Raw genomic sequence first — 56267 nt, 5'->3', positions numbered from 1 at the left:
CTACAAAGAGTCCTGACATGCACGCACTCCAAGCCAAGATTCTCGACCCTCGCCTCGGCCAGGACTTCCCCCTTCCCGAATATGCGACACCGGGCTCTGCCGGCCTCGACCTGCGCGCCATGCTGCAGAGCGACACGGTGCTCGAGCCGGGCCAGACGCTGCTGATTCCCACCGGCATTGCCATCCACATCGGCGATCCGGGGCTCGCGGCGCTGATCCTGCCGCGCTCGGGCCTTGGCCATAAGCACGGCATCGTGCTCGGCAACCTGGTCGGGCTGATCGACTCGGACTACCAGGGCGAGCTGATGGTGTCGTGCTGGAACCGCGGCCAGAGCGCCTTCACCATCGCCGTCGGCGAGCGTATTGCGCAGCTGATGCTGGTACCGGTGGTACAGGCCCGCTTCGAACTGGTCGACAGTTTCGACAGCAGCGACCGCGGCGCTGGCGGCTTCGGGCACTCCGGCAGCCACTGAGTCACTGCGCACCGCTTACCTTTCAGGATGATTCGAGGAGCTTCATGGCACTCTTCAAGCGCACCGCCAAGGATTCAGGCGTTCTGAACCCGGCCGACACCCGCAGCAAGCGCGGCGGTTTCACCCTCAAGCCATTGCTCGGTGGCCTCGCAGCCAGCCTGATCGGGCTCGGCGCGGCCGCCGCGCTGATCTGGCTCGGTCAGCAGGGCGCTCAGCAGCAGCAACGGACACAGCTCGCCGAGGCCTGGAGCCAGAGCCAGGCAAGCGCATTGCAGCAGGCGCTGCGGCGGCTGCGTGCCGATACCCAGACAGCAGTGGAGCAGCAACGCCTGGTGGACGTCGTCCGTGCTGACACCGAGCTCAGACGCGAAGCCGAACAGCGCCTGCTGGAGTTGCCCGGCGTGGTCGACGCGCATCTCAATCCGCGCGGCAGAGTGGTGCCGGACACCAGCCGCCCGGGCCCGCTGAACTTCGCTGCGCTCGATCTGCTACAGCGGGTCGAAGCAGGCCAGTCGGCCGCTCCGGAAGCCTACAAGGTCGACAACCGCTGGCTGCTCTACAGTGCGATTCCGCTGCGCGCCGAGGGTGAACAGGCGATTCGCGGCACGCTGCTGCTGGTCAGCGATCTCCAGCACCTGTTCGCGACACTCCCGACGCTGCCCGACGAAGCCGGCCAGCTGCGACTGACCCAGCAATTCTCCGGCGCACCCGAACAGGTGCTGCTGCAGCGCGGCACCGCAGCCGACAATGCTTCGGCACTGACCCTCGCCAGCGGCAACGCCAACTGGAAGCTGGCCTACCTGCCCGGTGCCATCGATCAGCTGACTCTCATGCCGTTGCTCCTGCTCGCGGCCGCCCTGGTGGCGATTGCCGGCGTGCTGATCGGGCTGCAGCTGGTGCTCGGCGGCCAGCAGCGCAGGCTGCGCGAAGACGTGTTGCAGATGAGCCGCCTGCTACAGGAACTCTCCACCGGCAAGACCATCCAAATACCGGCCTTGAGCCTGCCGGTCCTCGACGCACTGGCCAGGAACATGGTCCGACTGCCTGTCCGCCAAGCTGGACCGGCTCCGACTCAGGCACCCGCCGCGGCTCCAGCCGTTCGGCCCGCCAAACCTACCGAGTACGTCGATCCGCGCTTGCCGGACACCGATATTCTCGACATCGATATTCTCGACGAGGACCAGGACATCTTCGGCCTCGACACCAAGGAGCGAGAACCCGCAATGAGCAGTGCCAAAGCCCCGAATTTGCCCGCCAGTATCTTCCGCGCCTACGACATCCGTGGCGTTGTCGGCGACAGCCTGACTACCGAGACCGCCTACTGGGTCGGCCGCGCCATCGGGTCCGAGAGCCTCGCCAAGGGTGAACCCAACGTTTCGGTTGGCCGCGACGGGCGCCTGTCTGGTCCCGAACTGGTCCAGCACCTCATTCAAGGTCTGCTCGACAGCGGCTGCGACGTCAGCGATATCGGCATGGTGCCGACGCCGGTGCTCTATTACGCCGCCAACATTCTCGCCGGCAAGTCCGGCGTGATGCTCACCGGCAGCCACAATCCGCCGGACTACAACGGTTTCAAGATCGTCATCGCCGGCGACACCCTGGCCAACGAACAGATCCAGACCCTGCGCAAGCGCATCGAGACCAACGACCTGTCCAGCGGCGTGGGCAAGGTCGAGCAGGTCGATGTACTGGAACGCTACTTCGAGCAGATTCGCAGTGACATCGCCATGGCCAAACCGATGAAGGTGGTCGTCGACTGCGGTAACGGCGTCGCCGGCGTCATCGCCCCACGCATGATCGAAGCACTGGGTTGCACCGTGATCCCGCTGTACTGCGACGTCGACGGCAACTTCCCGAATCACCATCCGGATCCGGGCAAACCGGAAAATCTGGTCGACCTGATCGCCAAGGTTAAATCCGAGAAGGCCGATCTCGGTCTGGCTTTCGACGGCGATGGCGACCGCGTCGGCGTGGTGACCAACGCCGGCACCATGATCTATCCGGACCGCCTGCTGATGCTGTTCGCCAAGGATGTGGTATCGCGCAATCCAGGCGCCGACATCATCTTCGACGTCAAATGCACCCGTCGCCTCACTCCGCTGATCAGCGGTTACGGCGGCCGGCCGGTGATGTGGAAGACCGGCCATTCGCTGATCAAGAAGAAGATGAAGGAGTCCGGTGCGCTGCTCGCTGGCGAAATGAGCGGGCACATCTTCTTCAAGGAACGCTGGTTCGGCTTCGACGACGGCATCTACAGCGCCGCGCGCCTGCTGGAAATCCTCAGCCAGGACAAGCGTGACGCCGAGCAGGTGTTCGCCGCATTCCCCTGCGATATCTCGACACCGGAGATCAACATCACGGTGACAGAGGAAAGCAAATTCACCATCATGGACGCCCTGCAACGTGACGCTCAGTGGGGCGAAGCCAACCTGATCACCCTCGACGGTGTACGGGTCGACTATCCCAAGGGCTGGGGCCTGATCCGCGCCTCGAACACCACACCGGTTCTGGTGCTGCGCTTCGAGGCCGACAGCGAGGAAGAACTCAGCCGCATACAGGACGTTTTCCGCGCACAGCTGCTCAACGTTGCACCCGATCTCAAACTGCCGTTCTGATTTGCGGAGCCCTGCATGACCCTCAGCCGTGAAGCTGCCACCCAATTCGCCAAGGTACTTTCCGAGGCGCTGCCCTACATTCGCCGGTTCGTCGGCAAGACGCTGGTCATCAAGTACGGCGGCAACGCGATGGAAAGCGAGGAGCTGAAAACCGGCTTCGCGCGCGACATCGTGCTGATGAAGGCGGTCGGCATCAATCCGGTGGTGGTGCACGGCGGCGGTCCGCAGATCGGCGACCTGCTCAAGCGGCTGAACATCGAAAGCCACTTCATCGACGGCATGCGGGTCACCGATAGCCAGACCATGGATGTGGTGGAGATGGTTCTCGGCGGGCAGGTAAACAAAAGCATCGTCAGCCTGATCAACCAGCATGGCGGCAGCGCCATTGGCCTGACCGGCAAGGACGCCGGCCTGATCCGCGCCAAGAAGCTCAAGGCGACCCGCCAGACACCGGAGATGACCAAGCCGGAAATCATCGACATTGGCCATGTCGGCGAAGTCACCGGCGTCAATGCCGAGCTGCTGGAAATGCTGGTGCAGGGCAACTTCATCCCGGTAATCGCGCCGATTGGCGTGGGCGAGAACGGTGAGTCCTACAATATCAACGCCGACCTGGTCGCCGGTAAGGTGGCCGAGGCGCTGAAGGCCGAGAAGCTCATGCTGCTGACCAACATTGCCGGCCTGATGGACAAGCAGGGCAGCGTGCTGACCGGCCTGTCCACGGCCCAGGTCGACGCACTGATCGCCGACGGCACCATCTACGGCGGCATGCTGCCGAAGATCCGCTGCGCGCTGGAAGCGGTGCAAGGTGGTGTCAACAGCGCCCACATCATCGACGGTCGCGTGCCCAACGCGGTTTTGCTGGAGATCTTCACCGATGTCGGCGTCGGCACACTGATCACTAACAGCCAGGGTTGAAGCAGACGCAAAAGAAAAGGGAGCCTAGGCTCCCTTTTTTCATGTCGTGCCGCCGGCCGATCAGAGATCGATACGGAACGACTCGAGCATCGCCGGGATGCCCGGGAACATGCCGATACCCAGCATCACGGCGCAGAGCACGATGAAGACGATCGTCGGGATGACCCAACGATGCAGGTGGCTCAGGGACTGACCACGCTCCTTGTCACCGATCAGCCCGAGATTGTCGAGCAGCACCGTCAGCGACCAGCCGAACACCGGATTAACCAGCGCCGAGGAAAAGATCACGATGGCCGCCGACTGCGAGGTCTTGCCTTCACGGGTCATCTGCATACCGGCTTCCAGCAGCGGCAGGAACACGCCGACCATCAGCGCCACGCTCAGTACCGGCGGCCAGATCGCCAGATCCATCGGGTAACCCCAAAGCGCCGCAACCACACAGAGCAGGCCGGTGAGCAATGCACCGGCGGGAATCGGGCGCTTGGCGATGGCGGCCGGCACCATGAAGGTGCCCCAGGATGAGGCCAGGTTACCGCCACCCAGCGACGTCCCGACGATCTGTCGTGCCGCCGCAACGCACATGGTGTCATCGATGTTCATCAGCACCTTCTTCGCCTTCGGCGGATAGTTCAGCTGCTGAAACACGCGGTGTCCGAGGAAGTCCGGCGACCACATGGCTACCGCCAGCACGGCAAATGGCGCGACAGCAATGAAGTGATGCAGCTCGGGCAGACCGATCTGCCAGCCGGTAGTCTCGCCCCACCAGTACATCGGATTCAGGTTGGGCACACCCGGCTCGGTGGTGAACTCGAACGGAGCGCCCAATGCAAATGCGATCACGGCCGCCAGCGCCGAACCCAGCGGAATCGCCAGCCAGCGCATGCGGATATGTTCTAGATAGGCGTACATCACGATGGTGGCGAACACCACGATAAACGCGATGTAGCCCATGTCGAAGCTGTCGGCCCAACCGAACAGCTTCTTGATCTGCGAGGTAATGCCGATGAAACCCAGATACAGCAGCAATCCGCCACAAACACCATCACTAGTCAGACGCGCCAACAGACTGCCGCCCTTGAAGACACCGAGGGTGAAACCGAGCACACCCACCATGATCCCCAGCGCCATAGGATGCCCGCCCGATGCGACGATCAGCGGAATCAACGGAATCAACGGCCCATGGGTCCCGGCCAGGTTGGCCGTGGGATTGAGGAAACCGGAGAACACCACGACAAACAGCAGGGCTGCGATCAGCATCTCGTAGCGCGCGTTCTCGATCACGAACTCGTTGGAAAGCCCCATCGGGCCGGCGAAAGCCGCAACAACAGCCGCCACCATGACGATCTTGCCGATGGTCGCCGCCATGGCCGGCACCCAATCTTCGTACTCGAAACGGTAGTCACGAAACGGCAGGTTTATTCCCCAGCGCTTCGGCGCCATGATCTCCAGTTCGTGCTCGAGGTATTCAGAGCGAGTCGCGAAATTTCCCTTCGGCTTGTGAAGCTCCCGATAACTGCGTAGGTCCCTACCATTCATGCTAGTCAGCCATACCGAAAAATTTGCGCCACGGTACAGACTGACCCCAAGCAACTCATCACGACCTTGAAACTATTGAGCTAGAGCGGTCTTTTGTGATAGCAAGCAAGCTACTCATCGAGCTATTGGCATAGCAAATAGCCACGCCAAGTATTTTGAAACAAGGGAACCGGTATCAGCGTTTTACTGCTTTTGCCCTAGGAGTTCGGCAATCCGCTGGCGATCACTGGCAAAGCTGACTTCCGCATCAGCGCGCGCCTTTTCGAAACGCTTGAGGTCGCGCTGCAGACTCTGCTCTTCCTTTTCAAGGTTCTCGATCTGCGCCAACAGGTTGCCCGGAACCTTGCGACCGGCGCGCTCATGGTTCGCCGCCTGCTTGCGCAAGCTCGCATGCTGGTTGCGTATCGACTGCAGGTTGCCGCGCGCCAAGCCCATCACGCTATCGAGCTCGGAAAGCTTGCGCGTTTCGGCCCGCTCCACATCCTCGACACTGGCATACAGACGCAGCAGCTGCGCATCCGATGCAGCGCGGGCCTTCTGTGCCTGCAACCGGGCAAATTCCTCCGCGGTCGGTGCCGGCGGCACCTCGCGGACCACTCGCCCTTGCTCGTTGAGCACCTGATATCCACGCGAAATGTGTTGCGGCGGCACGCCATGGCGATCGAGTACGACCACGCCACGGTCGTCCACATAGCGATACAGCTCGGCAGCCGAAGCCAATACCGGACATATGACTCCTAGCAGGAGCAACGTACGAGCGGCTACCGATTTACGCATGGCGCATTACCTACCCTGGGTCAGATTCCGTACTGCTCGCGATAAGCCTGTACCGCGGGCAGGTGCTGTTTCAGCTGAGCGTCGTCGGCGAGATATTCCAGCACTTGCTCCAGGGACACAATACTGATTACCGGCATTCGATAATCACGTTCAACTTCTTGAATCGCCGACAGCTCGCCCTGCCCTCTTTCCTGTCGATTCAAGGCGATGAGTACGCCGGCGGCCTCGGCTTTCTGCGCCTGGATGATCTGCATCACTTCGCGGATCGCGGTGCCGGCGGTGATCACGTCATCGACGATCAGCACACGCCCCGCCAGCGGTGCACCGACCAGCGTGCCACCCTCACCATGATCCTTGGCTTCCTTGCGGTTGAAGCACCAAGGCAGGTCGCGCTGATGCTGCTCGGCCAGCGCGATGGCGGTGGCTGCGCCAAGCGGGATGCCCTTGTAGGCCGGGCCGAAGATGACGTCGAAATCCAGACCGCTCTCGATCACCGCCGAGGCGTAGAACCGCCCGAGCTGTGCCAACGCGCTGCCGCTGTTGAACAACCCGGCATTGAAAAAATAGGGGCTGATGCGTCCCGACTTGAGAGTGAACTCACCGAAACGCAGAACACCGCGTTCGATGGCGAAGCGAATGAACTCGCGCTGGTACGCCTGCATGAAGAAATTTCCCGGAAAACCACTGTTTTAGCTAATTGCGAAGAGCTTGGGTTATCATACACGCACGTGTTTTTAGGGGCCATTTATGCGGATCATCAGCGTCAACGTGAATGGCATTCAAGCGGCGGCACAGCGGGGATTGCTCAGCTGGCTGCAAGCGCAGAATGCCGATGTCATCTGCCTGCAAGATACCCGCGCCTCTGCCTTGGAACTCGACGATCCGGCCTATCAGCTGGACGGTTACTTTCTCTATGCCTGCGATGCCGAGATTCCGGAGCAGGGAGGCGTGGCGCTCTATTCCAGGCTGCAGCCGAAGGCCGTCATCACCGGACTGGGCTTCGAGACGGCGGATCGCTACGGGCGTTACCTGCAGGCGGATTTCGACAAGGTCAGCATCGCCAGCCTGTTGGTGCCGTCCGGCCACGGCGGCGATGCCAACCTGAACCACAAACTCAAGTTCATGGACGACTTCGCCCACTACCTGGACAAGCAGCGCCGCAAGCGCCGCGAGTACATCTATTGTGGCTCACTGTATGTCGCCCACCAGAAGCTGGACGTGAAGAACTGGCGCGATTGTCAGCAGGACCCAGGGTTTCTAGCGCCCGAGCGCGCCTGGCTGGACGAGATTTTCGGCAATATGGGCTATATCGACGCCCTGCGCGAAGTCAATCGCGAAGGCGATCTGTTCAGCTGGTGGCCGGACACCGAGCAGGCCGAAATGCTCAACCTCGGCTGGCGTTTCGACTACCAGATCCTGACATCCGGTCTACGCCGCTTCGTGCGCACTGCTCGCCTGCCACGGCAGCCACGCTTCTCCCAGCACGCGCCGCTGATCGTTGACTACGACTGGACGCTGAGCCTCTGAGGCTCAGCGGTTTGCCCTACTTGACCAGCCGCCAGCAGAACGGATAGCGGTAGGGCTTGCCCTCGTTGGCACGGATGCCGGCGATCACCACCAGCACCAGCGCCACTACGCTCACCAGCACCATCAGCGGAAAGCCGATGAGGATCCAGGCCAGCAAGCCGCAGATCATCATCACGATGCTGAAGGTCAGCTGGAAATTCAGCGCTTCCTTGCCCTGCTGATCGACGAAGGGATCCATGTCCTTCTTCAGCTGCCAGACGATCAGCGGACCAATCACGTTGCCGATCATCGGCGCCAGAAACCAGAAAAACGACGAGTAGTGGCAGAACATCGCCCACTGACGCGCTTCGCGGTTGGGCAGCGGCACGAGATCCTGATCGGTCATTTCGCGTTACCTCTCGCTCAGTCAGCCAGCGCGGCGCGCTGCAACTCGAACAACTGTCGCACGCCGTCCTGAGCCAGGGCCAGCATGGCGTTGAGCTCAGCAGGCTGGAACGGCGCGCCTTCGGCAGTTCCCTGTACCTCGATGAAACCACCGGCGTCGGTCATCACCACATTCAGATCGGTTTCGGCCGCCGAGTCCTCCAGGTAATCCAGATCCAGCACCGGTTCGCCCTGATAGATACCGACCGATACCGCTGCAATCATCTGCTTGACCGGATCGCCCGCCTTCAGACCGCCACGTTTCTTTAGCACCTTGAGCGCATCGATCACCGCCACCATGGCACCGGTGATCGACGCCGTGCGCGTACCGCCGTCGGCCTGGATCACATCGCAGTCGATGAACAGCGTGTTCTCACCGAGCTTGCTCATGTCGAGCGCCGCACGCAACGAACGACCGATCAGGCGCTGGATTTCCAGGGTGCGCCCACCCTGCTTGCCGCGCGAGGCTTCACGCTGGTTACGCTCACCCGTAGCGCGCGGCAGCATGCCGTACTCGGCGGTCAGCCAACCCTGCCCCTGCCCTTTCAGGAAACGCGGGACGCCGGACTCGATGCTGACCGTGCAGATCACCTTGGTGTCGCCGAACTCCACCAGCACCGAGCCCTCGGCATGCTTGGTGTAGTTGCGGGTGATGCGGATCGAGCGCAGCTGATCGGCGGCACGGCCACTGGGTCGCTTCATGTATAGGTCCTGCTAGATGGGAAATTGACCGGCATTATAGAGCCCATTGGCGCGGAAAAGGGTCGCGGCCGTCCGGCCATCGCTGCCGCGACACCCTGTTTTCCTTTACAATCCTTCGCCTTTCGCAGCCCGCAATCGAGAGGTATCCCCGATGGTCCACAGCATGACGGCCTTTGCCCGCAGCGAGCAGGCCGGCACCCATGGCACCCTCAGTTGGGAAATCCGCTCGGTCAATCATCGCTATCTCGAGCCGCACCTGCGCCTGCCGGACGCCTTCCGCGACCTCGAAGGCGCGGTTCGCGATGCCCTGCGCAAAGGCATCTCGCGCGGCAAGGTGGAATGCACTTTGCGCTTCGCCGAGGAAAACAACCGCACCGCCCTGCAGGTCGACCGCGAGCGCGCCAGCCAGTTGATCGCCGCCGCCGAAAGCGTTGCCGCACTGATCAGCCAACCCGCACCGATTGACCCGCTGCAGGTACTTGGCTGGCCGGGCGTACTGGTCGGCGACGCGGTCGACCCACAGACACTCAACCAGAGTGCCCTGCAGCTCTTCCACAGTGCGCTCGAGCAGCTCAAGGAAGGCCGCCGGCGTGAGGGCGACGAACTGGCCAAGCTGCTCAACGAGCGTCTGGACAGCATCCTCGAAGAAGTTGCCACGCTGCGCGAACAGGTGCCGCAGATGCTCGCAGCCCAGCGCCAGAAGGTGCTCGACCGCTTCAGCGAAATGCAGGCAGAGCTCGACCCACAGCGCCTCGAACAGGAGATGGTCCTGCTGGCACAGAAGAGTGACGTTGCCGAAGAACTGGACCGCCTGAACACCCATGTGACCGAAGTGCGACGGGTACTCAAGACCGGCGGCGCGGCCGGACGCCGGCTCGACTTCCTCATGCAGGAACTCAATCGCGAAGCCAACACCCTCGGCTCGAAAGCGTTCGACCCGCGCAGCACTCAGGCCGCGGTCAATCTCAAGGTATTGATCGAGCAGATGCGCGAGCAGGTGCAAAACCTCGAATAACCATCAGCCACCACAACGGCTGGTCTATTTTTGTCCCACAGCATTAACAGCGCTTTTCAGGAACCCGTCATGTCCGCCACCACCGGTACGCTTTATATCGTTTCCGCGCCTTCCGGGGCCGGCAAGACCAGCCTGGTCAAGGCGCTGGTCGATGCACAACCGCAGGTGCGGGTGTCGGTTTCCCATACCACCCGGGCCATGCGGCCGGGCGAGGTCGACGGCGTCAACTATCACTTCGTCAGCCGCGAGGATTTTCTCGCGCGACTGGAGCGCAACGAGTTTCTCGAGCATGCCGAAGTGTTCGGCAACCTGTACGGCACCTCCCAGCGCTGGTTGGAAGACACCCTGGCCGAAGGCTTCGACCTGATCCTGGAGATCGACTGGCAGGGCGCGCAGCAGGTGCGCCGCCTGATGCCCCAGGCCAAATCGATCTTCATCCTGCCGCCGACACAGGAAGCACTGCGCCAACGCCTCAACAACCGCGGCCAGGACAGTGACGAGATCATCGACAAGCGCATGCGCGAAGCGGTCAGCGAAATGAGCCACTACGTCGAATACGACTACCTGGTGATCAACGACGACTTCGCCCACGCCCTGATCGACCTGCAGTCGATCTTCCGCGCCAACCAACTGATACAGAAGACCCAGCAACAGCGCCACGCCCGCCTGCTTGGCGAATTGCTCGCGCAGGTCGGTTGACGCACAGCCCGCAGAAACAGCGCTTCCATTAAGGCTGGTGATTTTTTAGACTACTCCGTCCGCTCGCCCATTCGGGCACGCTCTACCGCTATTGATGAGGAACACCATGGCCCGCGTTACCGTTGAAGATTGCCTGGACAACGTCGATAACCGCTTCGAGCTGGTCATGCTCGCTACCAAGCGCTCGCGCCAGCTGGCCACCGGTGGCAAGGAGCCCAAGGTCGCATGGGAAAATGACAAGCCGACCGTCGTCGCCCTGCGCGAGATCGCTTCCGGCCTGGTCGACTACGATGTCATTGCACAAGACGAGATCGTTGACGACGAGCCTCTCTTTACCCAGTACGAGGAAGAGCCGAACGAGGCCATCTGAATAAATGCCAGGTCGAAGTCGAACCGATAACATCGAAGCCCGCTGGCAAGGAGCACTGTCTTGCCAGCCATAGACGCGCTTGCGGATCGCCTATCGACCTACCTCGGCCCGGATCAGGTCAATCTGGTCCGTCGTGCATATTTCTACGCCGAGCAGGCCCACGACGGTCAACGCCGGCGCAGCGGTGAAGCCTACGTCACCCATCCTCTCGCGGTAGCCAACATCCTCGCCGACATGCACATGGACCATCAGAGCCTGATGGCCGCGATGCTGCATGACGTCATCGAGGACACCGGCATTCCCAAGGATGCACTGATCGCGCAGTTCGGCGAGACCGTCGCCGAACTGGTCGACGGGGTCAGCAAGCTGACCCAGATGAACTTCGAGACCAAGGCCGAGGCCCAGGCCGAGAACTTCCAGAAGATGGCCATGGCCATGGCCCGCGACATCCGCGTGATCCTGGTCAAGCTCGCCGACCGCCTGCACAACATGCGCACCCTGGAAGTGCTGGCCGGCGAGAAGCGCCGGCGCATCGCCAAGGAAACCCTGGAAATCTACGCCCCCATCGCCAACCGCCTGGGCATGCATTCGATGCGCGTGGAGTTCGAGGACCTCGGCTTCAAGGCCATGCACCCGATGCGTTCCGAGCGCATCCGCGCCGCGGTGCGACGCGCCCGTGGCAACCGCAACGAGATCGTCGAGAAGATCGAGCAGTCGCTGATCCACTGCCTCGAACGCGACGGCCTCGAAGGCGAGGTGATGGGCCGCGAGAAGCACCTCTACAGCATCTACAAGAAGATGCGCGGCAAGCGCAAGGCGTTCCACGAGATCATGGACGTCTATGCCTTCCGCATCGTGGTCGACAAGGTCGACACCTGCTATCGCGTGCTCGGCGCCGTGCACAGCCTGTACAAGCCGCTGCCGGGCCGCTTCAAGGACTACATCGCGATTCCCAAGGCCAACGGTTACCAGTCGCTGCACACCACGCTGTTCGGCATGCACGGCGTGCCCATCGAGATCCAGATCCGCACCCGCGAGATGGAGGAGATGGCCAACAACGGCATCGCCGCGCACTGGCTGTACAAGTCCAACGAGGACGAGGTCCCCAAGGGCACCCATGCCCGCGCCCGACAGTGGGTCAAGGGCGTGCTGGAGCTGCAGCAGCGCGCCGGCAACTCGCTGGAGTTCATCGAGAGCGTCAAGATCGACCTGTTCCCCGACGAGGTCTACGTCTTCACGCCCAAGGGCCGCATCATGGAGCTGCCCAAGGGCTCGACCGCCATCGACTTCGCCTACGCGGTGCACACCGACGTCGGCAACACCTGCATCGCCTGTCGCGTCAACCGCCGCCTGGCGCCACTGTCGCAGCCGCTGGAAAGCGGCTCGACGGTGGAGATCGTCACCGCCCCGGGCGCCCGGCCGAATCCGGCCTGGCTCAGCTTCGTGGTCACCGGCAAGGCGCGCACGCACATCCGCCACGCGCTCAAGCTGCAGCGCCGCTCGGAGTCGATCAACCTCGGCGAGCGCCTGCTGAGCAAGGCGCTGAGCGGCTTCGAGACCAGCCTCGAGAAGATCGACCCCGAGCGCATCCGCCAGGTCCTCACCGAATACCACATGGAATACGTCGAGGACCTGCTGGAGGACATCGGCCTGGGCAATCGCATGGCCTACGTCATCGCCCGCCGCCTGGTCTCGCGCGACGGCGAGCAGGCGCCGGCGCTCGAAGGCCCGCTGGCGATCCGCGGCACCGAGGGACTGGTGCTCAACTACGCCAAGTGCTGTACGCCGATCCCCGGCGACCCCATCGTCGGGCATCTATCGGCCGGCAAGGGCATGGTCGTGCACCTGGAAACCTGTCGGAACATCGCCGATGTGCGCCACAACCCGGACAAGTGCATCCAGCTGTCCTGGTCCAAGGACGTCACCGGCGAATTCAACGTCGAACTGCGCGTCGAGCTGGAGCACCAGCGCGGCCTGATCGCCCTGCTCGCCGGCAGCGTCAACGCCGCCGACGGCAACATCGAGAAGATCGGCATGGACGAGCGCGACGGTCGCATCAGCGTCGTCCAGCTGGTGGTCAGCGTGCATGACCGCGTGCACCTGGCCCGAGTCATCAAGAAGCTGCGCGCGATCAAGGGCGTCACCCGCATTACCCGCGTCAAGGCCTGACCTCCTCCGTCGACTTCGACCTGTCTGCAAAACGCCACGGCTGGCCGCTCTCGCCATCAGCCATTATGCTGGCTGCCCGTTGCCCAACCCTCAGAGGAGTCTCCATGAGCAAGACCGTGATCAACACCGACAAGGCGCCGGCCGCCATTGGCACCTACTCCCAGGCCATTAAGGCCGGCAACACCGTCTACCTGTCCGGGCAGATCCCGCTGGATCCCAAGAGCATGGAGCTGGTGGAAGGTTTCGAAGCGCAGGCGGTGCAGGTTTTCGAGAACCTCAAGGCGGTGGCAGAAGCGGCTGGCGGCTCGCTGAAGGACATCGTCAAGCTCAACATCTTCCTTACCGACCTCGGCAACTTCGCCACCGTCAACGAGGTGATGAGCCGCTACTGCCAGCAGCCGTACCCGGCGCGTGCCGCCATCGGTGTCTCCGCGCTGCCCAAGGGTGCGCAGGTTGAAATGGACGCCGTTCTGGTCATCGACTGATCGGATCGTCTGTCGGCGCGGCGCCAGTCGCCGCGTCATCGACCTCAACGCACCAGAATTTCGACTCGCCGATTGCGCGGCTCGGCCGTGGCATCCGGCGTCGCTATCAGAAGATTGCGCTCGCCGTGGGATTCCACCCGCAACTCCATCGCTTCCAGCCCCTTGGTGCGCAACAGCTCGGCGACCGCTTGGGCGCGACGCAAACCGACCTGCTCGTTGGCCGCACGATGACCCAGCGTATCGGTATGGCCGATGACTGTTACCACCGGATAGTCCCGACGCTGGGCTGCCAGCAGAACGCTGTCCAGCAGTTGTTCAGCCGTGCTGTCCAACGCGCCGGATGGCGCGATATGAACGCTAAATCGCTCGGGCAATGCCGGCTGGGCAGCCAGCGCCTTGTCGAAGTCCGCCTTGCGGCGCATGTCCGGTACGACATAGGCCTGACCGGTACCGGCAATTGCCATGCCCTGGCCAGACGCATCCAGCCGACGCTCCCCTTCCTCTCCAAGCATCACACCACCGCGCCCACCACTGTCGTCCGCCAGCATCACGTAGGAATGCTGCGCGCAGCCCGCCACTGCCGTCATCGCCAGCAGCACCATCGTTTGCATCAGCGTAATCGGCTTCACGGGCTCACCTTCATCAACACCTGGCCACCGCGCACGCCGATGCGACCGTCCGGCGTGTCGACAGCGATGGCCTGTGGGTCGAGGCGGGCCATGTCGCCCGCAATCAGGTTGAGCGTGCCGCGATTGAGCGTCGCCCGCAGGCGCAGCTCATCCAATGCCGGGGCGAAGCGATAGTCGTCGAGGGTCAGCTCGCTGTGCGGGCCGAACGCCAAAACACTGCCGTCGCCGAGAATCACCCCCAGCGCACCTTCGGCGCCGGTGCTCAAAGCCACACCCGGCACGATTGCCTGGCCGACCTTGGCGGCGTTGGTATAGCCGCGGCTGCTGATGTACGCAGCGCCTTCCACCCGCGCCACATGGCCTACCGGTTCGGGTAGGTTCTCGGCGTTGGTAGGCGCAATCCAGACTGCGGCGGCCATGCAGAAGGCACGCAGCACGTAGTTATTGAAGCAAGTCATCGAATTCTCGAATCGCCAGGAGTGCGGTTGGAGCGATACCGCTCCACTGGACTAAGGCAGTCCAAACCGGCAAAAAATCCCCTGCCGTTTCATTTTCCGGCGACTTGTTGATCGAACCGGGGCCACGCAGCTACCCTAGGGCGATGAGTTCGGCCAACAGGCGTTTATCAGAATCCGCCATACGAAATCTAAGAGGCAGTGTGGGCAGGCCCCACGGCGGCAACCTGCGTTAGCCAGGTGCCTCACCGGCACGCCTCATTCATGCCTGGTAGTGATGCGATCCGATTGCAGGTAGAACTCGCCGAAGGGGTCGATCAACCGTCCCCCGGTAGCGTGAAACGCCTTCAGTTCACGTAACGCTGCGTCGCCTGTTGCAGCAGCCCTTCCTGTTTCATCTGGTCGAGGGTGCGCTGCAGTTTCTCGACGACTGCATCCGGCGTTTCCTTGTTCAGCGCCAGATAGAGGTCGACACGGCTCAGGGTCAGCGCCACGGCCAGCGGGCCGACGCCGGCCTGCTTCGCCTCGTATTCGCCGGAGGGGTTGGTGGTCGCCCACAGATCGAACTGGCCGGCCTTCAGCTTGGCCGGGGTGTCTATCAGCGAACTCTGCACCTCGATGCCACGGTTGATCAGGTACTGACTGCCCACGCTGCCATCCTTCGAGCCGATTCGATACTGCTTGGCAGCATCCAGGCTGGAGACCTGAATCTGGCTCTCCGGAGCCTTGAGCAGCACGATCTGGATCTCGCTGAGCGGACCGACCCACTTGTACTTGGGCTCGCGCTCGGGGGTACGGCTGAGGGAGAACACAGCGAAGCCCGGGGTCTTCTCGGCCAACTGCTGCAGGCGGCTCCACGGGGAACGCAGCGTCATCGCATAGGGCACGCCCGCGCGCTTGAACAGAGCGGCCACCACCTCGGCATCAATGCCGCTGATCGCACCCTCCTTGGCGAAATTCTTGCCATCGTCGGCCATGCTGAACGGCGGGAAATTCTGCGTGAGCAGGTTGATGGTTTCCCCGTCGGCGCTGGCCGAGGCGATTGGCAGGAGGGTAATCAGCGCGCCCAGAAAAGCGCAGCGAAGATACTTCTTGGTGGTCGGCATGTGGAAGTCTCGGGTCGATCGGACGTTGTTTTTCCGCACCGGCACCGGCATCGGTTCCGGGCGGCTGTCGGCAGGTTCTTATTGCGCCCGGTTCGGGACAAGCGACCGCGCGGCGATGAACCCTAACAGGGCCTTGCGGGACAATCTCTGCGCCGGATCACTTACGTGAGATGCCGTGCTCCGCCAGTCCCGCCGAGCGTCGCGGCACGTCATCCGACGCACACTTTCGTTCCCCGCGCAGCCGGTCATTCGTCGAAAACCTGCTCTCCGTTCGTCGCGTAGCCGCCCCCATGGTGGCACTTGCCGTATTCTCGCCGGCTATCGGAGTCTGCCGAGCCGAGACACAGTCGGGCATATAAATCGCATCCAACACATCCGAACTGTGGCGCGTCATGCAAATGGCGCCGCGGGGTTTCCCGCGAACAACTGTGGTCCGCCTCCTGGCGGTGGTTTGTCGAAACGTCGGGATTCCCGATTGGATGTGAAATGAAAACACCCCGTCTGCTACAAGGTCGCCGCGGCCCTGTACTTCTTATTTTCCTGCTCCTGCTGATCGCCGCCAGCGTCGCCTATTGGCAGTTGCGCCCCAGCGCCCCGTCGACGCCAGCCACTGGCGCGGCGGCGAGCATGCTCGAAGCCTTGCAGGACTCCACCGAGCCCTGGCAGGCCAATCGCCGCGATCTCTCGGTGCTGATGAACGATCTGCGTGGCGCCAGCATTGCCAGCGCCGCATTGGGTAAGGATGCGGTCTACGTCAGCCTGCACGAGGGCCTGCGCTACTGGGTGCCGGACCAGTCCGGACGCGTCGCGAGACTGCTGCTCGAGCAGTACGCGCAGAGCAGCGGCGAGCTGTTCCCTTTGGCGATGTTCCAGACCGACGCGGAAAAGCCGTTTTACAAGATCCTTCTGCCCTACTCACCGATCGCCCTGCTGCTGATCGGCGCGGCGGTGTTCTTCGCCATGAAGACCCGTAGCTTTGAAGTCCAGCGCAAGGGCAGCGGCGTGACCTTCGCTGATGTCATCGGCGCCGCCGAGGCCAAGCAGGCGCTCAGCGACGTCACCGCCTACCTGCGCGATCCGGCCGCCTATGCCCGCCTCGGCGCCCGCCCGCCAAAGGGCGTGCTGCTGACCGGCGAGCCCGGCACCGGCAAGACCCAGCTGGCCAAGGCGCTGGCGAGTGAGTCGAATGCGAGCTTCATCCAGGTCACCGGCAGCGACTTCTCCTCGATGTATTTCGGCGTTGGCATCCAAAAGGTCAAGGCGCTGTTCCGCACCGCCCGCAAGCAGGCGCCGTGCATCATTTTTATCGACGAAATCGACGGCATCGGCAAGCGCGCCGAGCAGACACGTTCCAGCGATGCCGAGAGCAACCGCATCATCAACCAGTTCCTCGCCGAGATGGACGGCTTCGATGGCGCCGCCGGCGTGCTGGTGTTGGGCGCCACCAACTTCCCCAACTCGCTCGACCCGGCGCTGGTGCGCGAAGGCCGCTTCGACCGCTCGATCGCCGTCGGCCTGCCCGGCCTCGATGACCGCGAAGCGCTGTTCCGCCTCTACGCCGGAAAGATCAGCGCGGCGACCGATCTGGACTTCCCGCAGCTGGCGCGCAATACCGTCGGCCTGACGCCGGCCGCGATCGCCTATATCGTCAACCACGCAGCATTGCTGGCGGCCCGCGCGGGCGCCAGACAGGTCGATATGGCGCATTTCGTCGACGCGGTGGAAACCTGCCGCATCGGCGAGCAGCCCTCCGGCGTGACGCCGATGTCCGCCACCGATCGCAAGCGCATTGCCGTGCACGAGGCTGGCCACGCGCTGGTAGCGGCGGCACTGAAGGTCGGCCGGGTGGAAAAGGTCACCATCCTGCCGCGGGGTCAGGCGCTGGGGGTGACGCTGGTAACGCCGGTGGAAGACAAGCGCCTGCACATGTATTCCGAGCTGCGCAATCGCATCCAGATGCTGCTGGCCGGGCGCGGCGCCGAGCAGCTGTATTTCCACGAGGTGTCGTCCGGCGCCGGGCAGGATCTGCAGGAAGCCTCGAAGATCGCCCTTTCCATGGTCGGTGCCCTTGGCATGGGCCCGCGCGGCTCGCTGTTGAGCCTGCAGGCCGTGCGCGACGCGCATCTGGACAGCGATCCGCGAGAAGCGCTGGAAGCGGCCGATGAGCTGCTGCAGCAGCTCAATCAGGAGTGCCTGGCCCTGCTGCAGCGGTTGAAACCGGCGCTCGACCACATCACCGAGCGCCTGCTCGCGGTGGAAACCGTGCCTGGAGAAGAGGTGCTGGCGGCCATCGAACGGTTGCCCGTGCACCATCACGAAGCCAGTGTCAGCTCGATCATCGGCCATGCGCTGAACAGCATCGACCGCGTCGCGGCCAGCGCCATGGACAGCACCGACAGCTTCGAACTGTCGCCGGTGGTATCGAGCGAGCCGGAAGACGACGGCCCGACCCGGCTCTGAGCCGGAGGGCGTAACGATCCCGGCGGACGGCACATCCGCTGGGATCAGTGCACGGCCGGCGCCACCTGCTGCAGCGTGGCGATGCCATCCAGGCGCCGCGACAACACGCCGAAACGTCGCCGGTATTGCGCCGGCGTGAGGCCGACCTTGCGCCGAAACAGTCGACCGAAGAAGCCGGCGTCCTGATAGCCGACCTCCCAGGCGATCGCTTCAACCGACAGCTCTCCGCTTTCCAGCAGTTGCTTGGCCTCCTCCAGCCGCAGGGTATGGATGTAATCCAGCGGCGTCAGTCCCGTGGCCAGGGCGAAGCGGCGCTGGAAGGTCCGCTCCGGCAGGCCGCTGATCCGCACCATGGCGCTCACCGGCGCCTCCTCCTCGTAGTGCTGCGCCGCCCATTCCTGACAACGCGCGATCACTGGATCAGCCAGCTGCCCGGTGCGCATCATCGCGGCGTAGGCCAGCGGGCTGGTCGCATCCCAATCGAACAGGTTCATCCGCGCCACCTCCATCGCCTCCCGCGCACCGACGAAACGGGCAATGAGAAACAGCCCCAGCGCATGCCAGCTGCTGCCACTGCCGGACATCACCAGGCGCTGGCCGACGCCGGTGCTGACCAATGCCTTGTCCGGATGCCAGTGCACGTCCGGGTATTCGCGTCGCAGGCAATCGCAGTAGCCCCAGTGCGAAGTCCCTTCGCAGCCGGCCAAGAGCCCGGTGCGCGCCAGCAGCATCGCCCCGGAGCAGGCAGCGGCCAGCGTCGCGCCGGCCGCGTAGCGCTCGCACAGCCATTGCGCCTCGGGCGCGTAGCGATCGTCCAACGGCTCCCAGGGGCTGACCGCCAGGTTGCTGACAATCACCACATCGGTCGGCGGCGCATCGTCCAGACTGGCGTGAGGGTGGACCGGGATATCGTTGTAGACCCGCAGCGAGCGTCCGTCGCGGCTGACGATCAGCGGCAGGAAAGGCGACGCCACGTCGGCGCGGTGCAGCAGTTGCTGCCAGTCGCGACGGGCACCCAGCAGCAGATCGTAGAGGCCGAACAGCGTCGAGGCCGTACTGTCCGGCGTCGCCAGCAGGGCGACGGTCAGCGGCGGACGTTCGGCGATCTCTGAGCGGGCCATGGCGGAAATAGCCGGTTTGTTTCCAGGATGACTGGGGTCCAACGTAAGCCAAACCCCGAGTATGGGCACGTTGGCCGATGCCAACGAACCGGACTCATGGAGCATAGAACAATGAAAGACGCACACGGGTACCAACTGACCGGCTGCAATAGCGAGGCGCAGGCCCTGCTCGATCAGGCGCTCGCGCAGTTTCGCTGCCTGCACGCCGAATCGCTGGCAACCACCGAAGCCACACTGCAGGCCTCGCCGGAACTGGTCATGGGCCATGTCCTGCACGCCTGGCTCTACCTGCTCGGCACCGAGGCGGCCGCCCTGCCCGTAGCCCGCACCTCGTACGAGCGAGCCCTGGAGCTGCCGCACAATGACCGCGAGGGCCGTCACCTCAAGGCGCTGGGGCAACTGCTGGATGGCCGCTGGCATGCGGCCGGGCGCGTGCTGGAAGACCTCAGCATCGACTATCCCCACGACATGCTGGCGCTGCAGGCCGGACAGCAGATCGACTTTTTCACCGGCGATGCACGCATGCTGCGCGACCGCGTTGCCCGTGTGCTGCCGGACTGGTCGCTGCAGCTGCCTGGCTACCACGCGCTGCTTGGCCTGTACGCGTTCGGGCTGGAAGAATGCGGCGACTATCGGCTCGCCGAGCGCTATGGCCGTGAAGCAATCGCCCTGCAACCCGCCGACGCCTGGGCACAGCACGCGGTCGCCCACGTCCTGGAAATGCAGGGGCGGCGCGAGGAAGGGATCGCCTGGATGCGCGGCAACCCGGCCTGGCAGCAGGACAGCATGCTGGCGGTACACAACTGGTGGCACCTGGCGCTGCATCACATCGAGCTGGACGATTGCGGCGGGGCCCTAGACCTGTTCGACGGCCCGGTGAATGGCCATCAGAGCCCCCTGGCGCTGGAGCTGATCGACGCCAGCGCATTGCTCTGGCGGCTGCAACTGCGTGGCGTGGATGTCGGCGACCGCTGGACTGGCGTGGCCGAGCGCTGGGCCGCGATGGCGGCGGACGGCAACTATGCGTTCAACGACTTTCACGCCGCCATGGCCTTCGCCTGCGCCGGCCGCAGCGACCTGCTGGGCCTGCTGCGCGCAGCCCAGCAACGGGCCTGCGCGCGGGACGATGACAATGCGCGCTTCACCGCCCAGATCGGCGCCCCAGGCGTCGAGGCAGTAGTCGCCTTCGTCGAAGGCGACAACACGCGGTGTGTGGAGCGGCTGCGCTCGATCCGCAATCAGGCGGCAGTCATGCACAACGCGACCTGGTCGACCAGACACTGATCGCCGCGGCCGAGCGCGACGGTCAGCAGCGCCTTGCGCGCGCCCTGCAGCGCGAGCGACAGCTACTTGCCGAACAACGGCGCATGCAGTGAAAGGATGGCGCCCACGGGCGCCATCGCTGCTGGAAAGTTAAGGCAACACCACCAGCCGGTTCGGCAGTTCGTTGCGTTCGTGGGTCTTCGGCACATGCTGCGTCAACAGCGCTCCACTGGCCTCGATGCAGCCAAGAAAGCCTTCGAGCACCTGGCCCTGCTTTACCCGATCGGTGAAGCAGGCGACGACCGATTCCCAGGCGGCATTGTCGATGCGGCTGGAAATGCCGCGGTCGACCAGAATCTCCACATAGCGCTCTGCTTCGGAGACGAAGATCAACACTCCGGTGTCGCCTTCGGTGTGATGCAGATTGAGTTCGATGAACTGACGCCGCGCCAGATTGCAGGCACGCCAGTTGCGCACCGAACGGGGGATCAGACGGCTGGTCAGCGCCGGCATGCGGAACAGCACCGCGAGCACGATAAAGGTTGCCCACTGCACCAGCAGCAGCTGCCATGCGCCAAGCCAGCCACTGAAGAACAGCAGCGCTCCGGGTAGCAGCAGCGCGATCAGGCCGGCCCACAGCAGCGGGATGTAGTGGTAGTCGTCGGCCTGCGCGGCCAGCACCGTGACCAGCTCGGCATCGGTGCTGCGCTCGACGCGCTCGATCGCTTCGGCTACCTGTTGCAGTTCGCTTTCGCTCAGTAAGGTCATCGTTCATCCATCATTGATTTACCAGCCGCCGGAAGCGCCACCGCCGCCGAAACCGCCGCCGCCCCCACCGAAGCCACCGCCGCCGAAACCACCACCACCGCCCCGCCCCATACCGCCAAGCAAGGCGCCCAGCAGCAAGGCACGACGACCACCACCGCGGCCACCGCGCCCCCCGCCGATAACGAAGATTGCCACCAGCATAAGGAAGAAACCGAGAATCCCGAGGCCGCCGGGTTGCTCCTGCACCATCGGCATCACCGGGCGCAGCTCGGCCGGCAGCGGGTCGCCGCCGAGCACGGTGACGATCGCCTCCGCACCTTCGGTGATCCCGGCTGTGAAGTCGCCGCGCTGGAATGCCGGCGCGATGATCCGGTTGATGATGACCGAGGACTGCGCATCGGTGAGCCGGCCTTCCAGACCGTAGCCGACCTCGATGCGAATCTTGCGATCATCGCGAGCGACGATCAGCAGCGCACCGTTGTCCTCGCCCTTCTGGCCGATGCCCCAGGTACGGCCAAGCTCCAGACCGAATTCCTCGATGCTGCGCCCGCCCAGGTCCGGCACCGTGACAACGACAACCTGCTCACCGGTCGCCTGCTCATGGCCGGCCAGCATGCTGGTCAGCCGCGCCTCGGCCTGGGTGTCGAGCAGCTCGGCACGATCGACCACGCGCCCGGTCAGCTCCGGGACCCCGGCTTCCTGGGCGACCAGGCTGCCGCCCCAGAGCAGCAGGATCAGCAGTAGCGGAAACCTGGAGGTCATTGAAACTGCACTTGTGGCGCTTGCTCGGCATTCTCGGCGGTAGCCTCGAAGTTCTCGCGAATCGGCATGTCGCTGTACATCAGGGTGTGCCAGATGCGACCGGGGAAGGTTCGAATCTCGGTGTTGTAGCGCTCGACCGCGGCGATGAAGTCGCGACGTGCCACCGCGATGCGGTTCTCGGTGCCTTCGAGCTGCGATTGCAGGGCAAGGAAGTTCTGATTGGATTTCAGATCCGGATAGCGCTCGGATACCGCCATCAGCCGGCTCAGGGCGCCGGTCAGCTGGTTCTGCGCCTGCTGGAACTGCTGCAGCTTCTGCGGATCATCCAGGGTGCTGGCATCGACCTGAATCGACGTGGCCTTGGCCCGCGCTTCCACCACCGCGGTGAGGGTTTCCTGCTCCTGACGGGCGAACCCCTTGACCGTCTCGACCAGGTTGGGAATCAGGTCGGCACGGCGCTGGTACTGGTTCTCCACCTGCGACCAGGCGGCCTTCACCTGCTCGTCATAGGTTGGGATGTTATTGACCCCGCAGCCGGCCAGAAGCCAGGACAGGAGGACGACAACCGTCAGTTGCCAGGTGTAGCGAAAACGCTGCGTATGCATGATGCGCTTGTCCATTCTGTTAACCAGTACTCAGATAAGAATAGCCAAACGCCATAAGAGTTCAGGCGCGAACAAAAAGCTCACAGCTCAAGCACGGATAACGGGTCTAAATGAGATGCCAGGGGGCGCGCGCCAACAGCGCCTTGCAACGTGTCTGCAGATGTCCGTGCAGCAGCCGCACCGGCTTGCTCAACTGCGCGCGATGGGCGCAGAGCAGGCTGAGTGGCGCCGCCTCGCCAAGACAGTCCGGCAACAGCACCTGTAGACGGCCCGCTGCCACGTCGTCGGCAATGTCCAGCCAGGACTTGTAGGCCAGCCCGCTGCCGGCCAGCGCCCAGCGACGCACCACGTCGGCATCGTCACTGACCCGGTCACCGCTGACCTGCACGGTGACCGCCCGTCGTCCTTCCTGAAAGCACCAGCGGTCATGCACGCGCCCGGCGAGCATGAAGCGCAGGCAGTTGTGCGCCGCCAGCTCGTCCAGCCGTCGTGGCGCGCCGTGCCGTTGCAGGTAGGCAGGCGAAGCGCACAGCACCCGGCGGTTCTCGCCAGCGACCGGCAGCGCGACGAGGCTGGAATCCTCCGGCGCGCCATAGCGCAGGACGATGTCCACCGGCTGACGGAACAGATCGGTCAGCCCGTCGCCCAGCAGCAGGCGCACCTGCAACTGCGGATGACTCGCCTGGAATTCGTCGAGCCACGGCAGCAGCACGTTGCGCCCGAAGTCGGACGGCGCCGACAGCTGCAGCACACCACTGATCGCCTCGCGACCACCAGCGAGCGCCTGTGCCCCCTCGTCCAGGCTGGCCAGTGCCGCCCGGGCATGTAGCAGATAAGCCTCGCCCTCGGCGGTCAGACGCAGGCTGCGGGTGGAGCGCACGAACAGCCGCACACTCAGGCTCGCTTCCAGGCGCTTCAAGGCCGCACTGGCCACTGCGGGCGACACGTCGAGCCCGCGCGCGGCCGCGGAAAGGCTGCCGCTGTCGGCGGTACGGACGAACAGCTGCAGGTCGTCGATACGCAACATTTTCAAAATCCTGTTGAAAGAGCCTCGCTTATTACCCCGTTTTTCCGCCGAGTCAAATAGCTGAGCATGCGCTTCCCCGCCGAATCCATACGGAGCAACAGCATGAAAGCGGTCGCCTACTTCGAATCCCTCGCCATCGACGATCCCCGCGCCCTGCAGGACGTGGAACTGCCCGAGCCGGTGCCCGGCCCGCGTGACCTGCTAGTGGAGGTGCGCGCCATCTCGGTCAACCCGGTGGATACCAAGGTACGCCGCAACACCCAGCCCGAGGCCGGCCAACCGAAGGTGCTGGGCTGGGACGTGGCTGGCGTGGTGGTCGGTGTGGGCAGCGAGGTCAGCCTGTTCAAAGTCGGCGACGAGGTGTTCTACGCCGGCTCCATCGCCCGCGCGGGCGGCAACAGCGAACGCCATCTGGTGGACGAGCGCATCGTCGGACGCAAACCGCGGAGCCTGAGCTTCGCCGAGGCCGCCGCGCTGCCGCTGACCGCCATCACCGCCTGGGAGCTGCTGTTCGAGCGCCTGCAACTGGTCGAAGGCCAGGGCGCCGGGAAGCAATTGCTGATCGTTGGCGCTGCCGGCGGTGTCGGCTCGATCATGCTGCAGCTGGTCCGCCAGCTGACCAAGGTCAGCGTGATCGCCACCGCCTCGCGCCCGGAAACCCAGGCCTGGGCGCGTGAACTCGGCGCGCACCATGTCATCGACCATAGTCAGCCGTTGCACGCCGAGCTGCAGCGCGCCGGTTTCGCCAGCGTCAGCCATGTCGCCAGCCTGACCCAGACCGATCAGCACTTCGATCAGCTGGTCGAGGCGCTGACGCCGCAGGGCCGCCTCGCACTGATCGACGATCCAGCCCAGCCGCTGGACGTGATGAAGCTCAAGCGCAAGAGCCTGTCGCTGCACTGGGAACTGATGTTCACCCGCTCACTGTTCGAGACGCCGGATATGATCGAGCAACATCACCTGCTGCAGCGCGTCAGCCAGCTGGTTGATCTGGGCGTGCTGCGCACCACCCTCGGCGAGCACTTCGGCACCATCAACGCGGCCAATCTGCGCCGCGCCCATGCCCTGCTGGAAAGCGGCAAGGCCAAGGGCAAGATCGTGCTGGAAGGTTTCTGACAGCTTTTAGATAACCCCGGCCTGGCGCAGGCCGGCGATCTGCTCGTCATTCATGCCCAGCAGGCGCTGCAACAGCGCCTCGCTGTGCTCGCCGAGCAGTGGCGGCGGCATGCGGTAATCCACGGGTGAAGCAGACAGCCGCAGCGGGCTGGCCACCTGCGGCACGCTGCCGGCCAGCGGATGCGGCATCTCGACCCTGAGGCCGCGATGCTGCACCTGCGGGTCGGCGAATACCTGGGCCAGATCGTTGATCGGCCCGCAAGGCACGCCAGCCTGCTCCAGCGCACCGACCCATTCGGCCGTCGTACGGAACACCGTGACCTGGCGAATCAGCGGAATCAGGTCGGCGCGATGGGCGACCCGCGCGCGGTTCGTGGCGAAGCGCGGATCGTCCGCCCACTCCGATCTTCCGGCCACCTCGCAGAACTTGCGGAACTGACCATCGTTGCCGACCGTGAGAATGATGTCGCCGTCGGCGGTGGGGAAATCCTGGTAGGGCACGATGTTCGGATGAGCGTTGCCCATACGCTTCGGCGCCACGCCGGTGGTGAGGTAGTTGAGTGCCTGGTTGCCGAGGCAGGCGACCTGCACGTCGAGCAGCGCCGTATCGATATGCTGGCCTTCGCCGCTGCGTTCGCGATGTGCCAACGCGGCAAGCACGCCGACGGTGGCGTACAGCCCGGTGAGGATATCGGTCAGCGCCACACCGACCTTGACCGGCCCGGCGCCCTCCTCCGCATCGCTGCGGCCGGTCAGGCTCATCAGCCCACCGAGGCCCTGAATCATGAAGTCGTAGCCGGCGCGAGTGGCATAAGGCCCGTCCTGGCCGAAGCCGGTGATCGAGCAATAGACCAGCCGCGGATTGATCGCCTTCAGACTGGCGTAGTCCAGACCATAGGCGGCCAGCCCGCCGACCTTGAAGTTCTCCAGCAGCACGTCGCACTGCGCCACCAGCTCGCGGATGATGCGCTGGCCCTCGGGCCGGGTGAAGTCGACGGTCAGCGACTGCTTGTTGCGGTTGGCGGTCAGGTAATAGGCCGCCTCCGAGGTGTTCTCGCCGTGCTGGTCCTTGAGATAGGGCGGGCCCCAGTGGCGGGTATCGTCGCCCGTGCCAGGGCGCTCGACCTTGATCACCTCGGCGCCGAGATCACCGAGGATCTGCCCGCACCAAGGCCCGGCGAGCACGCGGGACAGATCGAGAACGCGGATATGGGACAGGGCGCCGGGCATGGAAAACCTCACAGGCTATTGGAAGGTGAAAGCACCCTAGCCCGGTGGGAGAGGGCCGGGGTGAGGGAACCATGAGCAGTGCCAAGCACCCTCACTCCCAGCCCCTCTCCCAGAGGGAGAGGGGAGCAGTTTCAGAAGAACGCCTGAATGCCGGTCTGCGCGCGGCCGAGGATCAGCGCGTGCACATCGCGGGTGCCCTCGTAGGTGTTCACCACCTCCAGGTTGACCAGGTGCCGGGCCACGCCGAATTCGTCGCTGATGCCGTTGCCGCCGAGCATGTCGCGAGCCATGCGGGCGATATCCAGCGCCTTGCCGCAGCTGTTGCGCTTCATGATCGAGGTGATTTCCACCGCGGCGCTGCCCTCGTCCTTCATCCGGCCGAGGCGCAGGCAGCCTTGCAGGGCCAGGGTGATCTCGGTCTGCATGTCGGCCAGCTTCTTCTGGATCAGCTGGTTGGCAGCCAGCGGCCGGCCGAACTGCTGGCGGTCGAGCACGTACTGGCGCGCGGTGTGCCAGCAGAACTCGGCGGCGCCCAGCGCGCCCCAGCTGATGCCGTAGCGGGCACTGTTCAAGCAGGTGAACGGCCCCTTCAGCCCGCGCACATCGGGGAAGGCGTTCTCTTCCGGGCAGAACACGTTGTCCATGACGATCTCGCCGGTAATCGAGGCGCGCAGGCCAACCTTGCCGTGGATCGTCGGGGCGGACAGCCCTTCCCAGCCCTTTTCCAGCACGAAGCCGCGAATCTCACCGGCGTCATCCTTGGCCCAGACCACGAAAACATCGGCGATCGGGCTGTTGGTGATCCACATCTTGCTGCCGGACAGGCGATAGCCGCCGTCGACCTTCTTCGCCCGGGTGACCATGCTGCCCGGGTCTGAGCCATGGTTCGGCTCGGTCAGGCCGAAGCAGCCGATGTATTCGCCGCTGGCCAGCTTGGGCAGGTACTTCTGTCTGGTCGCCTCGTTGCCGAACTCGAAGATCGGCACCATAACCAGCGAGGACTGCACACTCATCATCGAGCGGTAGCCCGAATCGATGCGCTCGACCTCGCGGGCGATCAGGCCGTAGCACACGTAGTTCAGCCCGCTGCCACCGTAGGCTTCGGGAATGGTCGCGCCGAGCAGGCCGGTCTCGCCCATCTCGCGGAAGATCGCCGGATCGGTCTGTTCATGGCGGAAAGCTTCCAGCACCCGCGGCGCCAGCTTGTCCGCGGCGAACTGCGCGGCGCTGTCGCGCACCATGCGCTCTTCTTCGGTCAGCTGCTGATCGAGCAGCAGCGGGTCGATCCAGTTGAAGCTTGCCTTGCCGGCCATGGGGACTCCTCTTGTTTTGTTCTGCAGCGCGGCTGCGCGTGGATGGATTGATCCTAGGCGCGGCGCCAACGGGTCGCAAACGAGGATTTCGCACCGAACTGTGCGCTTTGCTCACTCCGAGATATCCTTCCCGACCAATAACCGGCTTATCCAGTGAGGTGTTCGCATAATGCGCCGCAAGATCCCTAGCACTGCTGCGCTGATCGCCTTCGAGGCCGCCGCCCGCCACGAGAGCTTCACCCGCGCGGCCGACGAACTGGCGCTGACCCAGAGCGCGATCTGCCGACAGATCGGCGGGCTGGAGGAATTTCTCGGCCTGGCGCTGTTCCGCCGTTCGCGACGCGGCGTGAAGCTGACCGCCGCTGGCCAGTCCTACGCGCGTCGCATCGCCGCGCAGCTGGACGCGGTGGAACGCGACACACTGTCGGTGATGGGCCAGCAGGGCGCGATGAGCCTTGAGCTGGCCGTGGTTCCGACCTTCGGCACCCAATGGCTGGTGCCGCGCCTCAGGCATTTCCAGGCGCTGCATCCGGAGATCACGGTGAACCTGACCAACCGCACCCGGCCGTTTCTCTTTGCCGATACCGAGTTCGATGCCGCCATCTACTTCGGCGACGCCGACTGGTCCGGTACCGAGGCGCACTACCTGATGCCGGAGGACCTGCAGCCAGTCTGCAGTCCGGCCCTGCTGCGCGACGGTCAGCCGTTCACGACCCAGGCCCTGGCCGAACTGCCGCTGCTGCAGCAGACCACCCGACCCTATGCCTGGCGCCAGTGGTTCGATTCGTTGGGGTTGAAAGTCGCCCGCGACATGACCGGACCGCGGCTGGAGCTGTTCTCCATGCTGGCGCAGGCGGCCGAGCATGGCATGGGGGTGGCGCTGATCCCGCCGTTCCTGATCCAGCGGGAACTGGCCGAGGGGCGGCTGGTGCTGGCGCATCCGCACGCCTATCGCAGCGAGACGCGGGCGTACTACCTGATGATTCCGGAGCGCAAGGTGGAGTCGGCAGGATTGGTGGCATTTCGGGATTGGTTGAAGGAGGAAGCGAGGGATTGGCGGGAGTGGGCGTTGGGTTAGTGCTTGCTCGGGTTAGGGTTGAAACCCAGGCATCTTGGTGCGGGAGACCGGTGCGTCAATCTTTCAGTCTCGAAAGACCCGTAGGGTGGAAAACCGCGCAGCGTTTTCCACCACAGCTAGCGTGCAGAGTTGGGTCTGACGAGCCAGGTGCCAGGACACCAGAAAAGAGCGCGCCGAATCGCGAGCTCAGGGCGAAGCTACTTCTTCTTTCTCGGCTTCAGATACTTCATCAATCCCTGAAACCACATCACCAGCGCCGGATTCCCCTGGATCTGGATGTCCTTGTTCTGAATCCCCTGCATGAACGCCAGCTGCTTGTTCTTCGCGGTCATGGTGGCGAAGCCGTAGGCGGCATCCTTGAAGCCAAGCGAGAACGCTGGCTCGCTCGCCGGGCCGCGCCTGCTGGTGACGCGCTGGTTCTTCACCACGAAATGCCGGGCGACCTTGCCGTCCAGGGTGTGTAGCTGGAAGCTCAGGTCCTTGTCGCCCAGCTGCTGCTGGAACTCGGGATTGGTGCGGCTGGCCTTGGCCATCAGGCGGCCAAGCATCCAAAGCAGAAAGCAGAATTTCATGTTGAGGTACCGACCGGTATGGGAAAAGGCCGCATTGTAGTGGCTTGGTCGGCGGGAGGAAGGACGGGTACGAATGGGTCCGGGGCGGACCAGGCAGTCAGGTTGACCCGGAGCCCGTTGGCTCCGGGTTGGCGCAGCGTCAGTTGACGGCGTCTTTGAGCATCTTGCCCGGTTTGAAGGCGACGGTATTGCTGGCCTTGATGGTTACCGGTTGCCCGGTTTGCGGGTTTTTCCCGGTGCGGGCACCACGGTGGCGCTGAACGAAGGTGCCGAAACCAACCAGGGTCACGCTGTCCTTGCGGTTCAGCGCGTTGGTGATTTCATCCAGCACGGCGTTGAGTACGCGATTGGCCTGGTCCTTGGACAGATCGGCCTTCTCGGCAATGGCTGCGGCGAGTTCCGGTTTACGCATTGGGAGCCTCTGAGACGTTTTTGTTGTTGTGTCCGTACTGTTCACAAGAACAGCGCTAAAGGCGCTGCAACAGCTCTAGGCTGGGGCAGACCCATGGAGAATGGCACGGCGCTAGCACCTGCGCCAGTCCCCGCGGACGCCCTGCAATCTCAACCGGGGGTCTTTAGCGACAGAATTTGCGGTAGTTCCGCCAATACCGGCGGCAGCTGCTTGTTCAAGGCCAGTCGCTCCTGCACCGCAGCGCCGGTCAGGGCGTAGCCGAGCAGCTCCCCGGAAGCCCCGAGATAGACCGCCCTGACATCACTTCCCTGGGCCTCGACGGTCCACCCACCAGCACTGCCGGTAGCGGGCAGCGAGACGACTACCGGGCATGCTGGAGTCTTCACCGTGACCGGCATGGGGCCGTAACTGACAAAGGTAGGATTGCCAAACAGCGTTTTAGCCAGGGCCCGCGCACCGGCCATCAGCGGCATCACGTAGAGCAGGTTCAACCCCTCCACTTCCGCGCAATCGCCGAGGGCGTAGACGTGGGCCGCCGAGGTCTGCAGCAGGCGATCGACGACGATGCCGCGCTTGACCTCGAGCCCCGCCTCGGCTGCCAGCTCGGTACGCGGGCACAGGCCTACCGCACTGACCACCAGATCGCAGGCCAGCCGACTGCCATCGGAGAGCTGCGCCTGCAGGCCATCATCACTGCGTTCGAGGCGCTGCAGCGTGGCGCCCAGGTGGAAGCGCGCGCCGATGCCCTCAAGGCCTCGCCTTACCGCCTGGGCCGCCTCCAGCGGCAGCAGGCCGGGCATGACCTGCTCGCTGGGCGCGACCAGATCGACTTCGTGGCCACCCAGCAGCAGGTCATTGGCGAACTCGCAGCCGATCAGCCCGGCACCGAGAATCAGCACGCGGCGCTTACCGGCGACGGCAGCGCGGAAGCGGCCGTAATCGTGCAGGTCGTTGATCGGGAAGATGGCGTCGGCGGCATCGCCTGCGACCGGCACCTGAATCGTCTGCGCGCCCCAGGCCAGTACCAGATCGCGATATGCAACCGGTTCGTTGCCGATCCACACGCGCCGATTCGCCGGATCGAGGCGGGTGACGCGAGTGTGCGTGCGAATCTCGGCGTTGAGCTGCTCGGCCATGGCGCCGGCGGTCGCCATGCCCAGGCTCTCGGCATTCTTGTTGGCGGCAAAACCGGTGGACAGCAGCGGTTTGGAATATGAGCGCCCGTCATCGGCAGTGATCAGCAACAGCGGCGTCTGCATGTCCAGCTTGCGGAATTCACGGGCCAGGTTGTAGCCGGCCAGGCCGGTACCGATGATGACTACAGGTGCGCTCACGTCATGTCCTCGTATGGTGGTTGGCGATACGGTTTTCAGCCGATGGCGATCATTTCGAAGTCCAGCTTGCCGACGCCACAGTCCGGGCAGACCCAGTCTTCCGGCACGTCTTCCCAGGCGGTGCCAGGGGCGATGCCCTCTTCCGGTACGCCCAGCGCTTCGTCATAGATGTAGCCGCACACCACACATTGCCATTTCTTCATGGGTAACCTCGATGCTCTGTCGACTGCGACGCACGCTATACCAGAACGGCGCACCGCACCAATCCCACAAATGAAAACGGGCGGCCTGAGCCGCCCGTCGCGCTACCGCCAGGCTTAGCCTGCGGTACCCACCAGCGGATCGCTGATGCCCATCACGTAGAAGCCGATCAGGCCGATGCTGCCGGCCAGGATCAGGTAGTAGAGGGTCGGCAGCATGGTCTTGCGCAGGGTGACCCCTTCACGACCGAGCAGGCCTACCGTGGCCGAAGCCGCCACCACGTTGTGGATGGCGATCATGTTGCCCGCCGCCGCACCCACCGACTGCAGCGCCACCATCAGCGCCCCGGACAGCCCCAGCAGCCCCGCGGTGTTGAACTGGAACTGCGACAGCATCAGGTTGGACACGGTGTTGGAGCCAGCGATGAACGCCCCCAGCCCACCGACCGCCGGGGCGAAGAACGGATAGATGTTGCCGACGCTGTTGGCCACCAGCTGCGCCATGGCCACCGGCATCGAGACCAGATCGGAGCCGTTCACGCCCGAGTTGATCAGGATCCGCACCATCGGGATAGTGAAGATCAGCACGAAGCCCGCGCCAAGCAGGGTCTTGCTCGACTCGGAAATCGCCGCGCCCAGTTCACCGGCCTTCATCCGATGCAGGAAGAAGGTGATCAGCACCACGATGCAGAGAATGCCACCCGGCAGGTACAGCGGCTCCAGCGTACCGGACACGCCGGTCTCACCGAGGATGTCCTTCCAGCCGAAGCTGAACGACATCAGCAGCGCCTTGAAATCCGGGAACACCCGCGACGCCACCAGCAGTGCTGCGAGGATCAGATACGGCGCCCAGGCCATCGGCACGGAGATCGGCGTCTTGCCGGCTACGTCCTCGATCTTCATCTCGATCTTGCCCATCCACTCGGACGGCCACTCGCTCGCCGGGGCGAAATCCCAGCTGTCCTTGGGCAGCAGGAAACCGGCCTTGGCCGCCGGCACAACGATGGCCAGACCGACCAGCGCACCGATCATCGACGGGAATTCCGGACCGAGGAACACACCCGCCGCGGCATACGGAATGACGAAGGCCAGACCGGTGAACACGGCGAACGGCGCAACCGCCAGACCTTCGGTCCAGGATTTGTTGCGGCCGAAGTAGCGCGTCATGATGCTGACCATGATCAGCGGCATGAGAATCCCGCACAGCGCATGGATGATCGCGACGCGCGAGAAGATCAGGTGGAAGAACACCTCCCAGTTGCTGCCCACCGCTGCCAGCTGCTCGCTGATGCCGGTCTTGTCCAGCCCCGCACCGACGCCGACCAGAATCGGCGTGCCCACCGCGCCGAAGGATACCGGCGTGGACTGCACCATCATCCCCATGACCACTGCCGCCAGAGCCGGGAAGCCCAGCGCGACCATCAGCGGCGCCGCCACCGCAGCCGGCGTACCGAAGCCCGACGCCCCCTCGATGAAGCAACCGAACAGCCAGGCGACGATCAGCACCTGAACGCGACGGTCAGGACTGACATTGGAGAAGCCACGCCGAATCGAACTGATCCCCCCGGAATGTTTCAGCGTGTTGAGCAGCAGAATCGCACCGAAGATGATCCAGAGGATCGCCGCGGTGAGGATCAGGCCCTGCAAGGTCGAGGCGATGACCCGGTTGAGGGTCATGTCCCAGGCCAGCAGGCCGATCACTGCAGTGAGGACGAAAACCAGCGGCATGGCGTACTTGGCCGGCCAGCGAAAGCCGATCAGCAGCACACCCGCCAGCACCAGCGGCACGAAGGCCAGGATGGACAGTAGTGTTTGACTCATTTGTTGGGTCCCTGCTTTTTTGTTGTGAACCGCTTCTATTGTGTCCGGGCATGCCCGGTGCCTCGCATGAAACGCCCCCTCACGGCGCGCCTCGCAGCGACCAGGCCGAAACCTCGTCGCTCATGCTCGAAAGCCCCGGGCGCCGTGGAGCGCCTGGGGCTTCTGTCCTTTACCGCATGCGCCGGGCTTCCGGCAGCACGCGGCCGATCCTGCCTGTCAGCCCTGGGCCGCCTTGAAACGCCGGCGCCAGGCGTGCAGCAGAGGCTCGGTATAACCGGCCGGCTGCTCGCGCCCCTTGAACACCAGATCACAGGCCGCCTGGAAGGCCGCCGACTGAGTGTAGTCGGCAGACATGGCGCGATAGAGCGGATCACCGGCATTCTGCTGGTCGACCACCTTGGCCATGCGCTCCAGGGTTTCCTGCACCTGCTCGCGGGTCACCACGCCATGGTGCAGCCAGTTGGCCACGTGCTGGCTGGAGATACGCAGGGTGGCGCGATCTTCCATCAGGCCGACGTTGTGGATGTCCGGCACCTTGGAACAGCCGACGCCCTGCTCGACCCAGCGCACCACGTAGCCGAGGATGCCCTGGCAGTTGTTGTCCAGCTCCTGCTGCTTCTCCTCGGCGCTCCACTTGTCCTCGGCGACCACCGGGATGGTCAGCAGATCGTTGAGCAGCTGCTCGCGCTCGGCGGCCAGATCGACCTTTTCCAGCTCGCTCTGCACGGCCTGCACGTTCACTTGGTGGTAGTGCAGCGCATGCAGGGTGGCGCCGGTCGGCGAAGGTACCCAGGCGGTGTTGGCACCGGATTTCGGATGGCCGATCTTCTGCTCGAGCATGGCCGCCATCAGGTCCGGCATGGCCCACATGCCCTTGCCGATCTGCGCCTTGCCGCGCAGACCGCAGGCCAGGCCGACCAGCACGTTGTTGCGCTCGTAGGACTGGATCCACGGGGTGGACTTCATGTTGCCCTTGCGCAGCACCGGGCCGGCTTCCATGCAGGTGTGCATCTCGTCGCCGGTACGGTCGAGGAAGCCGGTGTTGATGAAGGCCACACGGTGCTTGGCGGCGGCGATACAGGCCTTGAGGTTGGCGCTGGTGCGGCGCTCCTCGTCCATGATGCCCATCTTCAGGGTGTAGCGCGGCACACCGATCAGGTCTTCGACACGACCGAACAGCTCGTCGGCGAAGGCAACTTCCTTCGGTCCGTGCATCTTCGGCTTGACGATGTAGACGCTGCCGGTGCGCGAGTTGCCCTTGCGCGCCAGATCATGCTTGGCGATCAGGCTGGTGAACACGCCATCCATGATGCCTTCGGGGATTTCACGGCCGTCTTCCAGCAGGATCGCCGGGTTGGTCATCAGGTGACCGACGTTGCGGATGAACAGCAGCGAGCGGCCGTGCAGTTTCAGCTCGCCGCCGTTCGGCGCGCTGTATTCGCGGTCCGGATTCAGGCGGCGGACGAAGCTCGAGCTGCCCTTGGCGACCTCCTCGCTGAGGGTGCCCTGCACGATGCCCAGCCAGTTGCGGTAGGCCAGCACCTTGTCGTCGGCATCCACCGCGGCGACCGAGTCTTCGCAGTCGAGAATGGTGGAAACCGCGGATTCGACCAGCAGGTCCTTCACGCCGGCGGCATCGGTCTGGCCGATCGGGCTGTTCGGATCGATCTGGATTTCGACGTGCAGGCCGTTGTTCTTCAGCAGTACGGCCTTCGGCTCGACCGCTTCGCCCTGGAAGCCGACGAACTTCTCAGGCTGGGCCAGCCCGGTGACGTTGCCATTCTCCAGGGTTACCTTCAGCTGGCCGTCCTGCACGCGGTAGGCGGTGGCGTCGGCGTGGCTGCCTTCGGCCAGCGGTGCGGCCTGATCGAGGAAATTGCGCGCGTAGGCGATGACCTTGGCGCCACGGACTTCGTTGTAGCCCGGGCCCTTCTGCGCGCCGCCCTCTTCGGAGATGGCGTCGGTGCCGTAGAGCGCGTCGTACAGCGAGCCCCAGCGCGCGTTGGCGGCGTTCAGCGCATAGCGCGCGTTCATGATCGGCACCACCAGCTGCGGGCCGGCCTGGGTAGCGATCTCGCTGTCGACGTTGGCGGTCTCGATCTTCACCTCGCCCGGCACCGGCAGCAGGTAGCCGATGGATTCGAGGAAGGCGCGGTAGGCCGCCATGTCCTTGATCGGGCCTGAGTTGGCCTTGTGCCAGCTGTCCAGCTCGGCCTGCATGCGGTCGCGCTCGGCAAGCAGCTCGCGGTTCTTCGGCGCCAGGTCATGGACCAGAGTGTCCAGGCCCTGCCAGAAGGCGGCAGCTTCGATACCGGTGCCCGGCAGGACTTCGTCTTCGATGAAACGCTGCAGATTGGCCGCGACTTGCAGGCGGCCCAGGGTTACACGCTCGGTCATCAGTCGTTCTCCTTGTCTGTTCAGTTGGCCAGGGCAGCGACGCCGGCCTTGGCGATCTGGGCATCCTGCGCGGCGGTCACGCCGGAGACGCCAACCGAGCCGATGACCTGGCCGTCAACCACTACCGGCACGCCGCCTTCCAGCGAGCAGACCACCGGCGCGGAGAGGAAGGCGCTGCGGCCGCCGTTGACCATGTCTTCGTAACCCTTGGTTTCGCGACGGCCGAGGGCTGAGCTGCGGGCCTTCTCGGTGGCGATGTAGGAGGCGATCGGCGCACAGCCGTCCAGACGCTCCAGCGCCAGCGGATGGCCGCCGTCGTCGGCGACGACGATGGTCACGGCCCAGCCGTTGGCCTGCGCTTCGGCACGGGCGGCGGCAAGGATGGTGGCGACTTCGGTCTGGCTCAGTACGGCTTTGCTTTTCATCTCGATTCTCCTGTCTTCGTATTTCGGTTGTTCGCTGGCCGCCCTGACTGGGCGACCGAACCATGAGGCGTTGCTACTGCATCGATTCCTCGACCACTTCGATCCAGTGCTTGACCGGCGTGCGGCCGGCGCCGTCGAGGTGGGTCTGGCAGCCGATGTTGGCGGTGACGATCACTTCCGGCTTGCCGCTCTCCAGCGCGTTGAGCTTGTTGTCGCGCAGCTGGTGGGAAATCTCCGGCTGGGTGATCGAATAACTGCCGGCCGAGCCACAGCACAGGTGCGCATCCGGCACCGCGGTGAGCTGGTAGCCCAAGCGGGTAAGCACGTCTTCGACCGCGCCGCCGAGCTTCTGTGCGTGCTGCAGGGTGCATGGGCAGTGGAAGGCCATGCGCTTGTCGGCGCGCACGTCGAGCTTTTCCAGCTCGGCGCTGCGCAGCACTTCGACCAGATCCTTGGCCAGCTCGCTGACCCGCGCGGCCTTGGCGGCGTAGGCCGGGTCATCCTTGAGCAGATGACCGTATTCCTTGACGAAGGCGCCGCAGCCGCTGGCGGTCTGCACGATGGCTTCGGCACCGGCTTCGATGGCCGGCCACCAGGCGTCGATGTTGCGCCGCGCCCGGTCCAGACCGGCATCCTGGGCATTGAGGTGGTAATCCACCGCGCCGCAGCAGCCGGCTTCGCGCGCCGGGCTGACGCTGATGCCGAGGCGGTCGAGCACGCGCGCTGCGGCGGCATTGGTGCTCGGCGACAGGCTAGGCTGCACGCAGCCTTCGAGCATCAGCACGCGACGGCCGTGCATCACCTGCGGGCGCGGCTTGGCCGGGCGGATCTCGCGCGGCAGATGATCCTTGAGCGAGGCCGGCATCAGCGGCTTCAGCGCATTGCCGGCACCCAGCAATGCCTTGAACAGGCCCGGGCGCGGGATCACCGTGCGCAGGCCACCGCGCACGATGCGCTCGCCCAGCGGGCGCTGCACCTGTTGCTCGATGAAGTCGCGGCCGATATCCAGCAGGTTGTGGTACTTCACCCCCGACGGGCAGGTGGTCTCGCAGTTGCGGCAGGTCAGGCAGCGGTCCAGGTGCAGTTGGGTGCTCTCGGTCACCTCGCCACCCTCGAACATCTGCTTCATCAGGTAGATGCGCCCGCGCGGGCCGTCCAGCTCGTCGCCCAGCAGTTGGTACGTCGGGCACGTGGCATTGCAGAAGCCGCAATGCACGCAGGAGCGCAGGATGCTTTCGGCTTCTTCGGCGCGCGGCAACCGCTTGGCCGCTTCGCTCAGATTGGTTTGCATATCAGACCTCGGAATACATGCGGCCGGGGTTGAAGATCCCCTGCGGATCGAGCGCGGCCTTGAGCTGGCGGTGATAGCGCAGCAGCGGTGCCGACAGCGGCTGGAACGGGTTCGTGGTCGCACCGGCGGTGAAACAGGTGGCATGGCCGCCAATTTCGGCGGCGATGGCGCGGATGCTTGCGGCGTCGGCATCGGACTTCAGCCAGCGCTGGGCGCCGGCCCAGTCGACCAGCTGCTCGCCCGGCAGGGCCACGGCCGGCGTGTTGTTCGGCAGCGACAGGCGCCACAGCGGGCGCGGGTCAGCAAAGAACGCCAGGCGCTGCTCGCGCAGATCGTTCCAGTAGCCGGGGTCGAGATCCTCGCCACCGATGCGCTCGCGGGCCGCACCAACAGAGCCTTCGCCGCCTTCCAAACGCAGGTGCAGCGCCTGGCCATCATGGCTGGCTGCACTGATCGGGATCGGCTGCTGCCCCCACTCGGCGAGCTTCAGCAGTGCGCGGTCGAGGTCGATTTCCAGACGCAGGCTGGTGCACAGGCGTGGCTTGGGCAGCACCTTGAGCGAGACTTCGGTGAGCACGCCGAGGCAGCCGAAGCTGCCGGCCATCAGGCGCGACAGGTCGTAGCCGGCGACGTTCTTCATCACCTCGCCGCCGAAGCGCAGGTGCTTGCCCTGGCCGGTGATGATGCGCGAGCCGAGCACGAAGTCGCGCACCGAACCGCTCCACGGGCGCCGCGGGCCGGACAGCCCGGCGGCGATCATGCCGCCGACGGTGGCGCCTTCGCCGAAGTGCGGCGGCTCGCAGGGCAGCATCTGCCCGGCCTCGTCCAGGGTGGCCTCGAGTTCGGCCAGCGGTGTGCCGGCACGCACGCTCACCACCAGTTCGGTAGGGTCATAGCTGACGATGCCGCGGTGCTCGCGGGTATCGAGCAGCACGCCGTCGACCTGCCGCCCGAGGAAAGCCTTGCTGCCGCTGCCCTGAATGCACAGCGGCGTGTTGGCGGCAAGCGCCTGGTTGACCTGATCCAGCAACTGCGCGCTGGCGTCGTTGGCGATTACGGACATCAGAAACGCTCCAGTTCAGGGAAAGGCAGCTGGCCGTTATGGATGTGCATGCGGCCGAATTCGGCGCAGCGATGCAGGGTCGGGATGTTCTTGCCCGGGTTGAGCAGGCCGCTCGGGTCAAAGGCCGCCTTGACCGCGTGGAACAGCGTCAGCTCGTCGGCGTTGAACTGCGAGCACATCTGATTGATCTTCTCGCGGCCGACGCCGTGTTCGCCGGTGATGCTGCCGCCGACCTTCACGCAGAGTTCGAGAATCTTGCCGCCCAGGTCTTCGGCGCGCTCCAGCTCACCGGGCTGGTTGGCATCGAAGAGGATCAGCGGGTGCATGTTGCCGTCGCCGGCATGGAACACGTTGGCCACGCGCAGGCCGAACTGCTCGGAGAGATCGGAGATACCCTTGAGCACACCCGGCAGCTCGCGCCGCGGAATGGTGCCGTCCATGCAGTAGTAGTCCGGCGAGATGCGCCCGACCGCCGGGAAGGCGTTCTTGCGTCCGGCCCAGAAACGCACGCGCTCGGCTTCGTCCTTGGCCAGGCGCACTTCGGTGGCACCGGCCAGCTTGAGCACTTCGCTGACGCGGGCGCAGTCGTCGTGAACGTCGGCTTCGACGCCGTCGAGTTCGCAGAGCAGGATGGCCTCGGCATCCACCGGATAACCGGCGTGGATGAAGTCTTCGGCAGCGCGGATGGACAGGTTGTCCATCATTTCCAGGCCGCCGGGGATGATGCCGGCAGCGATGATGTCGCCCACCGCACGACCGGCCTTCTCCACCGAGTCGAAGGCGGCAAGCAGCACCTTGGCCACCTGCGGCTTGGGCAGCAGCTTGACCGTCACCTCGGTGACGATGCCGAGCATGCCTTCGGAGCCGGTGAACAGCGCCAGCAGGTCGAAGCCTGGCGAATCCAAGGCGTCGGAGCCGAGGGTCATGCGCTCGCCCTCGACGGTGAGGATGTCCACCTTGAGCAGGTTGTGCACGGTCAGGCCGTACTTCAGGCAATGCACACCGCCGGCATTCTCGGCGACGTTGCCGCCGATGGAGCAGGCGATCTGCGACGATGGGTCCGGCGCGTAGTACAGCTCATAGGGTGCGGCAGCCTGGGAGATCGCCAGGTTGCGCACGCCGGGCTGGACCCGGGCGAAGCGCCCAGCCGGGTCGACTTCGAGAATCTTGTTGAAACGCGCCATGACCAGCAGGATGCCCTGCTCCAGTGGCAGCGCGCCGCCAGAAAGGCCGGTACCGGCGCCACGGGCAACCACCGGCACGCCGCGCTGATGGCAGAGCTTAAGCAGCGTCTCGACCTGCTCAATGCGCTCGGGCAGCACCACCAGCAGCGGCGTGGTGCGGTAGGCGGACAGCCCATCGCACTCGTAGGGCTTGAGGTCTTCGCTGCGGTGGAGGATGTCCAGGTCGGGCAACTGCGCCTGCAGATCGGCCAGCAGGGCGGCCTTGTCGACCTTGGGCAACGCACCATCGACGCGTTCGTCGTAGAGAATGTTCATGGCAGGTTCCGGTTCTCGTGGGTTGCAGCCAGCGCGAACGACTGCGGTGGAATGACGCATCTTTAACGTCGATGACCGCTATCGTCTACGGCCGTGACAACTGGTCCTACCAGTTTTTTGTAGTTGCGCCAGGAACGGCACTACCTGATAGCCGCCCAGCCCTTGCTGCTACTGAATCGCAGGCATTTTGGCTACACTACCGCCCAACTGGTCCTACCAGTGGAGAACCGGACATGCAGAACGAAAACCACAATGACCGTCGTCAAGTCGCCGATGTCGTCGCCGAGCGCATCGAACGGCTGATCGTCGACGGCGTATTGAAGGTCGGCCAGGCGCTGCCCTCGGAACGCCGTCTGTGCGAGAAGCTGGGCATTTCCCGCTCGGCGTTGCGCGAGGGCCTGCGGGTGCTGCGCGGGCGCGGCATCATCGAAACGTCCCAGGGCCGTGGCTCTTTCGTCGCCGAACTGTCCGGCAACCACGACGCCAGCCCGCTGATGCACCTGTTCAACTCGCAACCACGCACGCTCTACGACCTGCTGGAAGTACGCGCGCTGCTGGAAAGCGAGTCGGCGCGGCTGGCCGCCCTGCGCGGCACCGACGCGGATTTCGTGCTGCTCGGCCGCCGCTACGAGGAAATGCTCGCCGCCCACGCCAGCGAGGACGGCGCCGACCCCCGCGAGCACGCCCGCCTCGACCACGCGTTTCATCTGGCGATCTGCGAGGCCTCGCACAACCCGGTGCTGGTGCACACGCTGCAGTCGCTGACCGACCTGATGCTCAGCACGGTTTTCGCCTCGGTGAACAACCTCTACCACCGACCGGCACAGAAGCGCCAGATCGACCGCCAGCACTCGCGTCTCTATCACGCGGTGATCGAGCGTCTGCCGGAACAGGCCCAGCGTGCGGCACGCGACCATATCCACGGCATTCGCGACAACCTCAAGGAGATCGAGCAGGAGGAGCAGCGCCTGGTGCGCGCCACCATGCGTCTTGAAGGCTGGACCTGAGGCGTATGTAGCGTTTACCGAGCGCGGCTACAGCCTGGCCGGACAGCCCGCACCCGTGCCGCGCCCAAGTCGCATGCTAGACTCGCCGCTCTTTTCCGCTAGCTCTGACGCACCGTGTCCGAAATTCATGACTGGCTAAGTGCCGACCGCCTCCCCTCCCCCCTCGATCCCGCCCTGCACGACTGGCTCTACGTCGACAAGGGCTCGCTCACCCGCCGCCTGACCGAGCTGGCCGATGGCGCCTTCAGCGTGACGCCGCTACACGAAGCCTGGCAGCCCCTGCGCGCCGACGAGTGCGCCGCGCTTGGCGTTCCGGCCGACAGCGAGGGCTGGGTGCGTGAGGTCTATCTGTGCGGTCAAGGCCAGCCCTGGGTGTTCGCCCGCAGCGTCGCCGCGCGAGCGCAGCTGGAGGACTCCGGCCTCGACCTGCAGCGCCTGGGCAATCGTTCCCTGGGTGAGCTGTTGTTCAGCGATCCGCCCTTTGCCCGCGGCACGCTCGAGGCCTGTCATTACCCCGCGCGCTGGCTACCGGATGCGTGCCGTGTCGACGGCCTCTGGGCGCGGCGCTCGTGCTTCCGCCAGAATCGGCTCGGCGTGCTGGTCGCCGAGGTGTTCCTCCCCGAGCTGTGGCAGGCCGCCGCCGTCACGCCCTGAGCGCGCCGCTCTGCATGCCCCCTTCCGCCAAGGAGAGCCGTTGATGTATCTGAAACTGCTGCAATCGTGCAATCGCCTGCACCCGCGCGCCTGGGACTTCATCCAGCTGATGCGCCTGGACCGGCCCATCGGCACCTATCTGCTGTTATGGCCGACGCTGTGGGCGCTGTGGATCGCTGCCGAAGGCGTGCCCAACGCGAAGAACCTGTTCATCTTCGTCACCGGCGTGATCCTCATGCGCGCCGCCGGCTGCGTGGTCAACGACTTCGCCGACCGCAACTTCGATGGCCACGTGCAACGCACCCAGGCGCGCCCCATGGCCACCGGCAAGATCAGCTCGCGCGAGGCCTGGACGCTGTTCGCCGTGCTGGTGGGCCTGAGCTTCGGCCTGGTGCTGCTGACCAACGCGACCACCGTCTACCTGTCCTTCGGCGCCCTGGCGCTGGCCGCCTGCTACCCGTTCATGAAACGCTACACCTTCTATCCGCAGGTGGTGCTCGGCGCGGCCTTCTCCTGGGGCATGCCGATGGCCTTCACCGCGGAGACCGGCAGCCTGCCGCCCGAGGCCTGGCTGTTGTTCATTGCCAATCTGCTGTGGACGGTGGCCTACGACACCTACTACGCCATGGCCGACCGCGAGGACGACCTGAAGATTGGCATCAAGTCCACCGCCATCCTCTTCGGCGAAGCGGACCGCGTCATCATCGTCACCCTGCAGGGCCTGGCGCTGTTCTGCCTGCTCCTTGCCGGCGTGCGCTTCGAGCTAGGCCAGTGGTTCCACCTCGGGCTGGTGGTCGCCGCCGGCTGCTTCGCCTGGGAGTTCTGGAAAACCCAATCGCGCAAACCGCAGATCTGCTTCAAGGCGTTCCTGCACAACCACTGGGCAGGACTGGCGATCCTGGCGGGCATCGTGCTGGACTACGCTACCAAGGCTTAAGCCCAGGCGCGCCGGGCTAGAGCGCCGGAGCACGGCAGCCTGTTGCCGTCTGCCTGTCACATGGCTGCAATAATTCCGTTATCTAATGCCGGACGACAAGAACAGACCCGAGGCTTGACCATGAACGGCAAGAGCATACTGATCGTCGATGACGAGGCGCCGATCCGGGAGATGATCGTCGTCGCCCTGGAAATGGCCGGCTATGACTGTCTCGAAGCAGAGAACACCCAGCAGGCACACGCGCTGATCATCGACCGCAAGCCGGACCTGATCCTGCTCGACTGGATGCTGCCCGGCACTTCCGGCATCGAGCTGGCGCGCCGCCTCAAGCGCGACGAGCTGACCGCCGACACGCCGATCATCATGCTCACCGCCAAGGGCGAAGAGGACAACAAGATCCAGGGCCTGGAAGTTGGCGCCGACGACTACATCACCAAGCCCTTCTCGCCGCGCGAGCTGGTCGCCCGCCTGAAGGCCGTGCTGCGCCGCGCGACGCCAGTGGACAGCGAATCGCCGATCGAGATCGGCGGCCTGCTGCTCGATCCGGTCAGCCACCGCGTCACTATCGACGGCAAGCCGGCCGAGATGGGTCCAACCGAATACCGCCTGCTGCAGTTCTTCATGACCCACCAGGAACGCGCCTACACCCGCAGCCAGCTGCTCGATCAGGTCTGGGGCGGCAATGTCTATGTAGAAGAGCGCACCGTCGATGTGCATATCCGCCGGCTGCGCAAGGCGCTCGGCGAAGCCTACGAGAACCTGGTGCAGACGGTACGCGGCACCGGTTATCGTTTCTCCAGCAAAAGCTGAGCACGCCGGGTGAGCATGCGTCCCGGCGTCTTCCACCCCATCATCGCCACCTTTCTGGAGTGCATCGGTTGAATCAGGACTGGCAAGGAGCCCTCGTGCGTCGCCTGCTGCTTCTGCTAGGCGGCTGCCTGCTGCTGGGACTGCTGACCGGCGAATATGCCTGGGCGCTGGTCCTTGGCCTGACCGGCTACCTGATCTGGACCCTGCGCCAGCTGCTGCGCCTTCAGCGCTGGCTGCGGCGTGCCGACCCGGACGAAGCGCCGCCGGATTCGGCCGGCATCTGGGGCGATATCTTCGACAGCCTCTACCAGCTGCAGCGCCGCGACCTGCGCCTGCGCGGCGAACTGCAAGGCATCATCGATCGCGCCCAGGGCTCTACCGCCGCACTCAAGGATGCGGTGATCATGCTCGACAGCGATGGCAATCTGGAATGGTGGAACCCAGCCGCCAACCGCCTGCTGGGGCTGAAGAAGCCGCAGGACGCTGGTCACCCGATCGGCAACCTGGTGCGTCATCCGGCCTTCAAGGAGTACTTCGACGGCGGCAACTATGACCAGCCGCTGGAGCTGGCCTCTCCCGTCGATGACCGCATTCGCCTGCAGTTCAACATCACTCGCTACGGCAACCGCGAGCACCTGCTGCTGGTCCGCGACGTCACCCGCCTGCACCAGCTGGAGCAGATGCGCAAAGACTTCGTCGCCAACGTATCCCACGAGCTTCGCACGCCGCTCACCGTCATCGCCGGCTATCTGGAGACGCTGCTGGAAAACGCCGACGCGGTGAACCCGCGCTGGCTCCGGGCGCTGCAGCAGATGAATCAGCAGGCCGGGCGCATGCAGCACCTGCTCAACGACCTGCTCCTACTGGCTCGCCTGGAAACCAGCAGTCGCCCGACCGACAACCAGCCGGTGGCGGTGGGCTTGCTGTTGCAGTCGATCATCAGCGATGCCCGAGCCCTTTCCGGCAGCCGCGGCCACCTGATCAGTCTCGATGCAGACCCGGCGCTACAGCTCAAGGGCAGCGAGACGGAGCTGCGCAGCGCCTTCTCCAACCTGGTGTTCAACGCGGTTAAGTACACACCTGATGGCGGCAATGTGCACGTGCGCTGGTGGGGCGACGAGGTTGGCGCCCACCTGAGTGTCGAGGACAGCGGCATCGGTATCGAACAGAAACATCTGCCACGCCTGACCGAGCGCTTCTACCGGGTTGACTCCAGTCGCGCCAGCAGCACCGGCGGCACGGGATTGGGCCTGGCCATCGTCAAACACGTTCTGCTTCGCCACCAGGGCCGCCTGGATATCAGCAGCACCCCCGGACAGGGCAGTCGTTTCGCCTGTCATTTCCAGAACGGACAGTTGGCGGGCCGCTGATTGGCACCATCACGATCAGCTGCGAAATTCCCGGCTGATCGCTTGAAAAGCCGGCTTACCGCCGCCATTCTGTCGCGATTATTGGCTACCCGACCCCTTCATGGACCCTTCCCCCAGTTACGCTGCCTCTTCCTACTTTGCCGATTTCGGCCTGATTCTCTTTGCCCTGTTCCTCGTGCTGCTCAACGGCTTCTTCGTCGCCGCCGAGTTCGCTATGGTCAAATTGCGCGCCACCAAGGTGGAAGCGATTGCCAGTCGGCATGGCTGGCGTGGGCATATCCTGCGTACCGTGCACCTTCAGCTCGATGCTTATCTGTCCGCCTGCCAGCTCGGCATCACCCTGGCTTCGCTGGGTCTCGGCTGGGTCGGTGAGCCGGCGTTCGCGCACCTGCTCGAACCGCTGCTGGCCGGTATCGGCATCCAGTCACCGGCTCTGGTACATGGCGTCGCCTTCTTCACCGCGTTCTTCATCATTTCCTATCTGCACATCGTGATCGGCGAGCTGGCACCCAAATCCTGGGCGATCCGCAAACCGGAGCTGCTGTCGCTATGGACGGCGGTGCCGCTGTACCTGTTCTACTGGCTGATGTACCCGGCCATCTACCTGCTCAACGCGAGCGCCAACGCCATCCTGCGCATCGCCGGCCAGGGCGAGCCGGGCGCGCATCACGACCATCACTACAGCCGCGAAGAGCTCAAGCTGATCCTGCACTCCAACCGCGCCCGCGACCCCGGCAATCAGCAGATCCAGGTGCTGGCTTCGGCAGTGGAAATGAGCGAACTGGAAGTGGTCGACTGGGCCAATTCCCGCGAGGACCTGCTACAGCTGGACCACGATGCCTCACTGAGCGATGTGCTAGGCGTGATCCGTCGTCACAAATACAGCCGCTATCCGGTGTACGACAGCAGCAAAGGCGAGTACGTAGGCCTGCTGCATATCAAGGACCTGCTGCTGGCGCTGGCCGCCGACGACCATCTGACCGAGCACTTCTGCCTAAACGAGCTGCTGCGGCCGCTGGAGCGGGTGTCCAAGCACATGCCGCTGGCAACCCTGCTCGAGCAGTTTCGCCAGGGTGGCGCGCATTTCGTACTGGTAGAGGAAGGTGATCACAAGGTCATCGGCTTTCTGACCATGGAAGACGTGCTCGAAGTTCTGGTTGGCGACATCCAGGACGAGCACCGCAAGACCGAACGCGGCGTGCTCGCCTACCAGCCCGGCAAACTGCTGGTACGTGGCGACACCCCATTGTTCAAGCTCGAACGTCTTCTGGAGATCGATCTGGACCATGTCGAGGCAGAAACCCTTGCCGGGCTGGTCTACGAAACGCTCAAGCGCGTCCCCGATGAAGACGAAGTGCTCCAGGTCGATGGCCTGCAGATCGTGATCAAGAAAATGCGCGGACCGAAGATCGTTTTGGCGAAGGTACTCCGCTTTCAGGATTAAGTGACTGGCGAGTCACATGACTAAATCCCCACTTACATTCTTGTTTACGTACCCGCTGCTAGTGACTGATCTGCAAGGATTATGACCGTCCATCGCATAGTGCAGAATTTTTTACAGGTAGTACCGGTCCACGGGATTAGGCGGACGCTTAATCCCGCTACCCGATTCTCATCGAAACGATGGAGCTACCTAAATGCGCATCAATGGTTTGACTACTACTACCGCTGCCTTGGCCCTTTGCCTGGCTGGCACTTCCCAAGCGTTCGCTCAGTCCGCAACCGGCCCGATTTCAACTATCGGCGTCATCGGCTCGCACAATCAGTACAAGCTGACCGTGAACGACGAGAGCGACAAGGAGCGTCTGAATCAGGGCGGTCTGTACTACACCTTCGGCAACAAGCTGACCGGCCAGGAAGGGTTCATCTACCAGCTAGGCATCGAAGGTCAGTACCGTGACAAGGACGACGTCGAGTATCTCTCAGCTCGCGCCGACCTGGATCTCGGCCTGCGTGCGGCGCTGAGCACTAACAACTATGTCGACCTGATCGTTGGTGGCGGTTACGACTGGGGCCGCATCGAGCAAGATGACGTCGATTTCGGCCTGTTCGGCGACGAAGACGTCAAGCTGACCACGCGCTCGCCCTTCGCCAAAGCCGGTGTCGGCTATAACTACCTGACGCCGGACTACACCGTGCGCCTGGAAGTGGGCGCTCGCTATTCCATCGAAGCCGACAGCAAACTGAAAGTTGGCGGGGAAAGCGACACTGTTGACCTCAAGGACAAGGTCAACCCCTACGGCGAGCTGAGCGTGCTTTGGAACAAGGGCATCAACAACATGCCGATCAGCACTAGTCTGTACTACACCCAGACCCGCTACGAGCTCGACAGCAGCAGCGAGTTCGCTGAGAACAGCAAGCTCAAGCAGGAGCAAGTTGGCCTGAAGGTTGGCCTGGCGTTCTAAGCCACTAACCTTCGCCAGCCTGCCGGACGAATAGGCCAGGATGTAGCCCGCGAGCGGGCTACTCTCCACCCACGGCGAAGTTCGGCAGACTGTTGACCGGCTGCGAGAAGTCGAAGGGAATCGACTCGATGGCCAGGCCGACGTTGCGCTGCACCACGAAGTGCAGGTGCGGCCCGGTGCTGTTGCCGGTATTGCCGGAACGCGCGATACGCGTACCACTCTCGACCCGCTGTCCCTCGCGCACCGCTACCGAGCCTTTCATCAGGTGCAGGTAGACACCCATGGTGCCGTCGTCATGCATGATGCGCACGAAGTTGCCGGCCGGATTATTGCCGCGCCCGCTCTGCTCGTTTTCGATCTTCACCACCATGCCACCGCGCGCCGCGACGATGGGCGTGCCCTCGGGCATGGCGATGTCTACTGCGTAACGCCCCTTGGGCGTGAAGTGGCTGTACTGGCCGTTCGCGCCCTGGGTCAGGCGAAACGGACCACCGCGCCAAGGCAGCGGATATTTGTAGGGCTTGGGTAACAGACGCGGATCGCCAAGCGCGTGTCGCAGCTTGGGCGTGTACCTGATGGGCTTGGATGCATCGCGCGGTGCCAGCGTCGCCAGGCGGATCTGACTGCGTGGCGGCAGTACCCAGCGGATGGGCTTGGCGGGTGCGCCGACAACGTTATCGACGTTCTCCAGCTTCAACTCGATATCAACCGGCGCGAACAGATCATTGCGCACCAGCAGCGTTTCACCGGCCGCGTGTTTGCGGGTTTCCAATCGAACCTGAGTGTCGAGCTTTTCCACCATCCGGTCACGGAAGACGAATACCTGCGCGCCAGCCGCAGCCTGGTCACTGTAGGTAACGACCCCATTGGCGTCGGTGTATTTGTAGATGGTCAGGGCCAGCACTGGCGAGGCCAGCACGGACAACCCGAGCAACAGAAGGATGCGCCCCAGCATAACGGCAGATTTCTAGTGATTATGGTGTTGGAGCGCAAAGACTAGCAGTGGCGACTGGCCTGCGCGAGCTACCGACCGTCGGGGTGTGATGCCGGTCAGTTTGTGAGCACCGCCAGGCGCCGAACGGTCGCCTGGCCCATTCGAATCAAGCGCCTGGAACGAAATGCCGCTGCGCCGTGCCGCGGGCGATGAGGCGCGACAGGTAGTCCATTTTCTGCGGGTCGCGATCGACGAAGCGAAACGACAACTGCAGCCACTCGCTGTCAGGCTTGGGCTCGAAGGCGGCAACCGCGTGCAGATAACCATTGAGACGAGCAACTTCACCGCCATCACCCTGTTCGAGATCGAGCACGGCGCTTTCCAGCACCTGCGGCAACTGCTCGCCGCGTTTGACCACCAGCAGCGCCTCCTTGAGGCTCAGCGCCTTGATCACGCAGGCGATACTGCCGCTGGCCAGGCGCAGCTGGCCCTGACCACGACCAGACGCAGCACCCGGTGGGCTGCTGGCAGGTGGCGCCGATTTCTGGAGTAACGGTGATGCCTTGGCCTCTGCAGCCGCAGCAGATGCGGCGGGACGCACCACCTCCGCCTTACCGCCGGTCAGCGCAGCGAGCGAATCATTGGCCATACCGGTCGCCATGTTTCTGGTTGGGGCACTGGCGGCCAGCGCATCCAGCTTGCCGGCACGCCCGAGCGCCTTGCGAACCTTGCTGGTTAGCTGCTCGTTAGAAAACGGCTTGCCGACGAAATCCGACACTCCGGCCTGAATGGCCTGTACTACGTTTTCCTTGTCGCCCCGGCTGGTGACCATGATGAACGGGGTGGTCTTCAGAGAATCCTGGGCACGACACCAGGTCAGCAGCTCCAGCCCCGACATTTCCGGCATCTCCCAATCGCAGAGAATCAGGTCGAAGCGCTCGCGACCAAGCATCTGCTGGGCCTTGCGCCCATTCACTGCATCCTCGATGTGAATGCCGGGAAAGTGACTACGGAGCGCCTTCTTCACCAGATCACGGATAAAGGGCGCGTCATCCACTACCAGCACACTGACCTTGCTCATCCTTAACTCCTGCTCGAATGCCGGCAAGCATAGCTGCAGGATCGAATCGACAAAAGCGCGAGTCACCATTGCCGACAAAGTTGTTGCGCGCGATCAACGTCGCGCTTGTACATGGGATACGCCGAAGACCACCTCCCGGCGGGACAGCAACACGCTGGCGCGGCATACTCGCAACTTTGCCAGCTTCGCGAGGCCGCCCATGTTTCAGCAAAATCGGGTTCAGCACATTCTTGTCGCCCACGATCTCAGCCCGGACGCCGATCTCGCGCTGCAACGTGCCGCCGGCCTGGCGCGCCAGACCGGTGCTCGCATCAGCCTGCTTTACGTACTCGACGAGCGCGACGCCGGGAGCGACGAACAGCAGGCACGCGCACTCCTGCAGCAACGCCTGCAGGAGAACGGGCTGGGTCAGCTCGAACCCTGGATTCGCCGCGGGCAGCCGGTGGAGGAGATCCTCACCCAGGCCGAGGGGCTGGAGGCCGATCTGCTGGTGCTGGGCCGCCATCACAAGGGGTCGAGCCAGGGATTCGCCGGCACCACGCTGGAGCGCGTCATGCTGGAAAGCCGGGCGCCGCTGTTGCTGGCTATCACCCCGGCAGAGGCCCCGTATCATCGCGCCGTGGCTGCGCTGGATTTCTCCCGCTGCGCCACGCGCGCCATGCACTGCGCCTGGGAGTTGCTGGGCGAAGGTGCCGAGCTGCACGCTCTGCACATCGACGAGATGGCCGAAGTACACGGCCCCGATTACGAAGGTCTATCGCTGCAGCAGGAACTGTTCGACCAGCTGATCGAAGATATCCAGCCGCAGCTGCCGGATACCGGCGCACTGCTGAGCTACAGCCTGCATCAGGGCGAGCGCAACAATTGCATGGACGCGGCCCTGCGCGACCTGCAACCGCAGCTGCTGGCCCTTGGCAGTCACAGCCGCGGTGAACTGAGCAGCGCCCTGCTCGGCAGCCTCGCCCGGCAGTTCATCGACAACCCGCCCTGCGACATCCTGATCGCGCGCTGAAGCGCGTCTCTGCCCGCCTGCGCCCGACGGCGCAGGTGCATGCAAGCACAGCATCACTGATCGGCACGCCGCCATCAGGTTGCGTCCTTGCAAACCCCTGCTACGTTTAGAGCCAGAACAACAATAAGAAGAGACGCCCATGTGCCTCGCTTCGACTCGTTTCTGGTCCCGCTGTCCAGCTCCCATCTCTACGACTTTCCACGACGACGTGGTGCCCCGCTCGCCGTGCGCACGTCAATGCCAGGCTGCGGCATTCAGCCAACCGGCGACCCACGGTGTTACGCGCCTGACCGCCTGCCCAGCTTTCCCCTAACCCGCCCATACGGACCGCTTCGCATGGGGCGAGCCCGTATGCCGAGCAAACAGTGCAAGGAGATACGCATGAAGCTTTCAGCAATCGCAGCGGCAACCCTGACGGCAGTGGCCGCCGTACCCGCCTCGGCCGAGATTTCCGACGGCAAGGTGAAGATCGGCATCCTCAACGACCAGTCCGGCGTGTATGCCGATTTCGGCGGCAAGTGGTCGTTCGAGGCAGCGAAGATGGCTGCCGAGGACTTCGGCGGCAAGGTACTCGATGCCCCCATCGAGATCGTGACCGCCGATCACCAGAACAAGCCGGACATTGCCTCGAACATCTCGCGGCAGTGGTACGACCGCGAGCAGGTCGACTCGATCATGGAGCTGACCACCTCCTCGGTGGCGCTGGCGGTACAGGGCATTTCCAAGAGCAAGAAGAAGATCAATCTGGTCACCGGTGCCGCCACCACCGAACTGACCGGCAAGCAGTGCTCGCCCTATGGCTTCCACTGGGCATACGACACTCACGCGCTGGCGGTCGGCACCGGCGGTGCGCTGGTGTCCCAGGGCGGCGACAGCTGGTATTTCCTCACCGCCGACTACGCCTTCGGCTACTCGCTGGAGGAACAGACCTCCAAGTTCGTCAAATCCAAGGGTGGCGAGGTCAAGGGCGCGGTGCGCCATCCGCTGGCGAGCACCGATTACTCGTCGTTCCTCTTGCAGGCGCAATCCTCCGGGGCCAAGGTCATCGGCCTGGCCAATGCCGGCCTGGACACCGCCAACAGCACTGCTCTTCACCCTCGCCGAAGTGCACGGCCTGGGCCTCGACGCCGCCCAGGGCCTGACCCTGACCGAGAGTTTCTACTGGGATCGCGACGAAAAGTCCCGCGAGTTCGGCGAGCGCTTCTTCAAGCGCACCGGGCGTATGCCGAACATGGTCCACGCCGGCACCTACTCCGGCGTCATGCAGTACCTCAAGGCGATCGAGAAGGCCGGGACCGACGCCACCGAGCCGGTGGCCAAGGCCATGCACGAGATGCCGGTGGACGATGTCTTCGCGCGCAACGCCAAGGTCGGTGCCAACGGCCGGCTGATTAGCGACGTCTACCTGATGGAGGTGAAGAAGCCCGAAGAGAGCAAGCGCGAGTGGGACTACTACAAGGTGCTGGCGACCGTGCCGGGCAACGAGGCCTACATCGATCCGGCCGAGAGTGGCTGTGATCTGGTCGGGCAGTGAGCATGGCGGCAGTGCAAGGTCTGGACGCCGACGGTTCGGCCGCCGGCACAGCCACGGACTCGCCGGTGATGCTCTCTGCCCGCGGCCTGCGCAAGGAGTTCGGCGGCTTCGTCGCGGTCAACAATGTCGATCTGGACGTGCGCCATGCACGGGTGCACGCCCTGATCGGGCCGAACGGCGCGGGCAAGACCACGGTGTTCAACCTGCTGACCAAGTTCCTGCAGCCCACCGCCGGAACCATTCGCCTGCTCGACCACGACATCACCCGTACCGACCCGGCCAAGGTGGCGCGCATGGGCCTGGTGCGCTCGTTCCAGATTTCCGCGGTATTCCCGCACCTCTCCGTCCTGGACAACGTGCGCGTTGCCCTGCAGCGCCCGGGCGGGCTGGCCACCCAATTCTGGCTGCCGATGCGCTCGCTCAACCGGCTCAACGAGCGCGCCATGCAGCTGATCGAATCGGTTGGCCTGGCCGACAAGCGCAACGAGTTGGCCGCCGATCTCTCCTACGGACGCAAGCGCGTGCTGGAGATCGCCACCACCCTCGCGCTGGAGCCCAAGGTGCTGCTACTCGACGAACCTATGGCCGGCATGGGCCACGAAGACGTGCACGTGGTGGCAGAGATCATCCGCGGGGTCGCCACCCAGCGCGCGGTGCTGATGGTCGAGCACAACCTCAAGGTGGTCGCCGACCTCTGCCATCAGGTGACCGTGCTGCAACGCGGCGAAATCCTTACCTCCGGCGACTACCGCAGCGTCAGTCAGGACGAGCGCGTGCGCGTGGCCTACATGGGGACCGAAGATGACTGAAGCGCTGCTCAGCGTGCGCGACCTCAACGCCTGGTATGGCGAGAGCCATGCGCTGCACGGTATCGACCTCGACGTGCAGCAGGGCGAAACCGTGACCCTGCTCGGGCGCAACGGCGTGGGCAAGACCACGGCGCTGCGCGCCATCGTCGGCATCATCCGCAAGCGCAGCGGCAGCATCCGCTTCGACGGCAAGGACATGCTGCACGTGCCGCTGCATCGCACCGCGCGCCACGGCATCGGCTACGTGCCGGAGGAACGCGGCATCTTCGCCACCCTGACGGTGGAGGAAAACCTCACCCTGCCGCCGGTGATCGCCAAGGGCGGCATGACGCTGGCGGAGATCTACCAGCTGTTCCCCAACCTCGAGGAGCGCCGCAAGAGCCCCGGCACCAAGCTCTCCGGCGGCGAGCAGCAAATGCTGGCGATGGCGCGCATCCTGCGCACCGGCGCGCGCCTGTTGCTGCTCGACGAGCCCACCGAAGGCCTGGCGCCGGTGATCGTCCAGCGCATCGGCGAGGTGCTGCAGACGCTCAAGCAGCGCGGCATGACCATCCTGCTGGTGGAGCAGAACTTCCGCTTCGCCAGCAAGGTCGCCGACCGCTTCTACGTGGTCGACCACGGCACGGTGATCGACCGCTTCGCCGTCGCCGAACTGCCCGCTCGCATGACGACGCTCAACGACGCCCTGGGGGTCTGATGACGACGATCTTCGATGTACCGATCCAGGCCTTTCTCGGCCAGCTGCTGATCGGCCTGATCAACGGTTCGTTCTACGCCATGCTCAGCCTCGGCCTGGCGATCATCTTCGGCATGCTGAAGATCATCAACTTCGCCCACGGCGCGCAGTACATGATCGGCGCCTTCGCCGGCTACCTGCTGCTGGCGAAGCTGGGCATCGGCTACTGGCCGGCGCTGATCCTCGCACCGCTGATCGTCGGCCTGGGCAGCGCACTGGTCGAGCGGCTGGCGCTATCGCGGCTGTACAACCTCGATCACCTCTACGGGCTGTTGTTCACCTTCGGCCTGGCGCTGGCGCTGGAAGGGACGTTCCGCTACTTCTATGGCTCGTCCGGGCAACCCTACGCGGTACCGAAGGAGCTGGCCGGCGGCTACAACCTGGGCTTCATGTTCCTGCCCAAGTACCGTGCCTGGGTGGTGCTGGCATCCTTGGTGATCTGCATCGCCAGCTGGTTGCTGATCGAGAAGACCAAACTCGGCGCCTACCTGCGCGCGGCGACCGAGAACCCGACCTTGGTGCGCACCTTCGGCATCAACGTGCCGCTGCTGCTGACCTTCACCTACGGCATGGGCGCGGCGCTGGCCGGGCTGGCCGGCATGCTCGCCGCGCCGATCTATCAGGTCAGCCCGCTGATGGGCTCGAACCTGATCATCGTGGTGTTCGCCGTGGTGGTGGTCGGCGGCATGGGCTCGATTCTCGGCGCGATCATCACCGGCTACCTGCTCGGCATCCTCGAGGGGCTGACCAAGGTGTTCTACCCCGAGGCGTCGAGCATCGTGATCTTCGTGATCATGGCGATCGTGCTGCTGGTGCGCCCCGCCGGCCTGATGGGGAGGGATGCCGGATGAACAGCCAAACCCGCATCGTCACCACCAGGCGCCCGGCGCTGCGCCTGGAAACCGTGCTGATCGGCGTCGGGGTGCTGGCGCTGGTGCTGGCGCCGTTCTACTTCTATCCGATCTTCATCATGAAGGTGCTGTGCTTCGCGCTGTTCGCCTGCGCCTTCAACCTGCTGCTCGGCTACACCGGCATCCTCTCGTTCGGCCACGCGGCGTTCTTCGGCGGCGGGGCGTATTTCACCGCCCACGCGGTCAAGGAATGGGGATTGCCGCCCGAGCTGGGCATTCTCGTCGGCGTTGCCGGCGCGGCGTTTCTCGGGCTGATCATCGGCTTTCTGGCGATCCGCCGGCAGGGCATCTACTCGACGATGATCACCCTGGCGCTGTCGCAGATGTTCTTTTTCTTCTGCCTGCAGGCGCCCTTCACCCATGGTGAAGACGGCATTCAGAACATTCCGCGCGGGCACCTGTTCGGCTTCATCGATCTGCAGGAGCCGCTGTATATGTACTTCTTCGTGCTCTCGGAATTTCTCGCCGGGATGCTGCTGATCTGGCGTGTGATCAACTCACCGTACGGCATGATCCTGCGCTCGATCCGTGAGAACGAGAACCGCGCCATTTCCCTGGGCTATTCGGTGTCGCGCTACAAGCTCGGCGCCTTCGTCATGTCCGCCGCGCTGGCCGGGCTGGCCGGCGGGCTGAAGGCACTGGTGTTCCAGTTCGCCACGCTGACCGATGTCAGCTGGCAGATGTCCGGCGAGGTGGTGCTGATGACCTTGCTCGGCGGCATTGGCACGCTGGTCGGCCCGGTTTTTGGCGCGGCGCTGGTGACCACGCTGGGCAATTACTTCGCCACATCGGAGCTACCGGTGACGCTGGTCACCGGCATCATCTTCATGGTCTGCGTACTGGTGTTCCGGCGCGGGATGATCGGCGAACTCTATGCCTCGCGGCTGGGCAAGAAGCTGGAGCGGCGTGCCGAGGACTGAAGCCGAACCGGCTCAGCCGTTCGCTTCGAGCCGCTCATGCAGTTCGACGAACTGCTGGCTCAGCTTGTGCCGCGGGTCCAGGTAAACCAGCGGCGTGCAGGCCTGGTGCGACTCGCGCATCTTCACCGAACTCATCAGGTAGACCGGTAGCACCGGAAGACCCTCGCTCAGCAGTTCATCGATCATTTGCTGCGGCAGCGCGGCACGCGGCTGGAACTGATTGACCACGATGCCCTCGACCTCGAGCGTCTCGTTGTGGTCGTCCTTCATCTCCTCGATCTCGTCGAGCAGGCTGTACAGCGCCTGGCGGGAAAAGCTGTCGCAGTCGAAGGGAATCAGGCAGCGATCAGCTGCGATAAGCGCAGAGACCGTATAAAAATTCAGCGCCGGCGGGGTGTCGAGGTAAATCCGGTCATAGTCCTCGGCAAGACCGTCGAGCAATTTTCGCAGCTTGTTGATCTTGTGCTTGGCCTCCAGCTTGGGCTGCAGGTCGGCCAGCTCTGCCGTCGCGCTGATCAAATGCAGATTGTCGAAGGCCGTTTCTAGAATGGGCGGGCGCGCCTTCTTGCCAGCGGTACCGCCGGCGAGAATCTGCTTGAAGAAATCGGCGATGCCGGTGGGAATGTCATCGCCGGTCAGCCCGGTCAGGTAATGCGTGGAGTTGGCCTGGGCGTCCAGATCCACCAGCAGCGTGCGGTAGCCCTGCGATGCACTGACCGCTGCCAGGTTGCAGGCGATGCTCGATTTGCCGACACCGCCCTTCTGATTGAACACGACCCTGCGCATGATTCGCCTCCCGACAGTCCCTGAGCGGTCGAGTCTATACGGCAAATGTGACAATCGGGTTATCCACGGCGGCAAAACCGACCAAAGTCAGACGGCAACGGGTGCCTTGATGTGCGGATGCGCTTCGTAGCCAACCAGTTCGAAGTCCTCGAAGCGGAAGGCGAACAGGTCCTTCACGTCCGGATTGAGCTTCATGGTCGGAAGCGGCAGCGGCTCGCGGGTCAGCTGCAGGTCGGCCTGCTCCAGGTGATTGGCGTACAGATGGCAGTCGCCGCCGCTCCAGATGAACTCGCCCGGTTGCAGGTCGCAGACCTGCGCGACCATCAGCGTCAGCAGCGCGTAGCTGGCGATGTTGAACGGCACGCCGAGGAAGATATCCGCCGAACGCTGGTACAGCTGGCAGCTGAGCTTGCCGTCGGCGACGTAGAACTGGAACAACGCGTGGCATGGCGGCAACGCCATCTGCTCGACCAGCGCCGGGTTCCAGGCCGAAACGATCAGGCGGCGCGAATCCGGGTTCTTCCTGATCATCGCCAACAGGTTGGCGATCTGGTCGATGGATTCACCGTTCGGCGCCGGCCAGGAGCGCCACTGGTAGCCATAGACCGGGCCCAGCTCGCCGTTCTCGTCGGCCCACTCGTCCCAGATGCGCACGCCGTTTTCCTTCAGGTACTTGATGTTGGTGTCGCCCTGAAGAAACCACAG

Annotated in this window: 55 protein-coding genes and 1 pseudogene (2 of these 56 cut by a window edge); 27 read left to right on the top strand and 29 right to left on the bottom strand. The window is 64.3% G+C overall.

Annotated elements, in window-relative coordinates:
- The 4 genes in view from coaBC to argB are tightly spaced (at most 44 nt apart) and all read left to right on the top strand, a layout consistent with a single transcriptional unit that may run on beyond the window.
- Positions 1-16 carry the 3' portion of a bifunctional phosphopantothenoylcysteine decarboxylase/phosphopantothenate--cysteine ligase CoaBC gene (coaBC, locus tag RT582_RS01065; RefSeq protein WP_014821797.1) on the top strand. Its footprint begins 1193 nt before the window's first position, so 16 of the gene's 1209 nt are visible here — the last part of the coding sequence; its start codon lies off the left edge, out of view; its stop codon occupies positions 14-16.
- Between the two features lies 1 nt (position 17).
- The gene (dut, locus tag RT582_RS01060) at positions 18-473 is read left to right on the top strand and encodes a dUTP diphosphatase (protein WP_003283360.1); all 456 of its coding nucleotides are present in this window, start codon (positions 18-20) and stop codon (positions 471-473) included.
- 44 nt (positions 474-517) lie between these two features.
- Positions 518-3088 (top strand): phosphomannomutase/phosphoglucomutase, encoded by a 2571-nt coding sequence (locus tag RT582_RS01055; protein ID WP_313284991.1) that lies wholly within the window; start codon positions 518-520, stop codon positions 3086-3088.
- 15 nt (positions 3089-3103) lie between these two features.
- On the top strand, positions 3104-4006 hold the full coding sequence (gene argB, locus RT582_RS01050; RefSeq protein WP_003295449.1) for an acetylglutamate kinase: 903 nt from the start codon (positions 3104-3106) through the stop codon (positions 4004-4006).
- 60 nt (positions 4007-4066) lie between these two features.
- Here argB and RT582_RS01045 read toward each other — a convergent pair whose 3' ends face one another.
- From RT582_RS01045 to pyrE, 3 genes are all read right to left on the bottom strand, one after another.
- Entirely contained in the window at positions 4067-5542 is a 1476-nt protein-coding gene (locus RT582_RS01045; protein WP_080902081.1) for a DUF3360 family protein, read from the bottom strand.
- A 183-nt stretch (positions 5543-5725) separates the two neighbouring features.
- Positions 5726-6319 (bottom strand): DUF4124 domain-containing protein, encoded by a 594-nt coding sequence (locus tag RT582_RS01040; protein ID WP_224742652.1) that lies wholly within the window; start codon positions 6317-6319, stop codon positions 5726-5728.
- Positions 6320-6339: 20 nt separating this feature from the next.
- A complete protein-coding gene (gene pyrE / locus RT582_RS01035; protein ID WP_023444581.1) occupies positions 6340-6981 on the bottom strand; it encodes an orotate phosphoribosyltransferase in 642 nt (213 codons plus the stop codon).
- 85 nt (positions 6982-7066) lie between these two features.
- Between pyrE and RT582_RS01030 the strand changes: the two genes are divergently transcribed.
- Positions 7067-7846, top strand: coding sequence for an exodeoxyribonuclease III (locus tag RT582_RS01030; RefSeq protein ID WP_014821803.1), 780 nt, complete (start codon positions 7067-7069; stop codon positions 7844-7846).
- A gap of 16 nt (positions 7847-7862) precedes the next feature.
- Here RT582_RS01030 and RT582_RS01025 read toward each other — a convergent pair whose 3' ends face one another.
- Both RT582_RS01025 and rph read right to left on the bottom strand, forming a co-directional pair.
- Complete coding sequence (locus RT582_RS01025; protein ID WP_023444580.1) at positions 7863-8231, bottom strand: DUF4870 domain-containing protein; 369 nt, start codon at positions 8229-8231, stop codon at positions 7863-7865.
- A gap of 17 nt (positions 8232-8248) precedes the next feature.
- Complete coding sequence (gene rph / locus RT582_RS01020; RefSeq protein ID WP_023444579.1) at positions 8249-8971, bottom strand: ribonuclease PH; 723 nt, start codon at positions 8969-8971, stop codon at positions 8249-8251.
- 151 nt (positions 8972-9122) lie between these two features.
- Between rph and RT582_RS01015 the strand changes: the two genes are divergently transcribed.
- The 5 genes from RT582_RS01015 to RT582_RS00995 all read left to right on the top strand — a co-directional run bounded on the left by RT582_RS01015 (position 9123) and on the right by RT582_RS00995 (position 13709).
- Entirely contained in the window at positions 9123-9986 is an 864-nt protein-coding gene (locus tag RT582_RS01015; protein ID WP_023444578.1) for a YicC/YloC family endoribonuclease, read from the top strand.
- A gap of 69 nt (positions 9987-10055) precedes the next feature.
- Positions 10056-10685: a guanylate kinase gene (gene gmk, locus RT582_RS01010; RefSeq protein WP_014821807.1), complete on the top strand. Its 630-nt coding sequence runs from the start codon at positions 10056-10058 to the stop codon at positions 10683-10685.
- Positions 10686-10791: 106 nt separating this feature from the next.
- Positions 10792-11055 (top strand): DNA-directed RNA polymerase subunit omega, encoded by a 264-nt coding sequence (gene rpoZ, locus RT582_RS01005; RefSeq protein WP_003283345.1) that lies wholly within the window; start codon positions 10792-10794, stop codon positions 11053-11055.
- Positions 11056-11115: 60 nt separating this feature from the next.
- The gene (gene spoT, locus RT582_RS01000; protein WP_313476212.1) at positions 11116-13224 is read left to right on the top strand and encodes a bifunctional GTP diphosphokinase/guanosine-3',5'-bis pyrophosphate 3'-pyrophosphohydrolase; all 2109 of its coding nucleotides are present in this window, start codon (positions 11116-11118) and stop codon (positions 13222-13224) included.
- A 104-nt stretch (positions 13225-13328) separates the two neighbouring features.
- Positions 13329-13709, top strand: coding sequence for a RidA family protein (locus RT582_RS00995; RefSeq protein ID WP_014821809.1), 381 nt, complete (start codon positions 13329-13331; stop codon positions 13707-13709).
- 44 nt (positions 13710-13753) lie between these two features.
- On the opposite strand, the gene RT582_RS00990 is transcribed toward RT582_RS00995, so the two are convergent.
- From RT582_RS00990 to RT582_RS00980, 3 genes are all read right to left on the bottom strand, one after another.
- Positions 13754-14320 carry an OmpA family protein gene (locus tag RT582_RS00990; protein WP_125861263.1) on the bottom strand — a complete coding sequence of 189 codons (567 nt, stop codon included), beginning with the start codon at positions 14318-14320 and terminating at the stop codon, positions 13754-13756.
- Between the two features lie 14 nt (positions 14321-14334).
- On the bottom strand, positions 14335-14796 hold the full coding sequence (locus RT582_RS00985) for a FecR domain-containing protein (protein ID WP_046618406.1): 462 nt from the start codon (positions 14794-14796) through the stop codon (positions 14335-14337).
- Between the two features lie 344 nt (positions 14797-15140).
- Entirely contained in the window at positions 15141-15899 is a 759-nt protein-coding gene (locus tag RT582_RS00980; protein WP_313476210.1) for a substrate-binding periplasmic protein, read from the bottom strand.
- 486 nt (positions 15900-16385) lie between these two features.
- On the opposite strand from RT582_RS00980, the gene RT582_RS00975 reads away from it, so the two are divergent.
- Positions 16386-18359 (top strand): AAA family ATPase, encoded by a 1974-nt coding sequence (locus tag RT582_RS00975; protein ID WP_313476208.1) that lies wholly within the window; start codon positions 16386-16388, stop codon positions 18357-18359.
- A 44-nt stretch (positions 18360-18403) separates the two neighbouring features.
- On the opposite strand, the gene RT582_RS00970 is transcribed toward RT582_RS00975, so the two are convergent.
- Entirely contained in the window at positions 18404-19480 is a 1077-nt protein-coding gene (locus RT582_RS00970) for a GlxA family transcriptional regulator (protein WP_313476206.1), read from the bottom strand.
- 111 nt (positions 19481-19591) lie between these two features.
- Here RT582_RS00970 and RT582_RS00965 point away from each other — a divergent pair, with 111 nt between their 5' ends.
- A complete protein-coding gene (locus tag RT582_RS00965) occupies positions 19592-20764 on the top strand; it encodes a tetratricopeptide repeat protein (protein WP_313476203.1) in 1173 nt (390 codons plus the stop codon).
- Between the two features lie 129 nt (positions 20765-20893).
- Here the strand turns inward: RT582_RS00965 and RT582_RS00960 are convergent, their stop codons facing one another.
- The 4 genes from RT582_RS00960 to RT582_RS00945 all read right to left on the bottom strand — a co-directional run bounded on the left by RT582_RS00960 (position 20894) and on the right by RT582_RS00945 (position 23905).
- Complete coding sequence (locus RT582_RS00960; RefSeq protein ID WP_313476202.1) at positions 20894-21511, bottom strand: TPM domain-containing protein; 618 nt, start codon at positions 21509-21511, stop codon at positions 20894-20896.
- Positions 21512-21529: 18 nt separating this feature from the next.
- Positions 21530-22273 (bottom strand): TPM domain-containing protein, encoded by a 744-nt coding sequence (locus RT582_RS00955; RefSeq protein ID WP_313476200.1) that lies wholly within the window; start codon positions 22271-22273, stop codon positions 21530-21532.
- Complete coding sequence (locus RT582_RS00950; RefSeq protein WP_031297351.1) at positions 22270-22878, bottom strand: LemA family protein; 609 nt, start codon at positions 22876-22878, stop codon at positions 22270-22272. Before RT582_RS00950 ends, RT582_RS00955 begins: the two co-directional genes overlap by 4 nt.
- 106 nt (positions 22879-22984) lie before the next feature.
- Positions 22985-23905 carry a LysR family transcriptional regulator gene (locus RT582_RS00945; protein ID WP_014821819.1) on the bottom strand — a complete coding sequence of 307 codons (921 nt, stop codon included), beginning with the start codon at positions 23903-23905 and terminating at the stop codon, positions 22985-22987.
- A 102-nt stretch (positions 23906-24007) separates the two neighbouring features.
- On the opposite strand from RT582_RS00945, the gene RT582_RS00940 reads away from it, so the two are divergent.
- Positions 24008-25021 (top strand): zinc-binding alcohol dehydrogenase family protein, encoded by a 1014-nt coding sequence (locus tag RT582_RS00940; RefSeq protein WP_014821820.1) that lies wholly within the window; start codon positions 24008-24010, stop codon positions 25019-25021.
- Positions 25022-25027: 6 nt separating this feature from the next.
- Here the strand turns inward: RT582_RS00940 and RT582_RS00935 are convergent, their stop codons facing one another.
- Both RT582_RS00935 and RT582_RS00930 read right to left on the bottom strand, forming a co-directional pair.
- The gene (locus RT582_RS00935) at positions 25028-26251 is read right to left on the bottom strand and encodes a CaiB/BaiF CoA transferase family protein (protein ID WP_014821821.1); all 1224 of its coding nucleotides are present in this window, start codon (positions 26249-26251) and stop codon (positions 25028-25030) included.
- A 131-nt stretch (positions 26252-26382) separates the two neighbouring features.
- Positions 26383-27564, bottom strand: a complete 1182-nt coding sequence (locus RT582_RS00930; protein ID WP_014821822.1) for an acyl-CoA dehydrogenase — start codon at positions 27562-27564, stop codon at positions 26383-26385.
- A gap of 169 nt (positions 27565-27733) precedes the next feature.
- Between RT582_RS00930 and RT582_RS00925 the strand changes: the two genes are divergently transcribed.
- A complete protein-coding gene (locus RT582_RS00925; protein ID WP_014821823.1) occupies positions 27734-28642 on the top strand; it encodes a LysR family transcriptional regulator in 909 nt (302 codons plus the stop codon).
- A 197-nt stretch (positions 28643-28839) separates the two neighbouring features.
- On the opposite strand, the gene RT582_RS00920 is transcribed toward RT582_RS00925, so the two are convergent.
- The 10 genes from RT582_RS00920 to glcD all read right to left on the bottom strand — a co-directional run bounded on the left by RT582_RS00920 (position 28840) and on the right by glcD (position 39656).
- Complete coding sequence (locus RT582_RS00920; RefSeq protein WP_014821824.1) at positions 28840-29214, bottom strand: SCP2 sterol-binding domain-containing protein; 375 nt, start codon at positions 29212-29214, stop codon at positions 28840-28842.
- A 139-nt stretch (positions 29215-29353) separates the two neighbouring features.
- The gene (locus RT582_RS00915; RefSeq protein ID WP_003283322.1) at positions 29354-29626 is read right to left on the bottom strand and encodes an HU family DNA-binding protein; all 273 of its coding nucleotides are present in this window, start codon (positions 29624-29626) and stop codon (positions 29354-29356) included.
- Between the two features lie 149 nt (positions 29627-29775).
- A complete protein-coding gene (locus RT582_RS00910) occupies positions 29776-30960 on the bottom strand; it encodes an FAD-dependent oxidoreductase (protein WP_313476197.1) in 1185 nt (394 codons plus the stop codon).
- Between the two features lie 35 nt (positions 30961-30995).
- The gene (gene rd / locus RT582_RS00905) at positions 30996-31163 is read right to left on the bottom strand and encodes a rubredoxin (protein ID WP_014595645.1); all 168 of its coding nucleotides are present in this window, start codon (positions 31161-31163) and stop codon (positions 30996-30998) included.
- A 114-nt stretch (positions 31164-31277) separates the two neighbouring features.
- Entirely contained in the window at positions 31278-32981 is a 1704-nt protein-coding gene (locus RT582_RS00900; RefSeq protein ID WP_313476194.1) for an L-lactate permease, read from the bottom strand.
- Positions 32982-33197: 216 nt separating this feature from the next.
- Complete coding sequence (locus RT582_RS00895; RefSeq protein WP_313476193.1) at positions 33198-35378, bottom strand: malate synthase G; 2181 nt, start codon at positions 35376-35378, stop codon at positions 33198-33200.
- Positions 35379-35398: 20 nt separating this feature from the next.
- Positions 35399-35803, bottom strand: coding sequence for a heme-binding protein (locus RT582_RS00890; RefSeq protein ID WP_015278494.1), 405 nt, complete (start codon positions 35801-35803; stop codon positions 35399-35401).
- A gap of 73 nt (positions 35804-35876) precedes the next feature.
- On the bottom strand, positions 35877-37094 hold the full coding sequence (gene glcF / locus RT582_RS00885; RefSeq protein ID WP_313476190.1) for a glycolate oxidase subunit GlcF: 1218 nt from the start codon (positions 37092-37094) through the stop codon (positions 35877-35879).
- 1 nt (position 37095) lies between these two features.
- Positions 37096-38157, bottom strand: a complete 1062-nt coding sequence (glcE, locus tag RT582_RS00880) for a glycolate oxidase subunit GlcE (protein WP_313476188.1) — start codon at positions 38155-38157, stop codon at positions 37096-37098.
- Positions 38157-39656: a glycolate oxidase subunit GlcD gene (gene glcD, locus RT582_RS00875; protein WP_313476187.1), complete on the bottom strand. Its 1500-nt coding sequence runs from the start codon at positions 39654-39656 to the stop codon at positions 38157-38159. Before glcD ends, glcE begins: the two co-directional genes overlap by 1 nt.
- Before the next feature lie 233 nt (positions 39657-39889).
- Here glcD and glcC point away from each other — a divergent pair, with 233 nt between their 5' ends.
- From glcC to RT582_RS00840, 7 genes are all read left to right on the top strand, one after another.
- Entirely contained in the window at positions 39890-40663 is a 774-nt protein-coding gene (gene glcC, locus RT582_RS00870) for a transcriptional regulator GlcC (RefSeq protein ID WP_041015224.1), read from the top strand.
- 114 nt (positions 40664-40777) lie between these two features.
- The gene (locus RT582_RS00865) at positions 40778-41317 is read left to right on the top strand and encodes a chorismate--pyruvate lyase family protein (RefSeq protein ID WP_003297912.1); all 540 of its coding nucleotides are present in this window, start codon (positions 40778-40780) and stop codon (positions 41315-41317) included.
- A gap of 43 nt (positions 41318-41360) precedes the next feature.
- Positions 41361-42254, top strand: a complete 894-nt coding sequence (gene ubiA / locus RT582_RS00860; RefSeq protein WP_023444555.1) for a 4-hydroxybenzoate octaprenyltransferase — start codon at positions 41361-41363, stop codon at positions 42252-42254.
- Positions 42255-42374: 120 nt separating this feature from the next.
- A complete protein-coding gene (gene phoB / locus RT582_RS00855; RefSeq protein ID WP_003283304.1) occupies positions 42375-43064 on the top strand; it encodes a phosphate regulon transcriptional regulator PhoB in 690 nt (229 codons plus the stop codon).
- Positions 43065-43132: 68 nt separating this feature from the next.
- The gene (phoR, locus tag RT582_RS00850) at positions 43133-44434 is read left to right on the top strand and encodes a phosphate regulon sensor histidine kinase PhoR (RefSeq protein ID WP_313476184.1); all 1302 of its coding nucleotides are present in this window, start codon (positions 43133-43135) and stop codon (positions 44432-44434) included.
- Positions 44435-44534: 100 nt separating this feature from the next.
- Complete coding sequence (locus RT582_RS00845) at positions 44535-45878, top strand: hemolysin family protein (protein WP_003283302.1); 1344 nt, start codon at positions 44535-44537, stop codon at positions 45876-45878.
- 193 nt (positions 45879-46071) lie between these two features.
- Complete coding sequence (locus RT582_RS00840; RefSeq protein WP_313476180.1) at positions 46072-46839, top strand: outer membrane beta-barrel protein; 768 nt, start codon at positions 46072-46074, stop codon at positions 46837-46839.
- A 58-nt stretch (positions 46840-46897) separates the two neighbouring features.
- Here the strand turns inward: RT582_RS00840 and RT582_RS00835 are convergent, their stop codons facing one another.
- Both RT582_RS00835 and RT582_RS00830 read right to left on the bottom strand, forming a co-directional pair.
- Positions 46898-47794: a peptidoglycan DD-metalloendopeptidase family protein gene (locus RT582_RS00835; protein WP_003283300.1), complete on the bottom strand. Its 897-nt coding sequence runs from the start codon at positions 47792-47794 to the stop codon at positions 46898-46900.
- 145 nt (positions 47795-47939) lie between these two features.
- Positions 47940-48854, bottom strand: coding sequence for a response regulator (locus RT582_RS00830; RefSeq protein WP_058063587.1), 915 nt, complete (start codon positions 48852-48854; stop codon positions 47940-47942).
- 199 nt (positions 48855-49053) lie between these two features.
- Between RT582_RS00830 and RT582_RS00825 the strand changes: the two genes are divergently transcribed.
- From RT582_RS00825 to RT582_RS00800, 6 genes and pseudogenes are all read left to right on the top strand, one after another.
- Entirely contained in the window at positions 49054-49866 is an 813-nt protein-coding gene (locus RT582_RS00825) for a universal stress protein (protein WP_313476176.1), read from the top strand.
- 381 nt (positions 49867-50247) lie between these two features.
- Positions 50248-51400 (top strand): annotated as a pseudogene (locus RT582_RS00820) (ABC transporter substrate-binding protein).
- A 2-nt stretch (positions 51401-51402) separates the two neighbouring features.
- Positions 51403-52209, top strand: a complete 807-nt coding sequence (locus RT582_RS00815) for an ABC transporter ATP-binding protein (protein WP_313476174.1) — start codon at positions 51403-51405, stop codon at positions 52207-52209.
- Entirely contained in the window at positions 52202-52906 is a 705-nt protein-coding gene (locus RT582_RS00810; RefSeq protein WP_313476171.1) for an ABC transporter ATP-binding protein, read from the top strand. Before RT582_RS00815 ends, RT582_RS00810 begins: the two co-directional genes overlap by 8 nt.
- On the top strand, positions 52906-53796 hold the full coding sequence (locus RT582_RS00805; RefSeq protein ID WP_313476169.1) for a branched-chain amino acid ABC transporter permease: 891 nt from the start codon (positions 52906-52908) through the stop codon (positions 53794-53796). The genes RT582_RS00810 and RT582_RS00805 overlap by 1 nt, the downstream gene beginning before the upstream one ends.
- Entirely contained in the window at positions 53793-54776 is a 984-nt protein-coding gene (locus tag RT582_RS00800) for a branched-chain amino acid ABC transporter permease (RefSeq protein ID WP_313476166.1), read from the top strand. Before RT582_RS00805 ends, RT582_RS00800 begins: the two co-directional genes overlap by 4 nt.
- A 12-nt stretch (positions 54777-54788) precedes the next feature.
- Here RT582_RS00800 and RT582_RS00795 read toward each other — a convergent pair whose 3' ends face one another.
- Entirely contained in the window at positions 54789-55562 is a 774-nt protein-coding gene (locus tag RT582_RS00795) for a ParA family protein (protein ID WP_125861131.1), read from the bottom strand.
- Between the two features lie 87 nt (positions 55563-55649).
- On the bottom strand, positions 55650-56267 hold the 3' portion of the coding sequence (locus tag RT582_RS00790; protein ID WP_191121596.1) for a thymidylate synthase. 177 nt of this gene lie beyond the right edge of the window; 618 of the gene's 795 nt are visible here — the last part of the coding sequence; its start codon lies off the right edge, out of view; it ends in the stop codon at positions 55650-55652.

The sequence above is a fragment of the Stutzerimonas kunmingensis genome (assembly GCF_032106285.1).
In the GTDB taxonomy this organism is placed as follows: domain Bacteria; phylum Pseudomonadota; class Gammaproteobacteria; order Pseudomonadales; family Pseudomonadaceae; genus Stutzerimonas; species Stutzerimonas kunmingensis_B.
This window is presented reverse-complemented; position numbering and strand designations above follow the sequence as displayed.

Excerpts from the sequence above, each read along its gene's own strand:
- RT582_RS00895 (WP_313476193.1), bottom strand. The coding sequence starts at position 35,378 with ATGACCGAGCGTGTAACCCTGGGCCGCCTGCAAGTCGCGGCCAATCTG.
- rpoZ (WP_003283345.1), top strand. The coding sequence starts at position 10,792 with ATGGCCCGCGTTACCGTTGAAGATTGCCTGGACAACGTCGATAACCGC.
- RT582_RS01015 (WP_023444578.1), top strand. The coding sequence starts at position 9,123 with ATGGTCCACAGCATGACGGCCTTTGCCCGCAGCGAGCAGGCCGGCACC.
- RT582_RS00980 (WP_313476210.1), bottom strand. The coding sequence starts at position 15,899 with ATGCCGACCACCAAGAAGTATCTTCGCTGCGCTTTTCTGGGCGCGCTG.
- pyrE (WP_023444581.1), bottom strand. The coding sequence starts at position 6,981 with ATGCAGGCGTACCAGCGCGAGTTCATTCGCTTCGCCATCGAACGCGGT.
- glcC (WP_041015224.1), top strand. The coding sequence starts at position 39,890 with ATGCAGAACGAAAACCACAATGACCGTCGTCAAGTCGCCGATGTCGTC.
- glcE (WP_313476188.1), bottom strand. The coding sequence starts at position 38,157 with ATGTCCGTAATCGCCAACGACGCCAGCGCGCAGTTGCTGGATCAGGTC.
- RT582_RS00945 (WP_014821819.1), bottom strand. The coding sequence starts at position 23,905 with ATGTTGCGTATCGACGACCTGCAGCTGTTCGTCCGTACCGCCGACAGC.
- RT582_RS00835 (WP_003283300.1), bottom strand. The coding sequence starts at position 47,794 with ATGCTGGGGCGCATCCTTCTGTTGCTCGGGTTGTCCGTGCTGGCCTCG.
- RT582_RS00930 (WP_014821822.1), bottom strand. The coding sequence starts at position 27,564 with ATGGCCGGCAAGGCAAGCTTCAACTGGATCGACCCGCTGCTGCTCGAT.
- RT582_RS00795 (WP_125861131.1), bottom strand. The coding sequence starts at position 55,562 with ATGCGCAGGGTCGTGTTCAATCAGAAGGGCGGTGTCGGCAAATCGAGC.
- RT582_RS00970 (WP_313476206.1), bottom strand. The coding sequence starts at position 19,480 with ATGGCCCGCTCAGAGATCGCCGAACGTCCGCCGCTGACCGTCGCCCTG.
- RT582_RS00985 (WP_046618406.1), bottom strand. The coding sequence starts at position 14,796 with ATGACTTGCTTCAATAACTACGTGCTGCGTGCCTTCTGCATGGCCGCC.
- RT582_RS00990 (WP_125861263.1), bottom strand. The coding sequence starts at position 14,320 with ATGCAAACGATGGTGCTGCTGGCGATGACGGCAGTGGCGGGCTGCGCG.
- RT582_RS00805 (WP_313476169.1), top strand. The coding sequence starts at position 52,906 with ATGACGACGATCTTCGATGTACCGATCCAGGCCTTTCTCGGCCAGCTG.
- RT582_RS01045 (WP_080902081.1), bottom strand. The coding sequence starts at position 5,542 with ATGAATGGTAGGGACCTACGCAGTTATCGGGAGCTTCACAAGCCGAAG.
- RT582_RS00900 (WP_313476194.1), bottom strand. The coding sequence starts at position 32,981 with ATGAGTCAAACACTACTGTCCATCCTGGCCTTCGTGCCGCTGGTGCTG.
- RT582_RS00975 (WP_313476208.1), top strand. The coding sequence starts at position 16,386 with ATGAAAACACCCCGTCTGCTACAAGGTCGCCGCGGCCCTGTACTTCTT.
- RT582_RS00925 (WP_014821823.1), top strand. The coding sequence starts at position 27,734 with ATGCGCCGCAAGATCCCTAGCACTGCTGCGCTGATCGCCTTCGAGGCC.
- dut (WP_003283360.1), top strand. The coding sequence starts at position 18 with ATGCACGCACTCCAAGCCAAGATTCTCGACCCTCGCCTCGGCCAGGAC.
- glcD (WP_313476187.1), bottom strand. The coding sequence starts at position 39,656 with ATGAACATTCTCTACGACGAACGCGTCGATGGTGCGTTGCCCAAGGTC.
- RT582_RS00840 (WP_313476180.1), top strand. The coding sequence starts at position 46,072 with ATGCGCATCAATGGTTTGACTACTACTACCGCTGCCTTGGCCCTTTGC.
- RT582_RS01025 (WP_023444580.1), bottom strand. The coding sequence starts at position 8,231 with ATGACCGATCAGGATCTCGTGCCGCTGCCCAACCGCGAAGCGCGTCAG.
- argB (WP_003295449.1), top strand. The coding sequence starts at position 3,104 with ATGACCCTCAGCCGTGAAGCTGCCACCCAATTCGCCAAGGTACTTTCC.
- RT582_RS00825 (WP_313476176.1), top strand. The coding sequence starts at position 49,054 with ATGTTTCAGCAAAATCGGGTTCAGCACATTCTTGTCGCCCACGATCTC.
- RT582_RS00890 (WP_015278494.1), bottom strand. The coding sequence starts at position 35,803 with ATGAAAAGCAAAGCCGTACTGAGCCAGACCGAAGTCGCCACCATCCTT.
- RT582_RS00920 (WP_014821824.1), bottom strand. The coding sequence starts at position 29,214 with ATGAAATTCTGCTTTCTGCTTTGGATGCTTGGCCGCCTGATGGCCAAG.
- RT582_RS00965 (WP_313476203.1), top strand. The coding sequence starts at position 19,592 with ATGAAAGACGCACACGGGTACCAACTGACCGGCTGCAATAGCGAGGCG.
- RT582_RS00810 (WP_313476171.1), top strand. The coding sequence starts at position 52,202 with ATGACTGAAGCGCTGCTCAGCGTGCGCGACCTCAACGCCTGGTATGGC.
- RT582_RS00915 (WP_003283322.1), bottom strand. The coding sequence starts at position 29,626 with ATGCGTAAACCGGAACTCGCCGCAGCCATTGCCGAGAAGGCCGATCTG.
- RT582_RS01040 (WP_224742652.1), bottom strand. The coding sequence starts at position 6,319 with ATGCGTAAATCGGTAGCCGCTCGTACGTTGCTCCTGCTAGGAGTCATA.
- gmk (WP_014821807.1), top strand. The coding sequence starts at position 10,056 with ATGTCCGCCACCACCGGTACGCTTTATATCGTTTCCGCGCCTTCCGGG.
- RT582_RS01055 (WP_313284991.1), top strand. The coding sequence starts at position 518 with ATGGCACTCTTCAAGCGCACCGCCAAGGATTCAGGCGTTCTGAACCCG.
- glcF (WP_313476190.1), bottom strand. The coding sequence starts at position 37,094 with ATGCAAACCAATCTGAGCGAAGCGGCCAAGCGGTTGCCGCGCGCCGAA.
- phoB (WP_003283304.1), top strand. The coding sequence starts at position 42,375 with ATGAACGGCAAGAGCATACTGATCGTCGATGACGAGGCGCCGATCCGG.
- RT582_RS01030 (WP_014821803.1), top strand. The coding sequence starts at position 7,067 with ATGCGGATCATCAGCGTCAACGTGAATGGCATTCAAGCGGCGGCACAG.
- RT582_RS00955 (WP_313476200.1), bottom strand. The coding sequence starts at position 22,273 with ATGACCTCCAGGTTTCCGCTACTGCTGATCCTGCTGCTCTGGGGCGGC.
- RT582_RS00800 (WP_313476166.1), top strand. The coding sequence starts at position 53,793 with ATGAACAGCCAAACCCGCATCGTCACCACCAGGCGCCCGGCGCTGCGC.
- RT582_RS00815 (WP_313476174.1), top strand. The coding sequence starts at position 51,403 with ATGGCGGCAGTGCAAGGTCTGGACGCCGACGGTTCGGCCGCCGGCACA.
- RT582_RS00960 (WP_313476202.1), bottom strand. The coding sequence starts at position 21,511 with ATGACCTTACTGAGCGAAAGCGAACTGCAACAGGTAGCCGAAGCGATC.
- RT582_RS00845 (WP_003283302.1), top strand. The coding sequence starts at position 44,535 with ATGGACCCTTCCCCCAGTTACGCTGCCTCTTCCTACTTTGCCGATTTC.
- RT582_RS00995 (WP_014821809.1), top strand. The coding sequence starts at position 13,329 with ATGAGCAAGACCGTGATCAACACCGACAAGGCGCCGGCCGCCATTGGC.
- ubiA (WP_023444555.1), top strand. The coding sequence starts at position 41,361 with ATGTATCTGAAACTGCTGCAATCGTGCAATCGCCTGCACCCGCGCGCC.
- RT582_RS00940 (WP_014821820.1), top strand. The coding sequence starts at position 24,008 with ATGAAAGCGGTCGCCTACTTCGAATCCCTCGCCATCGACGATCCCCGC.
- rd (WP_014595645.1), bottom strand. The coding sequence starts at position 31,163 with ATGAAGAAATGGCAATGTGTGGTGTGCGGCTACATCTATGACGAAGCG.
- RT582_RS00935 (WP_014821821.1), bottom strand. The coding sequence starts at position 26,251 with ATGCCCGGCGCCCTGTCCCATATCCGCGTTCTCGATCTGTCCCGCGTG.
- rph (WP_023444579.1), bottom strand. The coding sequence starts at position 8,971 with ATGAAGCGACCCAGTGGCCGTGCCGCCGATCAGCTGCGCTCGATCCGC.
- RT582_RS00830 (WP_058063587.1), bottom strand. The coding sequence starts at position 48,854 with ATGAGCAAGGTCAGTGTGCTGGTAGTGGATGACGCGCCCTTTATCCGT.
- RT582_RS00950 (WP_031297351.1), bottom strand. The coding sequence starts at position 22,878 with ATGCATACGCAGCGTTTTCGCTACACCTGGCAACTGACGGTTGTCGTC.